The organism is Candidatus Binataceae bacterium (assembly GCA_035308025.1).
Taxonomy (GTDB): Bacteria; Desulfobacterota; Binatia; order Binatales; family Binataceae; genus JAJPHI01.
The window spans coordinates 1-56832 of sequence record DATGHL010000026.1; the positions used below are offsets into that span (position 1 = coordinate 1).

The 56832-nt window shown below is 63.6% G+C and carries 55 protein-coding genes; 30 read left to right on the plus strand and 25 right to left on the minus strand.

The window, feature by feature from the left end; translation table 11 throughout:
* Window positions 1-863, minus strand: an 863-nt coding sequence (locus tag VKS22_06980) for a hypothetical protein (protein HLW70348.1), incomplete at its 3' end; no start/stop codon positions are given.
* A 21-nt stretch (window positions 864-884) separates the two neighbouring features.
* Window positions 885-1106: a hypothetical protein gene (locus VKS22_06985; protein HLW70349.1), complete on the minus strand. Its 222-nt coding sequence runs from the start codon at window positions 1104-1106 to the stop codon at window positions 885-887.
* An 89-nt stretch (window positions 1107-1195) separates the two neighbouring features.
* Between VKS22_06985 and pgeF the strand changes: the two genes are divergently transcribed.
* From pgeF to VKS22_07010, 5 genes are read left to right on the plus strand one after another with little or no spacing between them, the layout of a single operon-like run.
* The gene (gene pgeF / locus VKS22_06990; GenBank protein HLW70350.1) at window positions 1196-1981 is read left to right on the plus strand and encodes a peptidoglycan editing factor PgeF; all 786 of its coding nucleotides are present in this window, start codon (window positions 1196-1198) and stop codon (window positions 1979-1981) included.
* A 6-nt stretch (window positions 1982-1987) separates the two neighbouring features.
* Window positions 1988-2164, plus strand: coding sequence for a hypothetical protein (locus tag VKS22_06995; protein HLW70351.1), 177 nt, complete (start codon window positions 1988-1990; stop codon window positions 2162-2164).
* A 57-nt stretch (window positions 2165-2221) separates the two neighbouring features.
* The gene (locus VKS22_07000) at window positions 2222-3331 is read left to right on the plus strand and encodes an acyl-CoA dehydrogenase family protein (GenBank protein HLW70352.1); all 1110 of its coding nucleotides are present in this window, start codon (window positions 2222-2224) and stop codon (window positions 3329-3331) included.
* Between the two features lie 24 nt (window positions 3332-3355).
* Window positions 3356-4594, plus strand: coding sequence for an acyl-CoA dehydrogenase family protein (locus tag VKS22_07005; GenBank protein HLW70353.1), 1239 nt, complete (start codon window positions 3356-3358; stop codon window positions 4592-4594).
* Window positions 4595-4644: 50 nt separating this feature from the next.
* The gene (locus tag VKS22_07010) at window positions 4645-5790 is read left to right on the plus strand and encodes an acyltransferase (protein HLW70354.1); all 1146 of its coding nucleotides are present in this window, start codon (window positions 4645-4647) and stop codon (window positions 5788-5790) included.
* Window positions 5791-5827: 37 nt separating this feature from the next.
* Here the strand turns inward: VKS22_07010 and VKS22_07015 are convergent, their stop codons facing one another.
* From VKS22_07015 to VKS22_07025, 3 genes are all read right to left on the minus strand, one after another.
* Window positions 5828-6523 carry a hypothetical protein gene (locus VKS22_07015; protein HLW70355.1) on the minus strand — a complete coding sequence of 232 codons (696 nt, stop codon included), beginning with the start codon at window positions 6521-6523 and terminating at the stop codon, window positions 5828-5830.
* A 203-nt stretch (window positions 6524-6726) separates the two neighbouring features.
* Window positions 6727-7395, minus strand: coding sequence for an OmpA family protein (locus tag VKS22_07020; GenBank protein HLW70356.1), 669 nt, complete (start codon window positions 7393-7395; stop codon window positions 6727-6729).
* A 253-nt stretch (window positions 7396-7648) separates the two neighbouring features.
* Entirely contained in the window at window positions 7649-8350 is a 702-nt protein-coding gene (locus tag VKS22_07025) for an ABC transporter substrate-binding protein (protein ID HLW70357.1), read from the minus strand.
* A 123-nt stretch (window positions 8351-8473) separates the two neighbouring features.
* On the opposite strand from VKS22_07025, the gene VKS22_07030 reads away from it, so the two are divergent.
* The 7 genes from VKS22_07030 to VKS22_07060 all read left to right on the plus strand — a co-directional run bounded on the left by VKS22_07030 (window position 8474) and on the right by VKS22_07060 (window position 15833).
* Window positions 8474-10741, plus strand: a complete 2268-nt coding sequence (locus tag VKS22_07030) for a cation:proton antiporter (GenBank protein HLW70358.1) — start codon at window positions 8474-8476, stop codon at window positions 10739-10741.
* A gap of 34 nt (window positions 10742-10775) precedes the next feature.
* Entirely contained in the window at window positions 10776-11948 is a 1173-nt protein-coding gene (locus VKS22_07035; protein HLW70359.1) for an NAD(P)/FAD-dependent oxidoreductase, read from the plus strand.
* Between the two features lie 21 nt (window positions 11949-11969).
* Window positions 11970-12797, plus strand: coding sequence for an SAM-dependent chlorinase/fluorinase (locus VKS22_07040; protein HLW70360.1), 828 nt, complete (start codon window positions 11970-11972; stop codon window positions 12795-12797).
* 15 nt (window positions 12798-12812) lie between these two features.
* Entirely contained in the window at window positions 12813-13964 is a 1152-nt protein-coding gene (locus VKS22_07045; protein HLW70361.1) for a site-2 protease family protein, read from the plus strand.
* A 71-nt stretch (window positions 13965-14035) separates the two neighbouring features.
* On the plus strand, window positions 14036-14416 hold the full coding sequence (locus tag VKS22_07050) for an iron-sulfur cluster assembly accessory protein (protein ID HLW70362.1): 381 nt from the start codon (window positions 14036-14038) through the stop codon (window positions 14414-14416).
* A 75-nt stretch (window positions 14417-14491) separates the two neighbouring features.
* Window positions 14492-15247 (plus strand): 3-oxoacyl-[acyl-carrier-protein] reductase, encoded by a 756-nt coding sequence (fabG, locus tag VKS22_07055; GenBank protein ID HLW70363.1) that lies wholly within the window; start codon window positions 14492-14494, stop codon window positions 15245-15247.
* Between the two features lie 130 nt (window positions 15248-15377).
* Window positions 15378-15833, plus strand: coding sequence for an alpha-isopropylmalate synthase regulatory domain-containing protein (locus tag VKS22_07060; protein HLW70364.1), 456 nt, complete (start codon window positions 15378-15380; stop codon window positions 15831-15833).
* Window positions 15834-15869: 36 nt separating this feature from the next.
* Here VKS22_07060 and VKS22_07065 read toward each other — a convergent pair whose 3' ends face one another.
* Window positions 15870-16628 (minus strand): SDR family oxidoreductase, encoded by a 759-nt coding sequence (locus VKS22_07065; GenBank protein ID HLW70365.1) that lies wholly within the window; start codon window positions 16626-16628, stop codon window positions 15870-15872.
* Between the two features lie 67 nt (window positions 16629-16695).
* On the opposite strand from VKS22_07065, the gene cysS reads away from it, so the two are divergent.
* The 5 genes from cysS to VKS22_07090 all read left to right on the plus strand — a co-directional run bounded on the left by cysS (window position 16696) and on the right by VKS22_07090 (window position 22497).
* Window positions 16696-18159, plus strand: a complete 1464-nt coding sequence (cysS, locus tag VKS22_07070; protein HLW70366.1) for a cysteine--tRNA ligase — start codon at window positions 16696-16698, stop codon at window positions 18157-18159.
* An 85-nt stretch (window positions 18160-18244) separates the two neighbouring features.
* On the plus strand, window positions 18245-19120 hold the full coding sequence (locus VKS22_07075) for a CbbQ/NirQ/NorQ/GpvN family protein (protein ID HLW70367.1): 876 nt from the start codon (window positions 18245-18247) through the stop codon (window positions 19118-19120).
* A 73-nt stretch (window positions 19121-19193) separates the two neighbouring features.
* Window positions 19194-20276, plus strand: a complete 1083-nt coding sequence (gene ltaE, locus VKS22_07080; protein HLW70368.1) for a low-specificity L-threonine aldolase — start codon at window positions 19194-19196, stop codon at window positions 20274-20276.
* Entirely contained in the window at window positions 20264-21046 is a 783-nt protein-coding gene (locus tag VKS22_07085; protein ID HLW70369.1) for an SDR family oxidoreductase, read from the plus strand. The genes ltaE and VKS22_07085 overlap by 13 nt, the downstream gene beginning before the upstream one ends.
* Complete coding sequence (locus tag VKS22_07090; GenBank protein HLW70370.1) at window positions 21043-22497, plus strand: amino acid permease; 1455 nt, start codon at window positions 21043-21045, stop codon at window positions 22495-22497. Before VKS22_07085 ends, VKS22_07090 begins: the two co-directional genes overlap by 4 nt.
* A gap of 2 nt (window positions 22498-22499) precedes the next feature.
* Here the strand turns inward: VKS22_07090 and VKS22_07095 are convergent, their stop codons facing one another.
* Genes VKS22_07095 through VKS22_07105 form a run of 3 tightly spaced genes read right to left on the minus strand, consistent with a single transcriptional unit; the run spans window position 22500 to window position 26200 of the window.
* Window positions 22500-23531, minus strand: a complete 1032-nt coding sequence (locus VKS22_07095) for a 4-hydroxyphenylacetate 3-hydroxylase N-terminal domain-containing protein (GenBank protein ID HLW70371.1) — start codon at window positions 23529-23531, stop codon at window positions 22500-22502.
* A gap of 10 nt (window positions 23532-23541) precedes the next feature.
* Window positions 23542-24540 (minus strand): lysylphosphatidylglycerol synthase transmembrane domain-containing protein, encoded by a 999-nt coding sequence (locus tag VKS22_07100; GenBank protein HLW70372.1) that lies wholly within the window; start codon window positions 24538-24540, stop codon window positions 23542-23544.
* The gene (locus VKS22_07105; protein ID HLW70373.1) at window positions 24533-26200 is read right to left on the minus strand and encodes a glycosyltransferase family 39 protein; all 1668 of its coding nucleotides are present in this window, start codon (window positions 26198-26200) and stop codon (window positions 24533-24535) included. Before VKS22_07105 ends, VKS22_07100 begins: the two co-directional genes overlap by 8 nt.
* A 231-nt stretch (window positions 26201-26431) precedes the next feature.
* On the opposite strand from VKS22_07105, the gene VKS22_07110 reads away from it, so the two are divergent.
* Entirely contained in the window at window positions 26432-27304 is an 873-nt protein-coding gene (locus VKS22_07110; GenBank protein ID HLW70374.1) for an alpha/beta hydrolase, read from the plus strand.
* A gap of 62 nt (window positions 27305-27366) precedes the next feature.
* Complete coding sequence (locus VKS22_07115) at window positions 27367-29403, plus strand: chloride channel protein (protein HLW70375.1); 2037 nt, start codon at window positions 27367-27369, stop codon at window positions 29401-29403.
* 21 nt (window positions 29404-29424) lie between these two features.
* Here VKS22_07115 and VKS22_07120 read toward each other — a convergent pair whose 3' ends face one another.
* From VKS22_07120 to VKS22_07145, 6 genes are read right to left on the minus strand one after another with little or no spacing between them, the layout of a single operon-like run.
* Window positions 29425-30276 carry an LLM class F420-dependent oxidoreductase gene (locus VKS22_07120; GenBank protein ID HLW70376.1) on the minus strand — a complete coding sequence of 284 codons (852 nt, stop codon included), beginning with the start codon at window positions 30274-30276 and terminating at the stop codon, window positions 29425-29427.
* A gap of 58 nt (window positions 30277-30334) precedes the next feature.
* The gene (locus VKS22_07125; GenBank protein ID HLW70377.1) at window positions 30335-30766 is read right to left on the minus strand and encodes a hypothetical protein; all 432 of its coding nucleotides are present in this window, start codon (window positions 30764-30766) and stop codon (window positions 30335-30337) included.
* Complete coding sequence (locus VKS22_07130; GenBank protein HLW70378.1) at window positions 30763-31422, minus strand: PHP-associated domain-containing protein; 660 nt, start codon at window positions 31420-31422, stop codon at window positions 30763-30765. Before VKS22_07130 ends, VKS22_07125 begins: the two co-directional genes overlap by 4 nt.
* A gap of 45 nt (window positions 31423-31467) precedes the next feature.
* Window positions 31468-33048, minus strand: a complete 1581-nt coding sequence (locus tag VKS22_07135; protein HLW70379.1) for a protein kinase — start codon at window positions 33046-33048, stop codon at window positions 31468-31470.
* 25 nt (window positions 33049-33073) lie between these two features.
* The gene (locus VKS22_07140) at window positions 33074-33475 is read right to left on the minus strand and encodes a hypothetical protein (GenBank protein ID HLW70380.1); all 402 of its coding nucleotides are present in this window, start codon (window positions 33473-33475) and stop codon (window positions 33074-33076) included.
* Window positions 33468-34760: an FHA domain-containing protein gene (locus VKS22_07145; GenBank protein ID HLW70381.1), complete on the minus strand. Its 1293-nt coding sequence runs from the start codon at window positions 34758-34760 to the stop codon at window positions 33468-33470. The genes VKS22_07140 and VKS22_07145 overlap by 8 nt, the downstream gene beginning before the upstream one ends.
* Window positions 34761-34929: 169 nt before the next feature.
* Here VKS22_07145 and VKS22_07150 point away from each other — a divergent pair, with 169 nt between their 5' ends.
* Entirely contained in the window at window positions 34930-36168 is a 1239-nt protein-coding gene (locus tag VKS22_07150) for a CoA transferase (protein ID HLW70382.1), read from the plus strand.
* Here VKS22_07150 and murF read toward each other — a convergent pair.
* Window positions 36161-37609, minus strand: coding sequence for a UDP-N-acetylmuramoyl-tripeptide--D-alanyl-D-alanine ligase (gene murF / locus VKS22_07155; protein HLW70383.1), 1449 nt, complete (start codon window positions 37607-37609; stop codon window positions 36161-36163). The two genes, VKS22_07150 and murF, sit on opposite strands and share 8 nt — an antisense overlap.
* 90 nt (window positions 37610-37699) lie before the next feature.
* Here murF and VKS22_07160 point away from each other — a divergent pair, with 90 nt between their 5' ends.
* Entirely contained in the window at window positions 37700-38470 is a 771-nt protein-coding gene (locus tag VKS22_07160; GenBank protein ID HLW70384.1) for a hypothetical protein, read from the plus strand.
* A gap of 42 nt (window positions 38471-38512) precedes the next feature.
* Here VKS22_07160 and VKS22_07165 read toward each other — a convergent pair whose 3' ends face one another.
* A complete protein-coding gene (locus VKS22_07165) occupies window positions 38513-39283 on the minus strand; it encodes an enoyl-CoA hydratase-related protein (GenBank protein HLW70385.1) in 771 nt (256 codons plus the stop codon).
* 295 nt (window positions 39284-39578) lie between these two features.
* Between VKS22_07165 and VKS22_07170 the strand changes: the two genes are divergently transcribed.
* From VKS22_07170 to VKS22_07185, 4 genes are all read left to right on the plus strand, one after another.
* The gene (locus VKS22_07170) at window positions 39579-39998 is read left to right on the plus strand and encodes a hypothetical protein (protein HLW70386.1); all 420 of its coding nucleotides are present in this window, start codon (window positions 39579-39581) and stop codon (window positions 39996-39998) included.
* Window positions 39998-41365, plus strand: coding sequence for a hypothetical protein (locus tag VKS22_07175; protein ID HLW70387.1), 1368 nt, complete (start codon window positions 39998-40000; stop codon window positions 41363-41365). The genes VKS22_07170 and VKS22_07175 overlap by 1 nt, the downstream gene beginning before the upstream one ends.
* Before the next feature lie 35 nt (window positions 41366-41400).
* Complete coding sequence (locus VKS22_07180; protein HLW70388.1) at window positions 41401-42876, plus strand: hypothetical protein; 1476 nt, start codon at window positions 41401-41403, stop codon at window positions 42874-42876.
* 89 nt (window positions 42877-42965) lie between these two features.
* Complete coding sequence (locus VKS22_07185) at window positions 42966-43844, plus strand: hypothetical protein (GenBank protein ID HLW70389.1); 879 nt, start codon at window positions 42966-42968, stop codon at window positions 43842-43844.
* Between the two features lie 34 nt (window positions 43845-43878).
* Here the strand turns inward: VKS22_07185 and VKS22_07190 are convergent, their stop codons facing one another.
* The 6 genes from VKS22_07190 to VKS22_07215 form a co-directional block, all read right to left on the minus strand.
* Window positions 43879-45126: a CoA transferase gene (locus tag VKS22_07190; GenBank protein ID HLW70390.1), complete on the minus strand. Its 1248-nt coding sequence runs from the start codon at window positions 45124-45126 to the stop codon at window positions 43879-43881.
* Window positions 45126-46334: a CoA transferase gene (locus tag VKS22_07195; protein HLW70391.1), complete on the minus strand. Its 1209-nt coding sequence runs from the start codon at window positions 46332-46334 to the stop codon at window positions 45126-45128. Before VKS22_07195 ends, VKS22_07190 begins: the two co-directional genes overlap by 1 nt.
* 30 nt (window positions 46335-46364) lie before the next feature.
* The gene (locus VKS22_07200) at window positions 46365-46634 is read right to left on the minus strand and encodes a YciI family protein (protein ID HLW70392.1); all 270 of its coding nucleotides are present in this window, start codon (window positions 46632-46634) and stop codon (window positions 46365-46367) included.
* Window positions 46635-47133: 499 nt separating this feature from the next.
* Window positions 47134-47919, minus strand: coding sequence for an energy-coupling factor transporter transmembrane component T (locus VKS22_07205; protein HLW70393.1), 786 nt, complete (start codon window positions 47917-47919; stop codon window positions 47134-47136).
* A 10-nt stretch (window positions 47920-47929) separates the two neighbouring features.
* A complete protein-coding gene (locus VKS22_07210) occupies window positions 47930-49642 on the minus strand; it encodes an energy-coupling factor transporter ATPase (protein HLW70394.1) in 1713 nt (570 codons plus the stop codon).
* A complete protein-coding gene (locus VKS22_07215) occupies window positions 49639-50493 on the minus strand; it encodes a QueT transporter family protein (protein ID HLW70395.1) in 855 nt (284 codons plus the stop codon). The genes VKS22_07210 and VKS22_07215 overlap by 4 nt, the downstream gene beginning before the upstream one ends.
* A 153-nt stretch (window positions 50494-50646) precedes the next feature.
* Here VKS22_07215 and VKS22_07220 point away from each other — a divergent pair, with 153 nt between their 5' ends.
* From VKS22_07220 to VKS22_07240, 5 genes are all read left to right on the plus strand, one after another.
* Window positions 50647-51015, plus strand: a complete 369-nt coding sequence (locus tag VKS22_07220) for a zinc ribbon domain-containing protein (GenBank protein HLW70396.1) — start codon at window positions 50647-50649, stop codon at window positions 51013-51015.
* Window positions 51016-51085: 70 nt separating this feature from the next.
* Window positions 51086-51847 carry an SDR family oxidoreductase gene (locus VKS22_07225; GenBank protein ID HLW70397.1) on the plus strand — a complete coding sequence of 254 codons (762 nt, stop codon included), beginning with the start codon at window positions 51086-51088 and terminating at the stop codon, window positions 51845-51847.
* A gap of 128 nt (window positions 51848-51975) precedes the next feature.
* On the plus strand, window positions 51976-52737 hold the full coding sequence (locus tag VKS22_07230; protein ID HLW70398.1) for an SDR family oxidoreductase: 762 nt from the start codon (window positions 51976-51978) through the stop codon (window positions 52735-52737).
* Between the two features lie 168 nt (window positions 52738-52905).
* Entirely contained in the window at window positions 52906-53667 is a 762-nt protein-coding gene (locus VKS22_07235) for a glucose 1-dehydrogenase (GenBank protein HLW70399.1), read from the plus strand.
* Between the two features lie 35 nt (window positions 53668-53702).
* Window positions 53703-54464: an SDR family oxidoreductase gene (locus VKS22_07240; GenBank protein ID HLW70400.1), complete on the plus strand. Its 762-nt coding sequence runs from the start codon at window positions 53703-53705 to the stop codon at window positions 54462-54464.
* Between the two features lie 108 nt (window positions 54465-54572).
* Here the strand turns inward: VKS22_07240 and ispF are convergent, their stop codons facing one another.
* Both ispF and glp read right to left on the minus strand, forming a co-directional pair.
* Window positions 54573-55049, minus strand: coding sequence for a 2-C-methyl-D-erythritol 2,4-cyclodiphosphate synthase (gene ispF / locus VKS22_07245; protein ID HLW70401.1), 477 nt, complete (start codon window positions 55047-55049; stop codon window positions 54573-54575).
* Window positions 55050-55308: 259 nt separating this feature from the next.
* A complete protein-coding gene (gene glp / locus VKS22_07250) occupies window positions 55309-56574 on the minus strand; it encodes a gephyrin-like molybdotransferase Glp (GenBank protein HLW70402.1) in 1266 nt (421 codons plus the stop codon).
* Window positions 56575-56832 lie beyond the last annotated feature (258 nt).

Below are 56832 nucleotides of genomic sequence, written 5' to 3' on the forward strand. Positions count from 1 at the left end.
AAGCCTTCGCATTCCGCGCAGGCGCCGAGCGGGCTGTTGGCGGAGAAGAGCGCCGCGGTAGGCTCGGGATAGGCAGTTCCGCAGTTCGAGCAGTTGAAGCGACGATCGAATTCGAGCACGGCCGACGGCGTCGTGTCGCCGTTGACCCGAGCGACCGCGATCGCGCGTGCGCGTCCCGCACTGAGAATAAAGGCCTTTTCGAGCGCCTCGCGGAGGCGCTCGGCGCCGGCGGTAGCGGTGACACTGACGCGATCAATGACGACGTCGAGCGCTGACGGAAGCGCACCGTTGGGGCTCGCGAGGAAATCTTCGATACTGAAAACTTCGTCGCGACGATAGAGGCGGTGATAACCGTTGGCGGCGAGGTTGGCCGCGGCTTCAGCGAGTGAGCGCGAACCGAGCGCGAAGGGTGCGAGCACGATGTAAAGACCCGGCCGCGCGAGCAGGCGGGACGCGGCGCTCTCGATAGTGTCGCACGTCACCTCGACTTTGCATTGCGGGCAGATCGTCCGCCCGGCTGCCGCGAACAGGATGCGCAGGTAGTCGCTGATCTCGGTGACAGTGCCGACGGTCGAGCGCGCATTCTTGATGGTGTTCTTCTGCTTGAGCGCGAGCGCCGGTGGAATTTCGGTAATCGAATCGACGTCGGGCCGGTCCATGCGCTCGAGAAAGAGCCGCGCATAGGTCGAGAGACTCTGGACGTAACGCCGTTGACCCTCGGCGTAGAGCGTATCGAAGACCAGGCTCGACTTACCCGAGCCGGAAACGCCGGTGACGACGGTCAGCCGCCCGTGCGGAATATCAAGCGAGATATTGCGGAGGTTGTGGGTGCGCGCTCCGCGGATACTGATCGAGCGCTCCAAAACTCTGCTGCCGGGTCCGCTTCAGCGCGGATCGTCAATCGGGCGCGCTTTGATCTTGCGTTCGCCCGGGTACTCGCCGGCAACCTCGGTGTAGAGCTGGCGCAAGCGGAGATCGAACTGCGCCTCGAGCCTGCGGGTGCCCGCGACGCGCTCCGGCTCCGGCAGGTCGCTAAGTTTGCGGACGGCGTCGTCGAGTTCAAAGATCAACCGGTTGCGCCGCACCAGGTACTGATAGCCGTTCATGGGCCTCGCTCAGATGACAGTTAGACGGTAAAAAGTGAAATTCCCAAACACCCGAGTATAGTTTATCCTTGCTGATTCAGACAACCGCGATGGCTTCCGCGCACCTTGACCGCAACTTCAACGCACCGGCGGGTACGCTTGTACCGCTGGATCTCCCGGCGATCACGCACGGCTTCATGAATCGCGGCGGCGGGGTGAGCGTCGGCGCGTATCGCTCGTTCAATCTCGCGCGCTGGGTCGGCGACGATCCGCTTGCGGTCGCGGAGAACTGGCGGCGCTGGCAGGCGGCCCACCCGGCGATGGCACCCGCACTCCTGCAGCAGGTCCACGGGATCGAAGTCCGGACTATAGGTCGTGACTATGGCAGCGCGCGCGCGACCGGCGACGGCGCGGTAACGCACGAGCGCGGGATCGCGCTATGCATCTTCACGGCCGATTGCGTGCCGATCCTGCTGGCCGACGCTGAGCATGGCGTCGTCGGCGCGCTCCACGCCGGCTGGCGCGGGGCGCTCGCAAATATCGCGGCCGCCGGGGTTCGTGCGATGACGGCGATCGGCGCGCGGGCCGGCGCGATCACCGCGGCGCTCGGTCCGGCAATCAGTAGCTGCTGCTTCGAGGTCGATGAGGAATTGGCGGCGCGCTTCGCGGATCAGATTCCTTGCGCGCCGCGTCATACGCGACGTGGCTCGCCGAGCAAGGCGTTTCTCGATCTGCGCGGGATCGTCGCCGAGCAGTTGGCGGATTGCGGCGTGAATCCGGCGCGGATTCTGCAGAGCGGACCGTGTACTAAATGCGCGAACGATCGTTATTTCTCGCGCCGCGCGTCTGGAGCTCCGAGCGGCCTGCAGATGAGTTTTATCGGCCTGACGCGGTGATCACACGTGCCCGCCAAGTCTCCGAAGGAACCGCCGGCGAAGAGCATTTCGACCAAGCGGCTGATCCGCAAGCTGCGCAAGCCGCTCGCACCGCCAACGCGCGTCGTCGAGGATGAGCGGAAGTACAAGCGCTCGCGCGAGCACGTGCGGCTATATCGCGAACCGGAAGAGCCTGCGAAATAATTAAAGCAATACTTTAGAATTGATCCGGTGCGAAGTCAGCGGAGTGTGAAGAAATAAATGATCGGATTCGATCTCAGTGACGAGCAGAAGATGATCCGCGAGACCGTCGCGGCCTTCGCGATCGAGGAAATCCGCCCGGCGGCGCGGCCTGCTGACGAATCCGGCACGATCCCGCTTGCCCTAATTGCCAAAGGCTGGGAGTTGGGCTTGGTGCGCGGCGCAATTCCGGAGGAGTTCGGCGGCTACGGCGACGCCCGTTCGGCCGTGACCGGCGCGATCACGGTCGAGGAGCTGGCCTACGGCGACCTCGCGATCGCGATGCACATGCTGGCGCCGCAACTGCTCGCCTATCCGCTGATCGAAGCCGGCTCGCCGTCGCAGCGGGCGCAATTTTTGCCGCAGTTCGCGGTAGACGCCTTCGTTCCCGCCAGCGCCGCCCTGATGGAGCCGCGATTCGACTTCGAGCCGTCGCTGATGGAGACGACGGCGCGGCGCGACGGCGGCGGCTTCATTCTGAACGGCGACAAGTGTTACGTCCCGCTGGCCGCGCAGTCCGCGTCGATGCTGATCTATGCGGCCACGGATCGCGAGAAGGGCTACGCGGGTGTCGATGCGTTCATCGTGCCGCGCAACACTGCAGGACTTGCCGTCTCGGCGCGCGAAAAGAACATGGGGCTCAAGGCGCTCGAGACCTTCGAGATGAAACTGACGGATTGCCGCGTCGGGTCGGAGGCGCGGCTAGGCGGCGAGTCCGGGATCAATTTCACTCGGCAGTTGAGCCAGTCGCGGGTCGCGATGGCGGCGATGGCGGTCGGTGTCGCGCGCGCGGCATACGACTATGCACGGGCCTATGCGAAGGAGCGCAAGGCTTTCGGCGTGCCGATCGCGACCAAGCAGGCGATCGCCTTCATGCTCGCCGAGATGGCGATCGAACTCGACGCCACGCGGCTGCTGGTCTGGGACGCGGCGTCGCGGCTCGACAAGGGCGACAACGCGCTGAAGGAAAGTTCGCAGGCGCGCAATTACGCGGCGCAGTCGTGCCTGGCGATCGCTGACAACGCGCTCCAAGTGCTCGGCGGCCACGGTTATATCCGCGAACATCCGGTCGAGCTGTGGCTGCGCAACGCGCGCTGCTTCGGCGTGCTCGAAGGGCTGGCGACGGCGTGACGCGAAGGAAAAAGGACAGCACTGATGATCGATTTTGAACTCGAACCCCAGGCGCTCAAGCTGACGAAGATGTACCACGTGGCGGCCACGCAGATGATGCGGCCGATCTCGCGCGAATACGACGAGAACGAGCATGTCGAGCCGCGCCAGTTCTGGGCGACGATGTGGTCGCTGCAGAGCGCCGGCGCCACGGCCGGGGAGTCCAACGCCGCCGACAAACCGGCGGATCCCACAACTGGCACGATCTCGAATACACGCACGTTGGTCACCTGTATCACAGCAGAGGAGCTATGCTGGGGCGATGCCGGACTCTTCATCTCGATTCCCGGCGGCGGACTCGGCGGCGCCGCGGTCGCGGCGGCGGGCAGCCCGGAGCAGCGCGAACGCTTTCTGTGCCGCTTTCGCGAAGGCAAGCCGAAGTGGGGCGCGATGGCGATCACGGAACCGGGTTGCGGTTCGGACTCGGCGGCGGTCACCACCACCGCGATGCGCGACGGCGATCACTATGTGATCAACGGGACCAAGATTTTCTGCACCTCAGGCCAAATGGCGGCCGAAAAGTCCGAGGGCTTCGTCGTGGTCTGGGCCACGCTCGACCGCAAGGTCGGCCGCGCCGCGATTAAGCCCTTCGTCGTCGAGCACAACACCCCCGGCATGACCGTCGTGCGGGTCGAGAACAAGCTCGGTATCCGCGCTTCCGACACCGCGATGCTGACCTTCGACAACTGCCGCGTGCCGGCGGACCATCTGTTGGGGAGCGCTGAAGTCAGGGGTGAAGGCGGTGGTTTCAAGGACGTGATGGCGACCTTCGACGCGACCCGTCCGATCGTCGCGGCGATGGCGTTGGGGGTCGGCCGCGCGGCGCTGGATTTCGTCCGCGATTTCCTCGACGAGCAGAAGATTGAGGTTCGCTATGGGCTCTCACCACGACGGCTGAGCGCGCTCGAGCGCGACTTCATGGAGATGGAGGTGCAGCTCAAGGCGGCGCGCCTGCTGACCTGGCGGGCGGCCTGGATGCTCGATGCTGGAATGCGCAACAGCCTCGAAGCCTCGATGGCCAAGGCGAAGGCGGGGCGCGCGGTCACGCTGATTACACAAAAGGCCGTCGAGTTGCTCGGGCCGCTCGGCTACTCACGCAGCCAGCTCGTCGAAAAGTGGATGCGCGACGCGAAGATCAACGACATCTTCGAGGGTACGCAGCAGATCAATCTGCTGATCGTCGCGCGGCGAATTCTCGATTACAGCAGCAAGGAACTGAACTGAGCGGCGGGCGGGAAGTCAGCGCGCCGACGACGCCGGCCGGATCGGCGAGCGTGGTACGGATCCGCTGGCTCGACGGCATTAAGGGCCTCGCCATCTTGTGGATCGCTTATTTCCACGGCTTCGAGGCCTACCTTAACCGGCGGCTGCCCTCGCCGCTCGAGTCTCATTACTTCGCGCGCTTCCTCCGTCAGGCCGATCCGCAGTCGGCGGGCGCGCTAATCGCGCGAGTGGGTCAAGCGATCTTCGCTGCGGTTGCGGGCGTCGGCTTTCACGCAGTCGGCGTCTTTATCGTGATGAGCGGTTTCGGGCTGAGCTACTCGCTGGCGCGCAGCGGCGGACCGCGCGGCGGCTGGCGCGGATGGTATCGCTCACGCCTGGTGCGGCTGTTCCCGATGTACTGGGCGGCGCATCTGCTCTATCTGCTTTCGCCCTTCCAGGCGCGCCTCGAACCGATCGACTATCGCTTCGTGCTGAGTTTTCTGGGCGATCGCGTCGTGCCGATCTACTACATTTTCTACTATCTGAATCCGGCTTGGTGGTACTTCGGGTTAATCCTCGAGCTCTACGTGGTTTTCCCTCTGCTGTTCAGCCTGATGCGGCGGGTGGGCGCGGGCTGGTTTCTCACGCTGTGCGTCGCGGAAACCGTCGTTAGCCGCTACGTCCTGCTCTTCGTGCTGCACACCTCCGGCTACTATCTGCTCGGCGCATTCTTCGGCTGCCGGCTATGGGAATTCGCGCTCGGGATGGCGCTCGCGGTCTGGTATCAGCGGGATCGCGCTCGCGTTGACCGGCGTCTCTTCAGTTGGGGCGGGCTGGCGGCCGGCGCCGCGACCTATACGGCCGGGCTTTACAGTTACGGCTCGCCGCTGGCGTACACGTTAACCGACGGGCTGATCGGCACCGGGCTCTTCGTGATTCTGGCGAATCTCGCCTGGAGCGCGCGCCGCTTTGCGCGGATCGAAAGAGCGATCACCTACGTGGGGATGTGGTCTTACGGACTTTACCTGATCCATCAGCCTTACATGATCTACTTCGGAGAGCGGATGCGCTGGGCGACGATGGCCGAGTTTACCGTTGCCGCGATCCCGCTGATTGCGCTGCTCGCGATCGCCTTGAGCGGCCTCGAGCGCATCATTAACCGAATTACCGATTATGTCCTCGCGCGGCCCGAACGCCGCGCGGCGCAGGCCGCGTGAGAGGATTAGTTACACCGGCCGCCCGCCGCGGGACGACTCAGTAGAACCAGCGGTCCTTCTCGTAGGAGAAGATCTCGAGGGTTTGCGTCTTGCCGAGCAATCTTGGATGGGCCTTGGCGTCGTCCACGCTCTTGCCCACCAGGTAGTAGCTGAGTTCCTGATAAGTGACCTTGCCGATCGGCACACCCTCGGCGGATTCCTTGGCCTGGCAGCCCTGCACCGTTCCGTAACCGGTATAGGTGGCGGTCTGATAACCCGCGGCCTGATGCCACTGCAAGTGCAAAAGATTCTCGACCTCGCGATCGTGCAGCATCCGGTTCCAGTCCTCGCAGAAGCTCGGCAGGGAGGCGACCGCGGTTTGCCATTTGCGCCGCTGGATCGCGCTCAGACGCGCGAGATCGGCGGTGGTGGCTTTGATCTCGAAGACGGCCTGCTGGAGCGCGGTTTTAGGTGCGGGAGAAGTTGCCGGGGAGCTCGCCAGAGGCGCTGGGGTTAGCGCTTGCGCCGTAGCCCCGGTCGCCGGGAATTCCGCGACGGTTCCCGATTTCGTGACGGTTGAAGCCGCCGCGTCCGAAGCGCTCGCCGGCGCGATCGCGATCGTATCTGCCGATTGCGCCGCGCCCCTGCCCTCCTCTGCTCTGGCCGTCGCCGTTACCATCCAGAGCGCGCAGATCACGAGGACCAACTTCGCAACAACCACCGCAACCCCTATCCGCAACGGCCATCGTGTCATTGCCGCTCCTCCCAAATCCGGATTCCAGGCCGCCGTTAAAACCGTCGGCGCGCGCCTGATTCTGTCGGTAATTGCCCAGAGGATCAACCGTAAAAGAAATCGGGACAGGCAGCACAGCCGCCTATCCCGGGGTCGCAAAATCAGGAAGCGTTGCGGCGGCCACGAACCTTAACGGAACGTGGCCGCCGTTTAGCAGGCCGGATTTACTGTTCGAGCGGGACGAGCTCGACTCGTCGATTTTCCGCGCGACCTTCCTTCGTCTTGTTGGTCGCGACGAAGTTGGTTTTGCCGAAGCCTTGCGGCACCAACTGAGATGCCGGAATGCCCTTGTCCTCGAGGTACGCGGCGACCGACTCCGAGCGGCGCTGCGACAGCTTCAGGTTGTACTTCTCGCCACCGATCGCGTCGCAATAGCCGTTGACGTCGACCTTGACTCCGGCATTCGCCTTAAGCGTCTCGGCCGCCTCGTCCAGCACCGGCTTGTCAACTTCGCGGATAAAGGACTTGTCGAAGTTGAAATGCACGCCACGGAGCACGATCTTCGCCGGCGCGGGAGGCGGCGGAGGTGGTGGTGGTGGCGGCGGAGGTGGTGGCGGTGGCGGTGGGGCTTCCGGGGCTGGCGCCATCGCACAGCCGATCACACCACCCAGCAGACCACCGACGACTACGCCAAGCGGTACGCCGATCTCGTAGTTGCGCTTCTTACCGCCGGCCTGATCGGCAACCAATGCGCCCGTGCCGCCGCCTGCGAGAGCGCCAGCCGCGGCGCCAAGCAAGCAGTACTTCTTCTTCTCCGGCGTCATCGTGCCGCATCCGGCGATGAGTGAGAAGGCTGCCACCCACAGCAGACCGAAACCAAGTTTTTTATGCACCGCTTTTCCCTTCCTCCTGCTGTTCCGACCCCGTGATGCTCATCAGCTTGAATTGAACGAAACCGCCAGCGTCCAAGTCATCAGCACCGGATTCGGAAGTTCACGCTACGTGGTAGCCGCATAATGCACGACTGCCACAACCCAGTCCATTCGTAGCACGCCCGCAATCTTAGATTCACCAACAGTTGTTTGCAATATGCGGAACGATCTTTCGGCGAAGTCCTGACGTTCCCCCCGCGGGCACAATCCATTATCACTTTTGCCCGGATTTGCCCGCTGCGTCTCCGCTCTGCGGCGGCTGCTCCATGTATTGGCGCAACTGTTCCTGTTTGGCCTTGAGCTGAACGACGAGGCTGTCATAGCCGTCGTTATCAATGACTCGCCTGAACTGATTGCGGTAGTTGGCGATTACGCTGATCGCGTCCACGGTGAGGTCGTAAATCCGCCAGACACCGCCGCTCCGATGCATCAGATAATCGATCGTCAGGGGATCCTGTTGGTCGCGGAGCACGACGCTGCTTGAGACCTCGGCATAATCGGGGCCGTCGAATTGCTCTCGGGTAAAGGTAATCGTTGCGGTTTTGGCCTCCTCCTGAACCTTGCTCACGGTGTAATCCTGGAGCTTGCTAAGGTAGGCGTCCTGAATGAAGGCAGTGAAGATCGGGACAAACTGCTCGCGTTGCGCCTGACTCAGGGTGCGCCAATGATAGCCGAGCGCCGAGCGCGCCATGTCCGCGAAGTCGAAGTAACGCGCCGCCAGGATGCGCAGTTTCTCGCGACGCTCGGCGAGCGGCATCTGATCCGCGTGAAAGACCGCAATGACGTCGCTCACGCCCTGCCTCACTTGCGTGAGGGGATCCGCTGCCGGCGGAGCCGACGACCACGCCGAGGTGGCGAGACCGATTGTCATGATCAGCGCGCACAGCAATACATGAGGGGTTAATCGATCAATCATCTTGGTTTGGTACCGCGGGTTGTTTTAGCAGGAAAACTCTTCCAGCGCTGCTCGATAGCGAGATGAAGAGATGGCGAATGCTCTCGGCACGGATTTAGACCTCTGATAAAATCTCGCCCGAGAATGCCGTCAGCATCCAATTCGCGAAAGATCGGATCGATTCTGCTTTACGCACTTTCACTCGCTGGCGCGGTCGCGGGCTTTTTCCTGATTCAGTCGTGGGGCTCGAAGCTGGGTGCGCCGGCAGTTGCCCAGGGCGCCGCACCTATCGCCAGCGCTGGCCACGCGCCGGCGAACGAACTGCTCCATGTGCTGTTGGCGTTGGTCGCGGTGGTGGCGATGGCGCGGCTGCTCGGCACGCTGTTTCGCAATATCCGCCAACCGCCGGTGATCGGAGAGATTATCGCGGGCATCCTGCTGGGACCGTCGCTGTTGGGCCGGGTTGCGCCTGCGATGTCGGCCTATCTGTTCCCGTCAAACGTGACGCCGGCGCTGAACCTGATTGCCCAAGTCGGCGTGATTCTCTTCATGTTTCTGGTCGGCGCCGAGTTGGATCTGGGTTTGTTGCGCAAGCGCGGCCACTCGCTGATGGCAATTTCTCACGCCGGCATCCTGGCGCCGTTTATCCTCGGCGCGACGCTCGCGCTACTGCTCTATCCGCGGCTCTCGTCCAACGATGTGCCGTTTACCAACTTTGCTTTGTTTCTCGGCGTCTCGATGTCAGTGACGGCCTTTCCGGTGTTAGCGCGAATCCTGACCGATCGGCGAATCAGCCGGACGCGGCTGGGTGCACTCGCGCTCTCCTGCGCCGCGATTGGCGATTTGACGGCGTGGTGTCTGCTCGCCTTCGTCGTCGGCGTAGCGCGGGCACAAGGCGGTAATGCGCTGCGGACGCTGATTCTGGCGCTGCTCTACGTCGCTGCGATGGCGCTCGTGGTGCGGCCGCTGATCGGGCGGCTGGTGGTCCTCTACGGTAACAAGGGCCGTCTGACGCAGGGGCTGATGGCGATTATCTTCGTGCTGCTGCTGCTATCGTCGGCGGCGACCGAGGTTATCGGCATCCACGCGATCTTCGGCGCTTTCGCCTTGGGCGCGATGATTCCTCACGACAGCGGGATCGCGCGCGATCTGATCGATCGGCTCGAAGATCTCGTCGTGGTGCTGCTGCTGCCCGCCTTTTTCGCCTTCACCGGCCTGCGCACGCAAATCGGTTTGCTCAACAGCCCGCAACAATGGGCGCTTTGTGGACTGATCATCCTGGTGGCGTCGGTCGGCAAGTTCGGCGGCGCTACGGTGGCAGCCCGCCTTACCGGGATGGGCTGGCGCGAGGGTGCGGCGCTGGGCGTGCTGATGAACACCCGCGGCCTGATGGAGTTGATCGTGCTCAACATCGGACTCGAACTCCACATCATCTCTCCGGTGCTATTTGCCATGATGATCCTGATGGCGCTGGCGACGACCTTTGCCACCACGCCGATTGTTCATCTGCTCAGCTCGGAGAGTGAGGCGGGCATGCAGCCGAGCACGCGCTATCCGCAAACGCGGGAACCGGCGCGCAGCGCGATCCTGGTGCCGGTCGCAAATCCCAACGGCGTAGCACGGCTGGTCAACCTGGCGTTGGCAGCGACGCCGCTTGAGCTGCCGCCGCCGCGCGTGCTCGCGATCGTTCGCCGTCCTCCCGGCGGAGTGCGCGCCAGTCTCGATGACACTGGAGCGCTCGCGATTCCGCGCTCGGCCGCGCTCAGCGCCGCGCTGGAACTCGCTTGGAGCCGCGGCGCAGTGATCACGCCGCAAGCGGTGTGGAGCGACGATCCGGCGGCCGATCTGGTGCAGATCGCGACGGGCGCCGGCATTGGATGGGTTCTGCTCGGACCTCATCGCGCAGTCTTCGGCGCGGATTTTCGCGGCGGCATCGTCCGCACCGTGCTCGATCAGGCGCGCGCGCTGCCGCTCAGTGTCGTGGTCGCGATGCACAGTGACGACGCGCCGCTCGAGCGCCTCTTCGCGGTAGTCGATTCCGGCTACGACGGGCGCGCCGCGCTGGAATTGGCCACGCGACTCGCCCAGCGCACAGAGTGCAGTCTCCACGTGATCCGGATCGCGCACGGGACTGAGCCCGCCGAGTTGGAACTTGCCGCGATGCTCGCCGAGGCGGCGCGCGTCGCCGGTCGCCGCCTGCATACCGAGGCGCTCGCCAACCCCTCGACGTCGCTGATCGCCGCGCGCACGGCAGGCGGCCTGGTAATCGTCGCGGCCGCGGTGGCCGAGCAACTGGGACTCGCGCGGCGCGGCTTTATCGACGGCCGTCCGATGTTGCTGGTGCAGGGCTCGCGCTTCGCTTCTGCTGCCGCCGTCGCCCTACCCGTAAGCACCCGCACGGTAATCTCATAAACCGCGCGCCGATTGCGCAGACCAGCCGCTCGTGGTGGAAGCTTTTGACGCGGTAATCCTCGGGGCCGGGGCGGCCGGCCTGATGTGCGCGCTGACCGCCGGCGCGCGCGGCAAACGTGTACTGCTGCTTGAGCATTTGCAGGAGGCGGGGGCAAAAATTCTCATCTCGGGGGGCGGGCGCTGCAATTTTACCAACCTTGAAGTCGCGCCCGGGCGCTTTCTCTCGGCCAACCCGCACTTCTGTAAGTCCGCGCTCAGCCAGTACACCGAGCGCGACTTTATCGCGATGGTCGAGCGGCATCGGATCCCGTATCACGAGAAACGGCTGGGCCAGCTCTTCTGCGACGGCTCGGCGCGCGCGATCGTCGCGATGCTGCTGGCGGAGTGTGCCGCCTCGCAGGTTGATCTGCGGCTCGGTCAGCAACTCCGTGAAGTCAGCCGCGTGGAGCACTTCTCCATCGCGACCGACCGCGCGACCTTCATGGCGCCGGCGTTGGTGATCGCCACCGGCGGCCTCTCGATCCCAAAGATGGGCGCGACCAGTTTCGCCTATGACCTTGGGCGGCGCTTCGGCCTCAGGCTCGTCGAGCCGCGGCCGGGCTTGGTCCCGCTGACGATGGGCGGCGCGACGCTCGGGCTTTGCCGCGCACTGGCCGGAGTTGCCGCGGCGGTGGAAGTAACCTGCGGCCGTGAGCGTTTTTGCGAAAATCTCCTGTTTACCCATCGCGGGCTTTCGGGCCCAGCGATCCTGCAAATCTCGTCGCACTGGCATTCGGGTGAGAGTATCGCGATCGGCTTTTTGCCGGGTCTCGAGGCCGTGGACTTTCTCTATCAGCGCAAGCGCGCGCGGCCCCGTGCCGAACTGAAGACGATCTTGTCCGAGGTCCTGCCGAACCGCCTGGCGGAGGCGTTTGCTGCGGAATATCCCGCCGGGCCAATCGCTAATCTCCCAGACCGTACGCTCGCGCTGGCGGCGGCGCGATTGCAGCGCTGGGAGGTACTTCCGGCGGGTTCGGAGGGCTGGAGCAAGGCCGAAGTCACGGTTGGCGGAATCGATACCGCCGGGTTATCGTCGCGCACGATGGCCGCGCGCGACGTGCCGGGTCTCTATGTGATTGGCGAAGCGGTCGATGTGACGGGCTGGCTGGGCGGCTATAATTTTCAATGGGCCTGGTCGAGCGGCTGGTGCGCCGGCCAGGCAATTTGAGCCTGCCCGCAGTTGCGTCGAATGCCGCGCGCCGCCTCCACTCCTCCGCTAATCGCGATGCTGACTGACTTCGGCTACCGGGACCATTACGCCGGCGTGATGCGCGGGGTGATCAGCACGATCGCACCGCAGACGCGGGTCATCGACCTCACGCACGGCATCCCAGCAGGTCAAATCGCGATGGGGGCGATCGCGTTGGCGCAGAGCTGGCAGTTTTTTCCGCCGCGAACGATTTTTCTCGCCGTGGTCGATCCCGGGGTCGGAACGCAGCGGCGCGCGCTCGCAATCGAATCACGCAGTGGCGCGCGCTTCGTCGGTCCCGATAATGGGCTGCTCTGGATGGCCGCCGCGGCCGCCGGGATAAAAGCGATTGTCGAGCTGGATACGGCGCGCTATCGGCTGCCCGCGACCAGCGCGACCTTTCACGGCCGTGATATTTTCGCGCCGGCCGCGGCTTGGCTGTCGCACGGGGTCAAGCTCGGCGCGCTCGGCCCGGCGCGCCGGCAGATGGTTGAGCTCGACGCTGTTGCCGGGGTCAGCGAAACATCGCGGCGGCTCACGGGCGCGGTGGTTTATGTCGATGGCTTCGGCAACCTCGTGACGAATCTCACCCGCGCGGCAGTCGAGCGATTTGCTCGCAACCAGCGACAGGATAGGCTGTGGGTCAGAATTGGGCGGTATCCGCGGCTCGCAATTTATCGCGCCTACGGGGAGGTCCCGATTGGCGTGCCGCTGGCATTATTCGGCAGCTTCGGGACGCTTGAGATAGCCGTCCGCGACGGCAACGCGGCGGCGCATTTTGCGCGCTCGACAAACGCACCCGTAACCGTCGCCCCGGGAAAGTCGTAGAGATCTGGCAAACCGATGGAAGATTCATCCGCAGCCACGCAACCTTCGCCGATCGTCACTGAGCTGCCGCGTTTCGACAGCGCGGCGGTGATCGGCCGTTCCCTCGAGCCGCCTTCCGCAACCAAATTCCGCATCCCGATGATTAACTGGGCGCTCTTCCTGATCACGCTGCTGACGACCACGATGGCCGGCGCCAGTCAGACGGAGACGCCGTTTTCGCTCCTGCATCCGCTCGCCACCTTCAGCGCGCTAAGCGGCGGACTGACCTTCTCCATCCCGCTGATGGCGATTCTGCTCGCGCACGAGATGGGCCATTACCTGACCTCCCGCCGTTATCATGTGGATACCAGCCTGCCCTACTTTATCCCCGCCCCGGTGCCGTCGCTGTTCTTCATCGGCACCTTCGGCGCCTTCATCCGGATGCGATCGGTGCCGCGCACGCGCCGCGCGATGTTTGACATCGGCGCGGCCGGCCCGTGGGCGGGCTTTGTCGTATCAATGATCGCAATCGTTATCGGTCTGCGCTGGTCGCAGGTGGCACCGCTCGACACTTCGCAGGGGGGACTCGACCTCGGCAATTCGATCATCTTCTGGTCGGTCGCCAGGGTCGTGCTCGGCATCGATCCGAATTCGGTCAACGTCAATCTCCATCCGACCGCCTTCGCCGGCTGGGTGGGAATCCTGGTGACGACGCTCAATCTGCTGCCGATCGGCCAACTCGACGGCGGCCATGTGATTTACGCGCTCTTCGGCCCGCGAGCACATCGAATTATCTCGCGACTGGTCTGGGTGGGGTGCCTGCTGATGGCAGTCATCCCCTACTTTCTTCATCTGAACTTCTGGCCGGGATGGCTGCTGTGGTTCGTGCTGGTGCTGGTTCTCGGGCTGGGGCACCCGACGACCCTGGACATCGATACGCGACTCCAGGGCGGACGCCGTCTGGCGGCGTGGGCGTCGGTGCTGTTGTTCGTGGTGACCTTCAGTCCGGTGCCGTTTTCGATTACGGCCCCTAGTGCGGCAGCGCCGACGCCGGACAGCGACGCTCCCAGCTACAGCGTGATGTATCATCTACCTGAACGAACCCCGCAAATCCGTCCGCTCGCGGCGCGCAAAACCATGCTCTATCTGGGTCCTTGTCGAGGTGCGTGCCTCAGAGCTTTCCTGTAGGATAGCTGGGCGGCCGAAAACTCGCGGGCCACTATATGTCGCAGAATTAAGAACCGGAGAAGCAAGCACCAATGTCAGTAGAAATGCATCAGGATCACCAAGAGAATCAGGCGGCCGGCGCGATGCCGGGCGTGAACCTCACTCCGAAGGCGCTGGAAGCGGTCAGGCAGATGTCGTCGAAAGAAAATCTCGGCGCGGGACAGGGACTGCGCATCGCGGTGGTGGGCGGCGGCTGCTCCGGCTTCCAGTATTCGTTGAACTTCGACGCGAAGAAGGACGGCGACATCGTGACCGAGCTCGAGGGCGTCACGGTGCTGGTGGATGAGATTTCGCTGCCCTATATCGCGGGCACGACGCTGGACTACGTCGAGGGGCTGCACAACGCCGGCTTCCGCTTCGATAATCCGCGCGCGACCCGGACCTGCGGCTGCGGTTCATCTTTTAGTGCGTAATATCTAAAGTAACAGATTAACTTGTGCCTTCCGGCGCTCTTCGCCAGAAGGCTTCCCCGCGCAGGCTCATCCACCATGGCGGAAATGCAGGACCTCGCCGGTAAAGGGATAATTGTGACTGGCGCGACCCGCGGGATCGGCCGCGCGATCGCGCTCGAATCCGCGCGGCGCGGCGCCAACGTCGCCTTCAACTACCTCAAGAGCGAGCAGCAGGCTACGGAACTGCATCGCGAGATCAGCCAGCTCGGTGTCAAGGCGATGGCCTTCAAGTCTGACGTTAGCGACTTGAAAAGCGCGCGCGAGATGGTCAACGCAGTCAAGAAGGAATTCGGCGCAATCGACGGGCTGGTCAACAATGCCGGGCTCACGCGCGACAAGCTGCTGGTCATGATGACGGAGGAAGATTGGGCCGAGGTTATCCGGGTGAATCTGACCGGCGCCTTCAACTTCGCGCGCGCCGCAGCTTTCATGATGATGAAGGCGAAATGCGGCGTGGTCCTGAATATCACCTCGATCAGCGGACTGGTCGGGATGGCCGGGCAGGTGAATTATTCCGCCGCGAAAGCTGGCCTGATCGGCATGACCAAGGCGATGGCGAAGGAACTCGGCCGGATGAATGTGCGGGTGAACGCGCTCGCGCTGGGCTTTATCGAAACGGACATGACGGCGGCGTTGCCGGATGCGAATCGCAAGGCCGCGCTTGAGATGGTGCCGCTGGGGCGCTTCGGCACGGTCGCGGATGTCGCGCCGGTCGTGGCTTTCATGCTCTCGGACGCCGCGGCCTATATCAGCGGCGCGGTAATTCAAGTGGACGGCGGCCTTGCGATGTGAATAACGCTCTTGCTGCATCTTGAATTTTGATTGCACTTGATTGAGACAGTTCCGATAATCACGACAGGTGCGAGCTGTGCCAAGCGAAACGATTTTTTACGAAACTGAAGCGCCGCAAGCTTCTCGCGAATTGGCTGAACTCCGGACCTCGCGCGATTACGTGCCGCCTTTTGAAGTGGTGCGGCGCCGCGTGATCGACGACTTCTTCGAGGGCCGCATGACGATCGACGCCACCGTGGTGATCCGCGTCGGCAGCGTCGAGCAGACCGAGGCCGCGCGCGGCGTCGGTGTGGTCAACGCTTTCGACCTCGCCCTGCGCAAGGCCCTCTTCAAATATTTTCCCTATCTCGAAAGTGTCCGCGTGACCGAGACCTATGCGCACGCCAGCGGCGATTCGACCGAGGCCGAAGTCATGTCGGTCAAGAAATTTTCCGATGGCAAGCTGCACTGGACGACCCTGGCGAAGTCCACCAACCTGGTCGAGGCCGGCTGGAAGTCGCTGGTTGACGGCTACGAATGGCGGATCGTCCAGGAGGAGCGCAAGATGCGCCGCCAAATGGGGAATCCGCGCCTGTCGCAGCGCTAGCTACCGAGAAACCGCTTCGACGAAATGGTACTCCGCCTAGCCGCGACCGACCAGCGGCATCTTGGTCGCCATCACGGTCATGAACTGGACGTTAGCGTCGAGCGGCAGGGTCGCCATATAGAGCACCGCGCGGGCGACGTGGATCGCGTCGAAAACCGGCTCGACCGCGACTGTGCCGTTGGGCTGCGGGACGCCCCGGCTCATCGCGGCGGTGAGGGCCGTCTCGGCGTTGCCGATATCGATCTGGCCGCAGGCGATGTCGTATTTGCGTCCATCGAGCGAAGTCGACTTGGTCAGCCCGGTTATCGCGTGCTTGGTCGCGGTGTAGGGCGCCGAATTGGGTCGCGGACTATGCGCCGAGATCGAGCCGTTGTTGATGATCCGGCCGCCGCGCGGTGTCTGTTCCTTCATGATCCGAAACGCCTCCTGCGTGCAGAGGAAGGCGCCCGTCAGGTTGATGTCCACCACCTTCTTCCATTGCTCGAAGGTCAACTCCTCGAGCGGGATCGGCGGCGCGCCGACGCCCGCGTTGTTAAATAGCAGATCGAGCCGTCCGAAGCGCTCGCGGGTTTTGGCGAACAGCTCCTGGACGGCCGCCGGCTCGCCGACGTCGGTCGGGACGACCAGGCTTGGGGCGGTGAACTCGGCGCCCGCCTGCGCGGCCGCTTCGAGCGGCTCGCGTCGCCGTCCCGCGAGGACCACCGCATAGCCCTCGCGCAGCAGTTCGAGTGCGACGCTTCGGCCGATACCGGTGCCGGCGCCCGTCACGATCGCAACTTTGTTGGCTGAGTTCATAGCGTTGTCCTCTTTATGATGTGGCTGACTTGCTCGCGACCGTTATGGCACGATAGCAGTCGTAACCGTGAAGCCCTTTCATATTTTTAACACGCTGACCCGCACCGTCGAGGAGATCCGCCCGGCGCATCCGCCCGACGTGACCTATTACTCGTGCGGGCCGACGGTCTACCTGCCGCAGCATCTCGGCAATCTACGCGCCTACGTTTTCGTCGACACCTTCAGGCGCGCGCTGCGCTTCAACGGCTGGAACGTCCGCCACGTGATGAATGTCACGGACGTCGGCCACATGACCTCGGACGAGGACGCAGGCGAGGACAAGATCGAGAAGACCGCGCGCGCACAGGGCAAGTCACCGCTCGAGGTCGCCGACTTCTATATCGCGCAGTTCAAGCGCGATTGTGCACGGTTGAATATCGAGCTGCCCGAGCCGCCGATGCTCTCGCGCGCGACCGATCACATCGACGAGATGCAAGCGCTGATTCGGCGTGTCCTCGCCAACGGCTTTGCCTATGTGACGCCTTCCGGGGTGTATTTCGATGTCGAGAAATGGCGCGGACCTCATCGCATGGGCCGGCTGTCGCGTCAGAGCCTCGACGAGCAGCAGGGTAATCGCCTCGAACACTCGCCCGACAAACGCAGTCCGCACGATTTCGCGTTGTGGGTACTCAACCAGCCGCATCACCTGATGCAGTGGGAGTCGCCGTGGGGACGCGGCTATCCCGGATGGCATATAGAGTGCTCCGCGATGTCGATGAAGTATCTGGGCGAGACACTCGATATCCATTCGGGCGGTCTCGACCATATTCCGGTCCATCATGAGAACGAGATCGCACAATCTGAGAGCGCGACCGGCCAGCCGTTCGTGCGCTACTTCGTGCACAACGCGTTTCTGGTCGGGATGGAGGGGGCAAAGATCAGCAAGAGCGCCGGCAAGTTCCCGGTGCTGGACGACCTCTCGAAATACGCGATCATTCCATTAGCTTTTCGTTTTTTCTGCTTGGGAGCAAAATATCGGTCAGAGTTGGCCTTTAGCATTGAATCGCTGAACGCCGCCCAGGGCAAGCTTATGTACCTAGGGCGCTTCATTAACGAACTACCGAAGGAGGCTAAGCAGGCATCGGAAGACTCATCATGGGCGAAAGATTACGAAGAGCAATTTAGGCAGGCTCTTAACGACGATCTACATACGCCGAATGCGCTGGCCGTGGCACTTGAGATGGTTGCTAAAGCTCGCCGCGACCGAGATCTGAGGGTATGGAACACGCTATTAAAATTCGACTCTGTTTTGGGACTCGATCTTGCCGGTTATCAAAGCCCTCAGCGGCAGCCTCCGTCTCTTCCGCCAGAGGATCAGGAACTGATTGACGAAAGGAAAAAAGCACGCCTCGCGCGCGATTACGCTAAGGCCGATGAACTGAAGAAAGAGTTGCTGACTCGGGGGTACGAGATCAAAGACGATAAAGATGGGTCCAGTCAATACACTCGCGGCCTCAATGAGCTTTCTCGTTTGCCCGACCCTTCGTCTTGATGCAGGCACGGTTTCTTGCGAATACTGACCCTCACCCTACCCTCTCCCTGATTAGGGAGAGGGGACCAAAAGGGAAAGGTGGCTGATGGCAATTGAGCTGAAAACATTTGACACGCGGATGCAGGGCTCGCGCGAAGGCGCCGAAGTGCGCCATCTCGACCCCGCGAACGCGCCCTACTACCTGACCATCGGCGACGAGGCCGAGATCTTCACCGCAGCCTACAAGGCCCGCCTGCCGATTCTGCTCAAAGGCCCCACGGGCTGCGGCAAAACCCGCTTCGTCGAGCACATGACCCATCAGCTCGCGGCGCTTCCCGAGGGACCCAACGAGCTGATCACCGTCGCCTGTCACGAGGATCTAACCGGCAGCGATCTGGTCGGGCGCTATCTGATTACCGCCGACGAGACGGTCTGGGTCGATGGCCCGCTGACGCAGGCGGTGCGGCGCGGCGCAATCTGCTATCTCGACGAAATCGTCGAGGCGCGCAAGGACACGACCGTGCTGATCCATCCGCTGTCGGACCATCGGCGCATCCTGCCGATCGAAAAGCGCGGCGAGACCATCGAGGCCCACGTCGGCTTCCTGCTGGTGATCTCTTACAATCCCGGCTACCAGAGCATTCAGAAGAACCTCAAGCACTCGACCCGCCAGCGCTTCGTGACAATCGAATTCACCTATCCGCCGGCGGAGAAGGAAGTCGAGATTATCGCGCACGAATCCGGCGTCGATCGCGACATGGCGTTTCAGCTCGCGACGCTCGGCGAGAAGGTGCGGCACCTGAAGGCCTCGGGACTCGAAGAAGGCGTCTCGACGCGTCTGCTGATCTACGCCGGCGAGCTGATTCGCCAGGGAATCGCGCCGCGCCGCGCGGCGACCGTCGCGGTGACCTGGTCGTTGACCGACGAGCTCGACAGCAAGCGCGCGATTGACGAAGTCGTCAAGGCGATCATGCCGGAATAATTTTTTCACCGTTTTCAGCTTTCACGGTTCACAAACGTCGGCGCTAATCGCAGACTACGCGGCCTCTGCAAAAGTGAGTACTTCGCTGAAAAAGATCGATCTGCGCAGCGACACGGTAACCCTCCCGACCGCCGAAATGCGCGAGGCGATGGCCCGTGCGGAACTCGGCGACGACGTTTACGGCGAGGACCCCACCGTCAACCGTCTTGAGTCGATCGCGGCGGCCGCGATGGGCATGGAGGCCGCGATGTTCGTGCCGAGCGGCACGATGGGCAACCTCGCTGCGATGCTCACCCACTGCGGGCGCGGCACCAAAGTCTTCCTCGGCGCCGAGGCCCACACCTACCTCTATGAGGCGGGCGGCGCGGCGGCGCTGGGCGGCGTCGTCACGACGCCGATTCGCAATACCGCTGACGGCGAACTCGACCTCGAGCAGTTGGCCGAGGAGCTCGAGCGGCCGCCCGATGCGCACTTCGCGCGGCCGGCGCTGGTGGCGCTCGAAAATACCCACAACCTTTGCGCGGGCGCGGCCGTCGAATTGTCGCACATGGCGGCGGTCGCCGAGCTGGCGTGTCGTCACGGTCTGCCGGTGCATCTCGACGGCGCGCGCATCTTCAACGCGGCGATCGCGCTGGAAACCACCGCGGCCAAAATCGCCGCCGGCGCCGACTCGGTGTCGTTCTGCCTCTCCAAGGGACTCGCCTGTCCGGTGGGGTCGCTGTTGTGCGGCAGCGCAAAATTCATCGCGGAGGCGCGTCGCACGCGCAAGCTGCTCGGCGGCGGGATGCGCCAGGCGGGCGTGCTCGCGGCGGCCGGAATCGTTGCGCTCGAAACCATGATCGATCGCCTCGCCGAGGACCATCAGAACGCGCGGGCACTGGCGCAAGGACTCGGCCTCATCGCCGGACTCAACGTGCGGCCGGTAAAGCGGCGCACCAACATGGTGGTCTTCGACCTCGAAGGCGGCGCGCCCGAGGCGGCCATCTTTGTAGCCGCGCTGCGCGAGCGCGAGGTGCTGATCGGCGCGCGCGGGCCGGCGACCTTTCGCGCGGTAACCCATCACGACGTTTCGCGCGCCGCGATCGATCGCGCAGTCGCGGCGGCATCGGAAGCGGCGGCAGAAGCGTTCGGGGATCAGTATTCATGGACTCACTGAACTCGCTCTTCTCCCTCAAGGGCCGCGTAGGACTCGTAACCGGCGCCTCCTCCGGCCTCGGCGTCGAGTGCGCGCACGCCCTCGCGCTCGCCGGCGCCGATGTCGTCTTAGCGGCGCGGCGCGGCGATCGCGTCGAAAAATTCGCCGCCGAGCTGAGCGCGAAATACGGTGTCCGCAGTGTCGGCGTCCAAGCCGATATAACCGTCGACGCCGACCTCGACCGTCTAGTCGAAGCCGCGCAGGCGCAGCTCGGCGACATCGACATTTTGATCAACAACGCCGGCATCTCGCCGACCGGACGCGCGGAATCGTTGCCGCGCGCGATCTGGGACTCGGCAATGGCGACGAACTTGACCGCACCGATGATGCTCTCCCAGCGCGTGGCGCGCAGTCTGATCGAGGCGAAGAAGCCCGGCCGCATCATCAATATGGTGTCGATTTACGCGTTGGTCGCCAGTTCGATCTATCGGCTGAGCGCCTACACGGCGACCAAGGCGGCGCTGGCGAATCTGACGCGGCAGCTCGCCGTCGAGTGGGCACAGTACGGCATCCTCGTGAATGCGATCGCCCCCGGATGGATTCCGACCGAAGCGACCGAAGGGGGAATCGCGAAACCGGCGAATCGCGAGCGGATGGAGCGCGGCACGCCGCTCGGCCGCCTCGGCCTTCCCGAGGAGTTGCGCGGCGCCGTGATCTATCTGGCCGCGCCGGCCTCGAGCTACGTTACCGGGACGATCCTCTCGGTGGACGGCGGTTACGCCTCCTGGTGACCGCGCGCGGCGGCCATCGCGGAACGCTCGCCGCGCAACTGCTGCGACGCAAACCGTCGGCGGCGCTATTAGCCGAGGCCGCGCCGCACGCCGGCGGTCTCCGACGGGTCCTCGGCGCATTCGATCTGACCCTGCTCGGTATCGGCGCAATTATCGGCGCCGGAATTTTCGTGCTGACCGGCGTCGGCGCCTCTTATGCCGGTCCCGGGCTGGTGCTCTCATTCGTGCTGGCGGGCTTTGCCTGCGCGATGGCCGCGCTCTGCTATGCGGAATTTGCCGCGATGATCCCGATCGCGGGCAGCGCCTATTCCTATTCCTACGCCACCATGGGCGAGCTGATCGCCTGGATTATCGGCTGGGACCTCGTGCTCGAGTATGCGGTCGCGTCGGCTGCGGTGGCCGCCGGCTGGTCGCATTACCTGACGGTGATTCTGGCCGGTCTTGGCCTCCGCCTGCCCTCCGCACTAATCCATTCGCCCGGCACCGCGGCCGGCGCAATTATCAATCTGCCGGCGCTCCTGATCGTCCTGCTGGTAACGGTGATCCTCTACGTGGGCGTGCAGGAGAGCGCGCGCGTCAATTCGATCATCGTCGGCGTCAAGCTCTTCGCCGTGCTGATGGTGGTCGCGGTCGGAGGATTTTTCATCAAACCCGCCAACTGGTCGCCATTTCTGCCGCTCGGATGGGGCGGCGTACTACGCGGCGCCGCTTATATCTTCTTCGCCTACATCGGGTTCGATGCGGTTTCGACCGCCGCCGAGGAGGTGGTCGAGCCGCAGCGCGCGCTGCCGATCGGCATCCTCGCTTCGCTCGGCGTCTGCACCGTCCTCTATATCGCGGTCGCTGCGGTCCTTACTGGGATGGTGCCGATGAAGTCGATCGATATCGACGCGCCGCTCGCCAGCGCGTTCGTCACGCGCGGACTTAATTTCGCCGCGGGAGTGATTTCGCTCGGCGCCGTCGCCGGCCTGACTTCGGTGTTGCTGGTGCTGCTGCTCGGACAATCGCGGATCTTTTATGCGATCTCCCGCGACGGTTTATTGCCGCCAATCTTCAGCCGCGTGCATCCGCGCTTCCAGACCCCCTCGATGCCGACCGTGCTCACCGGCGCGGCGGTCGGTCTGACCGCGGGTCTGGTGCCGATCAAGGAGATCGCGGAGCTGACCAATATCGGCACGCTGTTCGCCTTCGTGCTGGTCTGCTTTGGAATCTGGATCCTGCGCCACGTCGAACCGGAGCTCGAGCGCCCGTTCCGAACGCCGCTGGTGCCGCTCGTGCCGATTCTGGGCGTCGGTTCGTGTTTGCTGATGATGTTCGGGCTCGGCGAAGTAACGTGGCTCCGCTTTGTCTTGTGGATGGCTGTCGGTTTGGCGATCTATTTCGCCTACGGACGCTTCCACAGCAACGTCGCAATTGAGGCCGCCGCCGATCACCGCGCCCGAGCCGGCTGATTTCAGCTATATAGCCGCGAGTAGAGACTCATCGCCGCGTCGAGCGGTGGCCGCGCCGGTACAAACTGACCCCAGGGATCTTGATGCGCAGCGCTTTCGGCGGCGTGGAGACAGGATCGAATCATAGCGATCGCGATGAACATCTCGGCGAGACGCTTTTGTACGTCGGGCGCGCCGGCTACATCGCGCGTGAGGCTCGCGGCGAGCCCGAGACGCAACTCAGCGACGACTGCGGCGTTGACCACCCGCTGATGCATCTGATTGACGACGACACTACTCTCCTCAAGCAGCGCTGCTCCGAGCGTCTCGTCACCGCATAGAAAGACCCGCTCCGATGGAACTGCCACGCGGTCGAACTCCGCGATCCAATCCATACCGATGTGGCCTACGAGCTTCAGCCCTCGCGTATTGCAGCTGACCGCGAAAGCAAGGGCTGGGGACAGGACGAGCAGTTCTTCTGCGAATGGCGCGGCGGGTGTCACGGGCAGCGCACCCGCGACTACGATGCCCTCAGAGGTTGTGTCAACCAGCCTAACATCCGGAGCCGCTAGCTTCGGTGTCGAATCGCGGCCGTGATCCGATTCCATAGACCGGGTTTGGGTTAGACACCAGTCGCGGCGGCGAGCTTCGCGATAGTAGGCCTCGAGGTTCGCGGCGGCGTGCGGCGCGCTCGGCGCGAGCAACTGCGACGCCGCGGCGAGGCTCGCGAGCGTGGTGTTGCAATAGTCGGGCGTCCATTCGAGCGTTCCGCCGTGAGCTTCGGCCCAGCGGCGAAACATGATTCCTCGCCGCCGCACCTCCTCGACGTTGCGCGGCTGGATGAACGAAAGCCCGGCGCGGTCGCCGTCGTCGAGCCGCACCGTCATCGACCCTGGATGCTCCATCTGCAGATCGTAGAGCGAAGCGATCGCGCGGGCGCGCCGCACAAACGCCGGATGGATCGTCGGGTCGGCGACACGCTCGCCCTCGAACCAAAGCTCGGCCTTCAGCTTGCGCAGCGACGAGAGATAGTTGTTGCCCGAACGTGCTCCCATCGTCGTTCATCTATGCGCTGGTCGACTGCACTAGGGGCTCGCGGATAATCTCGGGTTTTGGCGCGGGTGTAACGACAAACGGCCACAGCCCGCTCAGACCGGCGACCAGCGTGCTCGCGAACCACACGAGGCCAAGCGCGATCGCATCCTGACGGGCGACGCCGGCCAGCCCGAACAACAGCAGATATGCGCTCTCGCGCACGCCCAAACCATTGATGGTGAGTGGGATGCTCGCAACGACGTTGGCCATCGGCACGATCAACAGGACTGCGGAAAATGGGATCGCGATTCCCATCCCGACGGCGAGCAGATACTGGCAAAGCGCGAGCGACGCTTGCAGGACCATTGAAAGCGCCAGCGGGACGATCATGCCGCGCTGGTTGCGCAAGTAGGGCGTCAGCGGCTCCGCGATCGCGCGGACCCTTCCGCTGAAGCGGCTCGCGACGGTCGCGAGCAGTGGCCCAGCCAGGTAGCCGAGCAAGGCTGTCAGTCCGAGGGCGACGGTGAGGTGAATGAGTGCTGCAGGGATGCGCACGCTTGTCGCCGTCAAGGCCGCGATCGCTGCGAACCAGAACAGTGCGACGAGGCCGACCCCGCGGTCCGCCACCACTGAGGCGACGGCTGCGCCGACGCGCCGATGCCGCAGACCGAGGTAGCGCGCGCGCGCCGCGTCACCGCCGACCAGTCCGGGTACGAACAGGTTGGTGAACACCCCAACGAAATAATAGGCAAGATATTCCCGCCACAAACCACCAAAGCCGTTGAGGCGGGCGAGCAACTGCCATCGGTAAGATGACATCATCTGGCCCGCAAAGTAGAGCGCGATCGCGGCAACGAAGAAGCCCGGGCGTTCGCGGCTCAGTACTTGCGCGACGCGATCAGCGCCGCACAGCCAGAGCAGGGTAACAACGAGTGCGAGCCCGAGGCCTGCGCGGATCGCGAAGCCGAACCGCGACTTTGGCGGCGAATCGCGGCCCTCGATCGAAACTGCCTCGGCGGGATTATCCACCAATTGGCCTCTGCGCCGGATCTGACGTCCCACGGGTTACTGCGATCTTTTTGGCGTCGGCCGCGACTACAGTATATGGCCCGAGGCTCGCGGCGAGCGGAGCAAACGCGGCGCGATCGACGATCAGCACAGACGGGATCGGCTCGTTCCACAAGCGCAAAAGGTCGGCGCGGCGGGTGAAGAAAAAATTCGCCGCGTCGGACGCATGGGCGGCGCCATAGGCGAGTTCGGTCTTCGCGCCAATCAGGATGACGCGGCGGCGCGCATAGAACGGCAGCGATTGAAGGTAACGCGGATAGCAGATCAGGCGGGCATCGGGAGCGCGCTCGGCGATTGCGCGTGCGAGTTCTGCGTAAGATCGTGCAGGCTCCGACATGATCCGGCCGTAGCTCGCAACAATCAGAATCGCGACCGCCGCAGTCGCGATCGTCGCCAAACCAGCCTCGAAGCGGTGTTGCCAGAACGCCGCAAAGCAAATTGCGCCCGCGACGAGCACAATCGCGCCGGCGAAGTAGAGGGCGGGCCGCACGAGCATCGGATTGGGACTCGCAAAGCGGTTGGCAAAGATTCCCGCAAGCATCACGCCCGCGCCGAGGAGACTCAAGATCGGGCCGCTCGCGGCGAGACGCCGGGAGCTATTCGCTACGGCGAGCGCGGAATCGTGCTCGCGATCGGTGAACCCCAGCAAGCCGCTTGCGATCACAATCGCGAGCGGAGGAAGCGCCGGCAGGATGTAGGGAATCAGCTTCGCGCTGGCGCAGGAGAAGACGACAAAGATCGTCGCGGCGCTGATCAGGCAGAAACGCCGTGCCGGATTGGGTGTGAGAGATCGCCACGCCGCGAACGGCGCGAGGATCGACCAGGGAAGTGTTCCTGCGATGATCACCGGCACGTAGTAGTAGATTGGCTGGCCGTGCGAGTAGCTTGACTGAAAGAAACGGCGAAAGTGCTCGCCGACGAAGTAGAAATCGAGAAAATCCGGCTGCCGAATCGCAACGGCGACAAACCAGGGCGCAACGATCGCCGCGGTCAGGCAGAAGCCGGGGACGACTCGAAAACGCCGGAGTGCGTGGCGCCAGTCACGCTCGGTCACCAGGAAGATTGCCCCTGCAACCAGCGGGATCGCAAGACCGATCGGGCCCTTGGTTAGCACTGCCAGCGCGATCGCGACGTACATGATCCAGCACCAGCCGCCGTCTTCGCGCCAATGGAGAAAGAAAGCGAAGAGCGCGACCGTAATCGTCGCCGTCAACAGCATATCGGTCGTCAGCACCTGCGCCATCACGGCATAGAGCGCACTCGTGCTCAAAATGATCGCCGACCAAAAGGCGTGGCGCGAGTCGATGACTCGCCGCGCGAAGAGATAGTCGGCCGCGACCCCGGCGCATGCCGCCGCAGCATTGACGAATCGGGCGGCGAACTCATTGACGCCGAATGCGTGCATCGCCAACGCCGTGAGCCAATACAACAGCGGCGGTTTCTCGATATACGGCACGTAGTTGAGGTGCGGCACGACAAAGTCGCGCAAGACCAGCATCTCGCGCGCGATTTCCGCGTAGCGCGCCTCATCCGGCTCCCAGAGCCCGTATGCGCCCAGATGGAAGAAGCAGACGAGCGCGGCGACCACAGCGACGATAATCGCCCCAACGATTTCGCGCATCGACGCGGAGCGAGCGCAGCCTCGGCTGCCGACGGAAGTGCGCACGGTTGCCAAGTCTAACTTGAGCGCTGCGAGCGTCACAGGGGGCGGCGGTGAGCGCGCCGCCGGGCAGGGCTACCACTATGCCCGAAATCCTTGGTCGGCTAGATTCGGAGTCGGCAACATGCGGATTAGCCGTGATTGGACCCCGATCAAAAAGGAAGCCCACGCGCGGATACCGGAGGCGGTAGCATGGCGGATATAATCGGACCCACTTCGCATTTCTTTTATTCGCAGCGGCTCAAGCTCCACTATGTCGATTGGGGTAACCCGGGCAAGCCGCTCGCCATCCTGGTCCATGGCGGACGCGATCATTCGCGGGCTTGGGATTTTGTGGCGCTCGACTTGCGACGATACTTTCACGTAGTTGCGCTCGATTTGCGTGGACACGGCGACTCGGATTGGGCGATCGGCGGCGCCTATTCGATTACCGATCACGTCCTCGACCTCGGCCAACTGATCAACGCGCTCGATCCAAAGGGACAGGTCACCTTGATTGGCCATTCATTGGGCGCGGGTGTCGTGCTGCAGCGCGCTGGAGTGTTTCCGGAAGCGGTGGGCGCGGTGGTCGCGATTGAGGGGCTGGGGCCGCCCGGGGCGATGATGCGCGAGACGCCTGCCCATGAACGCATGGAAAGCTGGGTTACGGATATGCTCGCGCTGGCCCAGCGCAAACCGCGCGAGTATCAGACGGTCGAACAGGCGATGGTGCGGATGCGCGAGGCGAATCCGCATCTCAGTCTCGAACTGGCGCGCCATCTGACGATCTATGGGGTGCGGCGCAACGAGAACGGCACCTTCTCCTGGAAGTACGACAACTATACGCGCGCGACCTCGCCGTATCTCTTCAACCTCAGCGACGCGATGCAGATCTGGTCGCGCATCCGCTGCCCGGTGTTGCTGGTGCGCGGCGATTCCTCATGGGCGGGCGACTGGGAGCGTGACGGGCGGCTGAGCGCGTTTCGCACCTCGGATGTGCGGACGATCGATGGCGCGGGCCATTGGGTTCATCACGACCGGCTCGCGGAATTTCTCGCCGCCGTGCATAATTTTCTGGCGCTTTGAGGTTTACTGACTGAAGCGCGGCGAGCTATGAAACCCGCGCGAAACCACCCACGAAACACCCAATGACCGGGGAGACGCGCGCCGAGTTGGCGCCGAGCCAATTCGAGTACGTCGAGATAATCCTGCTCGCGGCCGCGGTCGGCGTACTGGCGGCGCTCGGCAACTTCGGTTTCCGCGCCCTGATTCACCTTTTCGCGTGGTTATTCATGGAGCAGGAGGGCGGCCTTCTGGGCGTTGGCCGGGGCTTCACCCGGATACTGCTCCCGCTGATTCTGATGAGCGGCGGCGGTCTGCTGCTCATTCTGAATTATTTCTTTCCGCGCGACATGCTCGGCTACGGGTTTCCGGCCTTTCTGGAGAACGTCAATCTCGGCAACGCGCAGATGCGCCGGCGCTGGATTGTCTTGAAAGCGCTGGGCGCAGCAGTGTCGTTGGGTTGCGGCGCCTCGGTCGGCCGCGAGGGACCGATCGCGCAGATCGGGGGCGCAATTGGGTCGGCGCTGGCGCAGTTCCGCCGCCTGTCCGCTGATCGCGCCAAGGTCCTGATCGCGGCGGGCGCGGGCGCGGGCATCGCCGCGACCTTCAACGCACCGATGGGCGGCATGATGTTCGCCCAGGAAATCGTGCTTTTGGGCGAGACCGAGCTGGGCAATTTGACCCTGGTGCTGATCGCAACTTTCAGCTCGGTCGCGGCTTCGCGCGCGCTGATCGGCAGCGGGCCGCTGTTCTCGCCGCATCATTTTTTAATCGACAACTATTGGGAGGTGCTGACGTACGGCGTGATGGGCGTCGTGCTCGGCGCGATGGCCGCCGGCTTCGTGCGGTTTTTCCATGCGACCGGCCGCTATATCCGCGGCCTCAAGCTGAGCCAGCCGATCCAACTACTGGGCGGTCTCGCGCTCGTCGGCTTGATTGCGATTCCTCTGCCGCAGAACCTCGCCGACGGCTACCCGGTGATCGAGGAGGCGCTCGGTGGCAGGCTGGGGTTGCGCCTGACGGTGGCGCTGATGGCGGCGAAATTTTTGACCAGCGCGATTTCGCTGGAGGCCGGCGCGCCGGGCGGGATCTTTGGTCCGGTTTTTTTTATCGGCGCGATGGCCGGGGCGAGTTTTCGCGGCCTGGTCGAGGTGATTGCACCCGGATTTACCGGACCCTCGGGGTCCTACGCGTTGATCGGGATCGGCGGCTTCCTCAGCGGCGTCAGCCATGCGCCGCTGACCGCGTTGCTGCTGCTGTTTGAAATGACGCGCGGCGACTGGACAGTGGTGCTGCCCACGATGATCGCGACGGTCAGCGCGCTGGTCGTCGCCCGCCTGATCGAGCCTGAGTCGATCGACACCTATAGCCTTGCGCGCGCCGGGAAGAGTCTCGAAATCGGCCGCGATCGTCTGCTGCTGACGCAATTGCCGGTCTCGTCCGTGATCCGTCGCGACGCCCGCACCGTGCCGGCCGGCGCTTCCCTGGCCGAAGTCATGCGTATCGCGAGCGAAGTAGAACAGGCGACGCTGCCGGTAATCGATCATAGCGGCGCCCTCGCCGGGCTGATCCGCACGCACGATCTGCTCCAGCTTGTCGCCGCGAGCACAGACCTCGGCGCCCTCGTCAACGCCTGGGATTTGAGCCGGCGCAATCCTCCTGTGCTGACGCTCGACGCGAATCTGGATCAGGCGGCGCAGACGATGGAATACGAGGGGCTGGAAGAGTTGCCGGTCACCGAAACCGCTCACGGCGGAAAATTCCTCGGGCTGGTGACCCGTCACGACATCGCGCGGGCTTTCAACCGCGTGACGTTATCGGTATCGGCGGTGGCGACGCGTGAGAATAATATTTTTTGGGCGAGCGGCTATCGGGTCTCGCGGGTCGGCATTCCCGACGCCGCGCTGGGAAAGAATTTGCGGCAACTCGAACTGCGCACGCGGTTTGGCGTTAGCGTGCTGGCGGTGCAGGACGGGGCCGATCCGGAACGCGGTTTCCAGCCCTGCCCGGCCGATCGTCCGTTCAAAGCGGACGATGTGATTATCGCAGCGGGCCATCCGGCGGATCTGCGACGCTTCAGCAGCGGGCTGAGTTTTGTCGCGGAGTCTTCGAAGGCTGGTTGATCCGCCGCCAGCCGTCGGCCGCTATAGCTTTGCCATCAGGTCGTCGCGAAATTGGGCCAATTCGGTCTCGTCGAGCGCGCGCAAAGGCAGTCCGACGAGCAGGCGCGCGACGCCAGCCTCGGCCAAGGTCCGGACTTCGTCGAGCGTGAGCGGATGGCCTGTGCGCAGGCTCATCGTGACTTCGACCGGACGCGTGCGATTCGCCGTCCGCTGTTGGTGCTCGAGTTGCCCGAGCAGCGTCCGCGCCTCGTCCATGCTGCGCGCGACGGCGTACCAGCCGTCGCCGTAGCGCACGGCGCGCTTGATCGCCAACTCGCTGGTGCCGCCGACGACGATCGGGGGATGCGGTTTCTGGATTGGTTTTGGATTGAAGCGCACGCCGGCGACGCTGAAAGTTTTGCCTGCGTATGCAGGATCGTCTTTGGTCCACAGCGCTTTCATCAGCTCGAGATATTCCCGCGTGCGCAGGGCGCGGTCGTCGAAGCTCGCGCCCGCCGCGGCGAACTCCTCGGCGAACCAGCCGACGCCGACGCCGAAAATCACGCGGCCATTGCTCAGCACGTCGAGCGAGGCCACGGCTTTGGCCGTGGTGATCGGATTGCGCAGCGGCACGACGAAGATGCCGGTCGCCAGTCTGATCCGGCTGGTGACGGCGGCGGCGAAGGCCAGCGCCAGCATCGGATCATGGAAAGGTACGTCCGCCGGGGCTGGGAAACGGCCATCGGGCGAGTACGGGTATTTCGAGGTGTAGTTGACCGGCAGGATCAGATGCTCGCCGATCCAGGCGGACTCGAAGCCGCACTCCTCGGCCTTGCGGATATTCGCCGCGATCCGCTCGGGCCGCTGGCTCGTGATGAAAGTTCCGAACTTCATTTTTTTCAACCTCCGTAGGCCGCGCTCCGTTGTCGCGCCGGCCGCGTGAGTCGAGATTTTAGTTGGCAGCCGATGCGGGCGTCACGACTTTCAAAGCGGTTGCTGAGCAAGCAATTGAGGCATTACAGCCATTGAGGTCATCGGTGGGACCGTTACCGCAGGAAATACCGGTGAGGCCGTTGGCGCCCATCGCCTGCGCTTTTTGCCGCAGCACGTTAATAACTTCGTCGTTGCTGCGGGTGCCAATTACGCCGCGATTACACAGATAGGCGTCGAGCTCGCCGACCTGCACGAAGTCGTCGTGGTTCGCCAGCCATGATTGCTCGTAGGTCGGCACGGCCGCTTCAAGTTTCTGCATCGCGACGGGGTCCGGCGGATTCGTATCACCCGTCTGAAAGGCGACGCAGCCGGCAGCGCTGGCCGCCAGAAGCGTGACGAACAGGATCGCGCGCGAGGTCCTGACTTTGCTGCGGTTGACGTGTGTGCTCACTTCGACTCGCTGGGAAAATGATAGGGGCGCGCGCGGCCTGCGCGCAGCTCCATGCAAAGTTCCTCGACCGTTGAGACTTCGCGTTCAAGTTCGGTGGCGCAAGTCATGAACCACTGGGCTGAGGCGAAATGAGCGTCGCTGCCGCCGACCGCGCTCAGCCCGAGCTTTTCGCAGGTCGCGAGCGCGTCGCTGTTCTGATCCGGCGTGTTTTGGCCATTGATCGCCTCGACTGAATTCAGCGCCGGACCAAGTTTTGCGAGCAGGGAGTCGAGCCGCACGCCGTAACTCGAGTCGCGGAAGGGATGAGCCGGGATCGCGATGCCGCCGTCGCCATGGACAAATTCGATGAGCCGCTCTGCGCGCAGCATCCGATCTTCGAGGTTGAAGCGCCGGGCCAACGCTGGGGTGACACCAAAAATCAGCAGATGGCCGAGATCGGTGTCGGCTTCGATACCGCGGAAGATACGCACACCGAGGCGCGCTTCCAACTCGGCGTACTCGCGTTCGGTCTCCGCCTTGATTGCATACTGCCGATGCTCGGTGAAGCAGATCACGTCGAGGACCGGAAGATGGCTTGCAGCGAGCGTTACGTAAGCCTCGGCCGAGGCGTTCGAGTCGCGCGATAAACTGGTGTGGACGTGGAGATCGACGAGCATAGGGTTCAACTCTCAATTGCCAGCGTGAAGCATAGGGTGCTGCGTTTAGCCGCCGGCACTCGGATCGACGACGCGCAGATTATCGCGCAACGTGGGAATCCCCGCGATGCTCGCACACATCATCTGCACTGTAGCGCGATCATCTTCACTCGGAATCGTTCCGGACAGCACCAGAGTACCGTCCTCGAGCTGAAACCGCACGTCGTTGAAGCGGCTCTCGTCGAGCGCCTGCCGAAGCGCAAAAAGCCGCGCCTGCTGAACTACCGAGAGGCCCGACGAGTGCGGCGGCGTGACGGCCGGCGCGTTCGCATCAGCGTCGGACGGGGGTTGATCGCTGCGGGTCGCTTTTACAATCGCCTTCGTCACGAAAAACCCCGCGAGCACAATCAGAATCAGTGTTCGCAGCGGATGGCGAATTCCGCGCCGCCGCCGCTGACGCCGTATCCGCCGAGTGATCTCCGGCGAAGCGCTGTGGCTCTCGCTGCCGTTTTCATGCAGCGGAGTGGGCGAGAGAATCACCGTCGGATCGTTGGGGCTTGCGCCTGCCATCGAGGGACGGCGGAGGGTGATCCCGCAAAACGAGCAGTAGTGCGAATCGGCCGGGATCGTGCGCGCACAGCTTCGGCACTTTATCTCGGGACTCGCGATAACCGCGGTTGGGGAATCGGCTGCCGGCGGCGCAGCCGGAGATAAGGGCGATGGCCGGGCGGCCGCCAACTCCGCGGCCGGACCGGCGGTCCACGTGCCGACCGGACTGAGCGGAAGCTGCATCTGCGCCACCGACGACGCGCCGCTGGAGCGTGCTGACAGTGGCGGGTTGAGCGCGGCCGCGCGCAGCTCGAGTAGTCGGCGCCTGAATTCACTCGCGTCGCGCATCCGAGTGATCACATCGTAAGACAACGCCTGGTCAACCACCGCGGCGAGGGAGGGGTCGATTTGCGGGGAAATTTTGCGCAGGGGAGGAAAGCTGAAAGGCGGTTCGGCCGCGGGATCGCGTCCCGACAGCGCATGATGCATCGTCGCGCCGAGCGCATAGAGGTCGGATCGCGCTTCGACCCGGCCGCGATACTGTTCCGGCGGCGCGTAGCCTTGCGTGCCGATCATCGTGGCGTTAGTCAGCGGGGCGAAATGGCGCGCGATACCAAAGTCGATGAGCTTGACGCGGCCCGACGGCGAGATCATGACGTTGGAGGGTTTGAGATCGCGGTAGATCACCGGCGGCATCAGGTTGTGCAGATATTCGAGCGTTTCGAGGATCTGGATCGCGACCGCGACAACCTCTTCCGGCGCGAGTTTGCCGCCGGCCCGCTTGAGCCGATCCTCGAGCGTTTCGCCTTCGACATACTCCATCACGAGAAAGTGGTGGTTGGCTTCGCTGAAGCGATCGATCACGCGCGGGATGTGCTCATTGCTGAGCTGCGCGAGCATGTCGGCCTCGCGCTGGAAAGCAGCGATGGCCTGTTGCTGTGCGTCCGGGCTGGTGAAGCCATCCACCATTTCAGCGAGTGCGCAGCGGCGTCCGGAAAGACGCAGATCCTCGGCCAGATAGACCAGCTTCATCCCGCCGCCGCCGAGCACGCGGACGACGCGGTAACGTCCGCCGACGATGGTGTCGGGTGCGATCATTCAGCGTTTGCTGTCAGCGCCCCGGTCAAAATTGTTGGACCGAACCGGCGCGCAGCCGTCTGGAGCGGCGTCTAAAGCCCGGCTGCCGCCGCGGGCGGGTCGAACCCCAAGCGGCGTTGGCCGCGCAGATCAGATGCATCAGAAAGCCGATCGGATGCGCACTGGCATAGAGGAACATCACGCCGAGGAACCAGATGACACCGCGCCGATGTAAGCCTTTGTACCAATGGCCGAGGCCCGGCACGACGCTCAACATCAGGGCGGTCAAGGGATGCCATAAGATGGCGTCGTCGAGCGGCGGCGGATCGAGCAAGGGGGCGCCGCACTCCTTGCAGAAGCTCGCCTTGGGCACAGTGATGGCGTGGCCGCAGCGCGAGCAGAAGCGCGCAGATTCCGGGTGACGTTCAGGCATCGCGAGTTCAGGCATCGAAGGTGAAGTTGGCATTGCCGAGACGGATAGTCGCGCCGCGCTCGAGACTAGCCTGGGTGACGCGCGTGTCGCCCAGCCAAGTGCCGTTGTGACTGCCGAGATCGCGGACAACATAGCCGCCGTTGCGAGCCTCGATGACCGCGTGGTAACGCGAAATCGACGCGTCGTCGATTACGATATCGTTGTCGAGGGCGCGGCCGACGCGGGTCGGCGCGCCAGCCTTCAGAAAAAGCCGGTCACCGTCGGCGCGGGTCAAACAGGCGGCACCCGCAGCCGCTGCGGCTCTCGGCGGCGCGCCCGCCGCGGGCTCGGCGCTGCGGGGGTCGGCGCGGCTATGGAACGTCAGTTCGTAGCCGCCGATCCTAATACGATCGCCTTCGCGCAGCGCGGCGCTTTCGATCCGGCCGCCATTGACAAAAGTGCCGGCTTCGACCGCGAGGTTGCGGATCGAATAGTTCTCGCCCCGATGCTCGATTACGGCGTGGCGCGGACTGATCGACGGATCGCCGAACAAGCCGATGGGGTTTTCCTCGGCGCGCCCGATATTGATCGTGGCGCCTTCGAGGCGAAACTGGCGCCCGCGCAGCCGTCCGGCCTCGACCACAATCCACGCGCTCTTGGTAAGTTCCTGAACCAGTCCGATGAAGAGGCCGATCGCGAGCCCGATAACCGAAAACCCGACCAGACGCGGCATCAGGCCGGTGTGACTCACTGAGCCTATAAGGTCAAAGCTCAGCCCACCGACAAATCCACCGATCAAGCCGCCGAGTCCGCCCTTGAGAATGTTTTGGATTGAGAAGCTCGCAATGCCAACGCCGACGCCGAGCAGCAGGCCCATCAGAGTCCATCCGAGCAAGCGCCCGAACACCAGATAGGCCTCGGAGCCCGCTTGCCCGCTGCCCCATCCGCCGGCTGAGAGAACCGCGCTGAAGAGCAGATCCGAGTAGTAGGTGCCGGGCAACGAGACGACGGCGCAGACCACGAAGCCGAGCAAAAAGTGCCGGCTCGCCGCCTCAGAGAATTCGATTCGCTGTTCCGCGGCGGCCATGATCATGCCGCCGATCATGCCGGCCATCAGCGCCATCGTGAGGAAGCCGGCAATCAACATTCCGGTGGTTTGGACGTCGGTCAAGGAATGGTTGTGGCTGGCGAGTTCGACTGGAAACCAACCGATCGCGCCGCCGATCAAACCGGCCAGCGCCTTGAAGGTAAGCTCGCGTTTATCGACTGCGCCGATGCGCAATCTATGCTGCGCACCGAGGGGAAACCTATCCTGGACCATCGATTCGTTTCACCGCCACGAGACTGAATACATCGTAGCTTGGCTGGGGGAGACGATAAACGCCCTGCCGCTCGGACGTTGATGTGGTTGCCGCAACGCCGCAAAACACGGCATGATCGATGCCGACGGGCAGACGTCGGGACCCTGATCGCGCGGGAGCAGAGCAACAATGAGCGGAAAGCCCTTAATCGAGCAACCCTTTGGTCCTTTGCAGGGCGTGCGAATTATTTCCAGCGGTACGCTGATCGCGCAACCATTTGCCGGGGAGCTGGCGGCGGAGATGGGCGCCGAGGTCATCCAGATCGAGCGGCCGGAGGTGGGCGACGCGGGTTGGCGCACGATCGGGATCCGGCTGCCATCAATTAATGGCGATACGCAGGTCGCGACGAACTTCGTGCAGGAGCGGCGCAACGTTTTCTGCGTTACGCTTGACCTCTCGAAGGCGCGCGGGCGCGAGGTCTTTCTCAAGCTGATTCCTACTGCTGACATCTGGATGGAGAGCTCGAAGCCCGGCAGCTACGCCAAATGGGGAATCGACGACGACGCGCTGCGCAAGATCAATCCGAAGCTTGTGATCACGCACGTCTCGGGCTTCGGCCAGGACGGCGATCCCGCGTATGTGAGCCGCGCGTCTTACGACATCGTGGGGCAGGCCTTTGGCGGCGTGATGTACCAGACCGGGTTTCCAGAGAATCCGCCGTCGCGCGCTGCGCCGTGGACGGGGGATTATATGACAGCGATGTTCACGCTGTGGTCGTCGCTCGCCGGGCTGACGTATGCGCGGGCGCACGGCGTGGGGCAATCGATTGACGTCGCACAGTACGAGGCGATCCATCGAACGCTGGGCGGCACGATGCTCGAGTATTTTCAGCAGGGTGTGGTGCGCGAACGCTCGGGCAACAAGGCCCAGGGTTTTCAGCCACTGGACAGTTTTGAGACGAGCGACGGTTTCGTGGTGATCGGCGCGATCGCGGACGTTTTCAATCGCCTGCTGCGCGCGGTCGGCTTTGACGAGGCCGATCCCAAGTGGCAGGTCGCGCGCAACGATGTCGAATCGATAGAAGGGATCGAGTTCGACGCGATCCTGCGCGGCTGGGTCAACGAACGCACGACGGTTGAGGTCGTCAGGATTCTCAATGAGCATCAGGTGCCGTGCTCGCCGATCATGACGTCGAAAGATATTGCCGAGGATCCGCATTACCGCGCCCGCAACATGCATATCGAGTGGGAGGATCTACAGGTCGGTCGCGTAAGGGGTATCGGCGTGGTGCCGAAATTTTCAAAGACGCCGGGCAAGGTCTGGCGCGGTGCACCGCCGATCGGCCACGACAATCAGCGCATCTACGGCGAGATGCTGGGGCTGAGTGCTGACGAGCTCGCCGCGCTGCGGCGCGACAAGGTCATCTGACGCGCGACTCGCCGCCGGGCAGCGCGTCGATGATCCGTTCCATCGCGATCCCGCGCGAGCCCTTGACCAGGAGCACGTCGCCCCGACGCGCGATCTTCGCGACCAGAGGGGCGGCTTCGAGGCTGTCGGCGGCGAGCGTCAAGCCCGAGAGCCGCGACGCTGAGGCGCTCTCGGCGGCACGGCGCATTTCGGCGCCGACCAGCAGACAGGTTTCAGGCTGTATCCGCACCAGTTCCTGCAGAGCCTCGATGTGGGCGGCGGCGGAGAGCTCGCCGAGTTCGAGCATGTCACCAAGCGCGACGATCAGCCGCGTCCGCAGCCCGTCTACCGTCTCGCGGGCGGCGGCCAGCGCAGCACGCAGCGAGCGTGGATTTGAATTGTAGGTGTCGTCGATCACCAGGATCCCGCCGAGTTCGTGCAGGCTGAGCCGGCCGTCGGAGGCACGTACGCCGGCGAGCGCGCCTGCGATTGCATCGAGCTCATCGGCGTGGAACGGACGCGCGAGCGCCGCGGCTGCCGCCGCAACCGCGCTCGCGGCGTTGAGTGCGGAGGCAGCGCCGAGCAGGCTCAAGGTTGCGCTGAGCCTCGGCGCAATCCCGCTCTCAACCAGTGACGGACGTAACTTGAGCTCAATGATCTGCTGTCCTGTTGAACTGACCGTGCGCGCGACGAGGCGCACGTCGGCAGCATGATCGAAGCCGAAGGTCAGGCGCGGCATTGCCGGCGGAATGCGTCGCAACAACCTGATTTCGGCAGTCGACACGACTGCAATTTTCGCGGTGGCGAACAACGCCGCCTCCTCGTCCGCGACGCCCTCGAGCGAACCCAGCCCTTCGGTGTGCTCGATGTCAACGTTCAAAACCAGCGCCGCGCCGGGCTGGACGATCGCTGCCAACCGCGCAATTTCCCCAGGCTGATTGGTCCCGCATTCGAGCACGGCGGCGCGATGGGTGTCCTCCAGGGTGAAGATGGTCATGGGGACGCCGATCAGATTGTTGAGGTTGCCGGGCGTGGCGAGCGTGGCGCCGCATAGCGATCGCATCAGCGCGGCCGTCAATTCCTTCGTGGTCGTCTTGCCGGCTGCGCCGCCGATCGCGATTGTCGGGATGCTCGACGCACGCCGCATCCGTTCGAGGTGGGCACGGGCGAGCGCTCCGAGCGCCGCTAGCGGATCATCAACTTCAAAGCAGGGGAGAGCAGAAGCGCGTCCGCGCTCGACCAAAGCGGCGGCAGCACCTGCATCTGTCGCCGCCGCAAGATATTCGTGGCCGTCGCGCGCGCCGCGCAGTGCGACGAAGAGCGCGCCCGGCGCGATCACCCGCGAATCAATGCTAACGCTCGTTGTGCGGAGGCTGGCATTGGCCAACGCAGGCGCACCGGTGATCTGCGAAATGTGGGAGGCGATGAAGGAGCATCGATTGGGCGGAATCGTCGTTGCCATCAGTTCCTTTGTGCGACCCGAGTACTTGCGCGGGTCGCGGCTTGACAGCGCGGCAACAGCCTAGCAGGCTCGATCGCTTCGAGCAGTATGATGAAAACCCTAACGGTCGCGGCTCTGATCGTCGCACTGGTATCTGCGCGAGCGGCGGCGGCAGCCGTCCAATTAAAGAAAGCCGGCAAATTAAGCCCGCCGGCGAATGTCTCCCTGATGGCGTTTTGCAGCGATCCTACGGTCGAGGCGGTGCTCAGCCAGGATTTCCGGGCGGCGAAACGGGCCGCCGATGCCGACGCCAAAGCAGTGACGACGCTCACGGTTACGGTCACTCAGCAGGTACTAAAGCCCGGCGTCTCGATGAGCCAAATTGCGCCGGGCGCTCCAGAGGTTGCCGATCTACTCAAAGCCGCGGGGGCGACGCCGCCGCCACTTGGCGATACCGGCAGCGAAGTCGACAGTGGCGTGAGAGCGCAACTTTTGGCGCAACGGCAAGTCCAGCCTGGAGACTCGCCGCTTTCCCAGGTTTTGAACCAGTTCGCGGCGCATGGAAACCTCGCTCCCGAGAATGCCCCATGCGATCCGTCGGACCCGTCGCCGCAACCCGGATGTGTTCAGCCGACGCCGAAACCCAAGCCCGGCAGTCCGGGCTACACCGGCGACACGGAGGACTACCTCAATCGGGACAATCCGCTGCTGCAGCCGCATGGCCTCGACGACAAAGCCTTCCAGACCGTCGTCGTCGCCCGCGCGTCACTGAGCGGATCGGCGGATGAGTTGACGGTGGTGGCGGTAGTCGAACCGGGTGGCGACGTAATCGAGGCAAAAAAACTGGTGGCCGAAGAGATTACCGATGCCGTGCTGCATTAACAGCCGCCGCGTGATCAATCGAACTTGGTGCCGAGCAACCTGTTACTCGCCTTTCCAATTGGGCTTGCGCTTTTCCAAAAAGGCGCGGATGCCTTCCCTGGCGTCTTGGCTGGCCCGCACCATACGGCCCATTTCGAGGATGTCCTGATGGAAGGCGTCGTTAGACTCGCTCAGCGAGCGCCGCAAGCTTTTCTTCATCGTGCGCAGCGATAGCGGAGCATTGCCCGAGACTTTCTGCGCGAGCGCGATCGCCGCCTCGCCCAGCTTCGCGGCGGGCACGACTTCGTGCACCAGGCCCATCGAGAGGGCGCGGGCCGCGTCCACCGGCTCGGCTGTATAAAGAATCTGCGCGGTATTCGCGGCGCCGATTATTTCGATCAGCTTACGGATGAAATCGTAGGGCACGAGCAGGCCGACACGCGCGACTGTCATCCCCATCCGGAGGTCCTCAGCGCCGATACGCAGGTCGCAATGCAAGCCGAGCTCGCATCCGCCGGCCAGCGCCGGACCCTGCATCGCGGCGATCGTCGGGACCGAGACATTCTCAAGACGGTGGAATACGCGTTCGACGTTGACCGGGCTATGGCCCCCCTCGAGCCGATCAGCTTCGGCGAGATCGATGCCCGAGCAGAAACTCGCGCCGGCGCCGCGCACGATCAGCGCGAGGACGTCGCGCTCGTGCTCGACGGCGACCAACGCCTCGTCGAGCGCTTTGAGCATCGGCTCGTTGAGGGCGTTGCGTTTTTCGGGACGATTGAGCGTGATGGTCGCGTAATTCTGCTGACGCTCGAATAAGAGCACTTCCCCGGCCATATCGGGACTCCTTTGGATTGAAACGTTAAGACGGCGCGATAGATTTCGGTGCCAGAGCATCGCATGAGGGGCAGCGGCGCTTCAAGCGCGATCGCACCCCACTAAAGAATCTGGACGCGAGTGATGTGAAACATTTCACCCTTATCGTGGCGCGCAGATACGGCAGAATCGCGCACATGCGTAATCTCGTGAAATGGCTGAAGAACTGGCTAGTGCCGCAGGTCCCACGCGCGACCATCTACAAGCTTAGCGACTTCCCGCGCAGTGGGCTGCGCGAGCGACGGACGAAATCTCTATGAAGCCTGAACACTGGATAAAGTCGCTCGCCGTTTGCGGCGTGGCGCTGGTGGCAGCGGGCGAACTCGCGCCGACGTACGCCGGCAACGTAATCAACCAGGCGAGCGGCGGCGGCGCGCCGATTGTGGTTTCGAACGTTGCGCCGACGCAGTTGCTGCAGGCGAATGGCGCACGGTTCGGCTGGACGGTGTATTGCGCGGGGACTGCCGGCACGATCGCGGCGCTGATGATGCCTGGAACGTCGGCGGGCGCGGCGGCTGCGCCGGCACCTTCGCAGACAGTGGGATTCCCGCTCCCGGCCAACACGCTGGTCAATGATCAGGACTTTCTGGTCTCGGCCGACGCGATGCATCAGCGGATCGACGCGGAGGCGCAGGGCAGCAGCCCGGTCAATTGTTACACTTGGGAGGAACAGTGATGTCGACGGGGCGAGCGGCGCGTGAGCGGCAAGTCCGGCATCCGCGTATCTCGGCCGGGAGCGGCGCAAGGATCGGAACCGCGATTGGGTTGCTTCTCCTCGCGGCAACGGGCGCAATGGCCGCGCCTACGAGCGGCGGCGGCTCGGGAAGCGGTGGCGGGGGCGGCGCCGGTATAACCGTAGGTTCGATCGCGGTTCCATCGGGTGGTACGCTCGCGGCGCCTATCGGACGCGCTGGGAGCGGACTTAACCTCGAGAGCGCGACGATTCGCGGTGACGCCAACTACACAATCCTCGCGACCGATCGGATGATCACGACCAACGCGGCATTTACCGCGCCGCGAACGTTCACTCTGCCGGCCGTGAGCGCCATAAACCCGGCGCAGGAGCTGATCATCGCTGACGCGGCCGGCGGCATCTCGAGCACCAACACGCTGACGATCGTTGCGGCGGGATCCGACACGATCAGTGGCGGCGCCTCGGTCACGCTGTCGACGGCCTTCAGCCTCGCGATGCTGCGGCCGGACGGCAACGGGCATTGGGTGTGGTCGGGCTCGCTGCCTTTTCAGTGCGCCGGCGACGTCAATGGCGCTTGTTCGACGATCGTCGGGATCGACGGGATACCGATCACCGGGTCACCCGCCGGCACGAAGGTCCTCGCGCTCAACTCGGGCGGCACCGCGTGGGTGTTCACGAGTTACTGCCCTGACCCACAGGGCGGCGTTGGCGCGGTGCTGGTCGATCAGGCGAGCGGGTGTCTCACCTCCGTCACTAACGGGACGAACGGGCAGGTGTTCCTTGCGCATAGCGGCGCGCAACCAACTTGGGGCGCGTTGCCGTTCGCGAACCTCGCGGGCTCAATCGCCGTTGGGCAGGGTGCGATGATCCCGTACGCCACGATTAACGGTGCCCCGGCCCAGACCATTACGAATAGCGCGACGGCGACGGCGATCTACGGGCCGACTGCGATCCCGGCGAACACGCTCACCGCAGGCGGCTGCTTCGTGATCCAGATTGCCGGGATCGAAACTTATGACAACAGCACCTCGGATACGCTCGCGCTTTTGGTAAAGCTCGGCGGTACGACGATCGTGAGTGGCAACACGCCGAATCCGGGCACTATCTCAGCGACTGGACGCGTATGGCTCCCCGAAGTCTGGATTTGCAACGCGAATAGCAACAACAAGGGACAGATCGAGTGGATGACCGGCAAGGAGCAAGGAAATAGTTCAATCGGAGTAAACGGCGGCACCTCTGCTGTCGACATGACGACGAGTGAGAATCTGGAGCTTGACGTGCAATGGAGCGCCGCAAGCGCAAACGACTCCATCGCAATCGACCTGGTCAAGATTTTCCAGACGATATGATTAAGCCTCTGTTTGCACTCTTACTATCGCTTGGGGTGAGCACTGCGCCAATAGCGGCGTATGGACTGAGTCAATGCGCGGACGGCGACAACGACAATTTCATTCCGCTTGATGTCGGCGACGGCTCAAACTACAACGGCACCGGGTTCATCAATAACTACTACGGACCGGACCAGGCGACGGGGTCGAACAGGCTTACCGGTCTCACCGGCGGTTCGAGTTACCTGGCCGACCTCAAGAATATAGCGAACGGCGCGGGCGTGAGCGGCGGTCCGAGCGGGGTCAAGCCACGATGCTCGAATGGCGCACTGCCGGCTGCGAGCGTGTGTGGCGACGGCTCGACGCCGACGATAGGCGTGGTCTTTATAGGCCAGTCATTGCTGGATCGAATTGTCAGCGACCCAGCGGCCAAGACATCTGCCGCGGCCCTCGGGACGTTTCAAGCGGCGGGCCTGAAAGGATCGATGCTGTATAGCTGGGCGAATCCGTCAAGCCGGACGGATCAAAACGGCGACGCGGTATATACGAACCTCACAGTAAATCCCGCCGTGACACTCGCGAACTGTGCGATCGAGAATCACAACCTTGACCTCTGGGCGAGCGAATCGGCGTCGCAGGGCGGCGGTAGCTGGGGCTCACCAACGACGAGCTGGGGAATTTGCAAGAACGTCCGCGTACCCAACTTCGTCGTGGCCGGCACTGCGGCGCAGGCGCTGACGATGGCGCAGGTTCAAGTCGTGATCCTTTCGATGACCATCGCTTACCAACAAAACACTATGCATCCGATGTCTGACCTCGGCGGCGCGGATTGCCGCGCGTCGAACCTCACTGGCGGAGGCGGGACTGATGTTCTGATGTGCGACATCGCCCACGACACCGGGATCGTGATTCGCAATTTGATGGCGAGCGGAGGCTTTACGAATCTGCAGGAAGTGATCGTCTCCAACGTCAAGTATGAAGGCTACACCGCCTACACGACGCAGCCGCCGCCATGCGATCACGAAGAGGGGTTCGGCGTGAAGAAGGTGATGTGGGCGCAACTCAATCAGGTCTACAACAATTCCGGGACCGTCCAGGATACGATCGTCGGCGACCTCTGTCACAAGTCTCCATGTCCGGGCAACGAGACGCCGATTACCGGAATCGTCCTTGAAGGACCCCCGCTCTGGACCAACGGTTCCACTACGGTCAATAGCGAAAACGTGAAATGGACGCTCGGCGCGGGGTCCGGCGGCTGTATGGCGCAAGGGACGGGCGACGATTTCAATACGTCCAGCGACAGATGCGTGCATCCCAGCCTTTTCGGCAATGGCACGGGCGGGACGAAAACCAGTCTGCCAAATGGGGCATCGAAGCAGGCATGGTCAATGTTTGACTGGCTCGTGAACAACGCGAATCCGAGCGGGTCGGGGCTGGCGCCGGGTGGATCTTATTGGTGGACAAACGGCGCTGCGCCGACGCCAACCGCAACGCCGACGCCGAAGGCCTCCGCGTTTTCAGTGGGACCATAGAAACGAGCGGCGTGGTTGCTACTTAAATCAGATTGAGCCGCTGAAGGCTGAGTCTCAGACGCAAATTTGATTGGGAATGGAGAACGAATATGGAGCTATACTCACTCACCGGATTGAATCAGCGGAGCGCGTTTGTGACGGCGCCGAAAATACCGAACATTGCCTATCGCGCGAGCTGGGATGCGCTTGAGCAGAGCGAGGGCGATTACCACTGGGCGCTGATCGATTCGGCGCGCGCGGCCGCGGCGCAGGCGGGCGGCAAGCTTTCGCTTTCGGTGACCCCGGGAATCCATACGCCCTCGTGGGTTTACGGGGCCGGTGCGGTTGCCTTCAGCTTTGTCTGGGATCAGCCTTACGGACCTCCGGCGGGTTCCGTCGAGCAGATGCCGCTTCCGTGGGACACCACTTATCTGGCAAAGTGGCAGGCCTTCATCGGTGCGCTGGGGGCAAAATACGCCGACGATCCGTTAATCGATCACGTGGTTGCGACTGGGATCAACTCGAAGACTCAGGAGACTTTTCTGCCCAGCAATCCGCAACCGCATCCGATTAATGGCGGTCAGGCTTATAGCTATAACGACAAGGCCAATTGGCTCGCGGCCGGCTATACGCCAAGCTTAATGGAAGCAACGTACAAGACCGTGCTGGCGACGTGGGCCGGAGCATTTCCGAAAACCAACTTTGCCGGGATGTTCGTGCGCTGGGGTTTTCCGCTGAACCCGCCGGACCTCAGTCTATCGCTGATTGCCGATGCGGCGGCGGCATACCCGAGCCAGTTCATCGCGATGAACAACGGCCTCAGCGCCAATTGGGTCTGGCCGGAAATTGCAGGACTGGCGGGTAAGTGCGCGATCGCGTTCCAGACCAGAAGCCCCCTCGGCGACCATCTTCACGAGGCGCTCAACGCCGCAAAGGCGGCCGGCGCGGCTTTCGTCGAAGTCTATCCCCCGGACGTCGCGCAAGTTTGAGTCGGCGCAAGTCTGCCGCGCGGGCCGGGATGCGCTATTCGAGTGCGCCCCGGCTGCGCAGCCGCTCAATCTCCTCTGCGCTGTAACCAAGCAATTCACTTAATATCTGATCGGTATGCTGCCCAATCTGCGGGGCGGGCGCGCGGACAACCGTCGGCGTGCGGCTGAGCTTCCAGGGAACGCCGGCGTGCTGCCTTACGCCGACTTCCGGATGCTCGAGCGCGACCCAGTAATCGCGCGCGCGCAGATGCGGATCCTCTTCGGCCAGATATTTGTTGTCGGCGACCACGGCAGCCGCGATGCCGGCCTGCTGCAAGCTCTCGGCAACGTCGGCGGCACGACGAGTTGACGTCCAAGCCGTTATCAGCGCTTCGAGTTCGTCCTCATTGGTCTTGCGCGCTACGAGCGTGGCGAATTTTGCGTCGCCGGCGAGCATCGGCTGTCCCATCACGGTTGCGAGGCGACCCCAGTCTTCGTCGTTCACGCAGGCTATCGCGACGAATTGATCAATCGTGATGCCGAGAATCTGTTCGGGCCGATCGAGGCACTTGAAGATGCCGTGCGGCGCCATTAGCGGATCGGCGTTGCCGATCCGTTCGGGCTCGCGGCCGTTGAACGTATAGTCGAGGATGCCCTCGGGCAGCAGCGCCATCGCGCATTCCCACTGACTCATATCGATATACTGACCCTCGCCGGTTTTGCGGCGATGGACGAGCGCTGCGAGAATCGCGAACGCGCCGTGCACGCCCGCATTGGGATCGGCATAGCTGAAGCCGGAATGCATCGGGGGCCAGCCCTTGTAGCCGGTCAGCGCGGATAGGCCCGAGAGGGGAACCTGTGCCGGGCCGTAGGCGATATAGTCGCGATAGGGTCCCGTATCGCCATAGCCGGAGAGCGAGATCATGATGATGTCCGGCTTGATTTTCTTCAGCACGTCGTAGCCAAAGCCCATTTTGTCCATCACGCCGTGCGCGAAGTTATTGACGACGACATCGCTGCGCGCGATTAGCTTGCGCGCGATCTCATGGGCCTCGGGCTGTTTGAAATTGAGCGAGAGTGAACGTTTGCCCTGATTGTACTGGTTGAAATAACCGGAGCGATTGAGGCCCGGCTTGCCCTCGGGCCATGGGGGGATCAGGCGCGTAATGCAGGGGCGGGTGCGGGTTTCGATGCGCACGACCTCGGCGCCGAGATGGGCAAGTTGCAGGGTGCAGTAAGGCCCGGCCCAGACCCAGGTGAAATCCGCGATACGGATGCCGTCGAGGGGAAGTTTTGCCGCCATCAGATGACTCCCGCGCGTTGCAGTTCAGCGAGGCGCGCCGCGCTCAGACCGAGGCGAGCGCCGAAAATTTCAGCATTATGCTGGCCGAGGACCGGCGCGGGCAGCCGAATTTCCCACGGCGTCGCACTGTATTTGAGTGGCGCGCCCGGATATTTGTGCGTGCCCGCCTCGGGATGCGGGATTTCGACGAAGAAGCCGCGCGCCTTGAGATGCTCGGAGTTCAGCAGGTCGCCCATGGTCGACACCGGGGCGAACGGCACCCGCTTCGCCTGCACCTTTTTGTAGAGATCAAGTACAGTTTGATGCGAGACGTATTCCTCGAGAAAAATCCGCAAGGCCTCCCAGTTATCCGCGCGCTTAAGGCGATCGGCAAAGATCTCCTCATTCGCCCATTCGGGATTACCCATCACCTCGACGAAAGCGCGCCACTGATGCTCTTCCACGCAACAGAGGTAAATCCAGCCGTCCTTGCACTGCATCGCCTCCAGCGGCTGGATCGGTTTGCGGCCGAGCCGATTAGCGATTACCCCCATGTACGGCCAGTACTCGAAGAACAGTTCGAGCTGCGCGGCTAGGGATTCCTGAATCGAGACGTCAACGTGCTGGCCTTCGCCGTCGCGCAGCGCCGCCATCACGGCCCCCAACGTCGCGACGGCGCCGTGCACCCCGCCCTGAAAGCCCGATTGGCTGCCGAAGGCGCGCAGCGGCGGCATCTCCGGATGATCCATCCCGCCGCCATTGATTACGCAGATACCGCCGGCGCTCCAGAGCGTAAGGTCCTCGGCGCGCCAATCGCGCCAGGGACCGGTCAGTCCATAGGGGGTGATCGAGGTCATGACGAGGCGCGGATTAACCCGGCGCATCCGCGCGAAATCAAGCCCGATACGCGCCATGTCCGGCGGAGCAACATTGTGGATCAGAATGTCGGCGTCGGCGCACAGCCGATCGAGCAACTCCATCCCCTCGGCCCGCGCCAGATCGAGAGTTACGCCATACTTGTTGGCGTTAAGATAGAGGAAGAGCCCGCTCTTCTCCTGATGCGACGTGCCGCCGGGGAAGGGTCCGCGGCGACGGGCGCCGTCACCGATACCTGGACGTTCGATCTTGATCACCTCGGCGCCGAGGTCCGCCATCAGCTTGGCGGCGTAGGGCGCCGACACCATCTCGCCGACTTCGACTATTTTGAGACTGGATAATGCTGCGGGCATGATTCGTCCGACTCCTCGACCGCCTTTGGGTTAAGGAGCAACCTGGCGAAAGGGTCGCACCTCGACGCGGGCGAAAACCCCTTGCTTCACATACGGATCATTGCGGATGAATTCCTCGGCCTCCGCCTGAGTCTCCATTTCGACGATCATCAGGCTGCCCGCGCCGTCAGTAAAGGGGCCGCCGATAATCAGGCGTTTCTGGTCGATTAGCGGCTTGAGATTTTCGAGATGGGCCGGCCGCACTGAAGGTCGCAGCCGAGCCCCTTCGGGTCCGTCGTAACCGATTATGACAAAAAGCATCCGCGCCCTGCTCCTATCCCGAATTCGCGACAATCCGACGATTCGCGAACCTAGCATGGGCTGGCGCGGATACTCCAGTCGCATGACGGCGCCCGCGCACCGACGGCTTCATCGCGACTTCATACAGGCCTAAGAAGATCGTAATAAAAGGTCAATAGCGTCGGTGTGCAATGAAGCTGAGCGACGAAGCCGGCAGGAGCAAGGCGCAAAGGGTCGATCGCAGCGGCGCTGCATCGGATGCAGCGCGGTTTTCCCGGTAAAAAATGTGATGGTTTCGGCGGTGGGATTATGCGCCGAGTGCAGCGATCAATCACCATTCGGCTGGCGGACGGTGTACGACCGCGAACGCCGAATCGGCCGGATTCCGTCAAATCTCGCGCCCGCTCGCTAACGGCGATTTCCCCCGGAATCGATGCAAGTGGCGGCCTCTACCACCGGCGTGCGGGTGCCGCTGTGCGGGCGGCGGTTGCCATCGCCCAAACGCGATGGTTCCCGGTCTTCATTTTGTCGCGATCGTGCCGTAACCACCCAGATAGAACAAAAAGTAGAGGACGCCGACGGCGAGTAGAATTGCGAAGGCGGTGCAGTCGAGCGCGCGCACTTCATACTGTCCGAGGCTGGTCGGTTGCGCGCCCATCCCGAAGCCGCGCGCCTCGAGCGCCATCGCCATGTTGTTAACCCGTCGCAGTGCACCCATGAAGACCGGGATGAGCGTCGGCACATAGCGGCGCATCCGCTCGAAGAGGTTGCCGCGATTGAAGTCGTAGCCGCGCAGCCCCTGGGCCTGTACAACCGTAAGCGCCGAATCCATGAAGAGCGGGACCAGCCTGAAGGCGAGGCTCATCGCGAAGGCGACGCGGTAGGGTACGCGCAGGCTCACGAGGCTCGTGCTGAACTCCTCGATGGTTGTGGTCGAAAGAAACAGGATCGAGCCGGCGAGCAGCTCGGCGAGCTTCAGCCCTTTGCCGAAACCGAACAGAAGCGACGGGAGGCTTAGATGGATGAAGCCCAGATGGACGAGTGCCGGGCCCTGACGATAGACCACCATCCATTGGATCATGGTCGGCGGAATCATCAGCAACATGAACCAGCGAAAGGCGTAGAAGTTCTGCCACGCGCCGCTGACGCGCGCGAGCACGACCATCGCGATCGCGAGCGGGGCCAGCACCAGCGGCTGATCGACCCAGAAGGCTGACCAGAAAATGATAAAGAGCGCGAAGAGCTTGACCACCGGATGGAGGCGATGGATGAGGCTTTTCTGCTCGATGTAGAGCGAGGTCTGCACGACAGTCGCCCTACTCTGCCGCACTACGAGCGCGGACAATGGCGACGAATTCCTCGACGCTGAGAGCGGTGAAACCGAAGCGGCGGGCGAGGCTGGTGATTTCGGGCGGGCGAAACGAGGATTCGCGCAGCAGCGCATCCTGCGCAAAAAACTCACGCACCGGACCGTCGAACAGCATCCGGCCCTGACGCAGCAGGACGACGCGGTGGGCATACTCGGCGACCAGCCAAGGGGTGTGCGTGATAATTACGATCGCGATCCCGGCGCGATTCAGATCTGCGATCAGACCCATCATGCGACGCTGCTCGCGATAATCGAGTCCGGTCGTCGGCTCGTCGAGAATCAGAATGCGCGGGCGCAATGCGAGCACGCTGGCCACCGCGAGCCGCTGCCGCTCACCCTTGCCGAGCAGGAACGGGTCGCGCGCGCGCGCATCTTCGAGGTTGACGGCGCGCAGCACCTCGGTGACGCGCTGTTCGACCTCGGCGGCGTCAAGGCCGAAGTTGCGCGGGCCGAAGGCGACCTCGTCTTCGACGGTCGCGGCGAAGAGTTGATGGTCGGGATTCTGAAAGACATAACCGGCGAGCGGAGCGCTTTCGACGGGACGCATCGCGGCGCGGTCGCGGCCCGCGAGCAGGACGACCCCGCTGGCGGGCTTGAGCAACCCGACCAGATGCTTGGCGAGCGTAGTTTTGCCCGAGCCGTTCTGTCCGACGATCGCGATAAACTCGCCGGGCGCGATCTTGAGGTTGATCGAGTCGATTACCGGCCGCTTGTTCGCGTAGGCGAAGCTCAAGGCGCGGACCTCAGCGAGTGGCGTCGTCACGGCTGACTGCGCGGGCGTCGGCGCCACAGGCGAGTCGCGGTCAGGCGCTGGGGCGAGACCGTCTTTCATGCTGAGACGCTGTCGAACGAGACGCTCGGCCGCCTCGACGCTGTCGGCGTGTTCGGCAATTCCCAGCAGCGCCAGCGCGCGATTCAGATCCGGCGGATGGACGCCGCAGGCTTCGAGCAGATCGAGCCGCGTCAGAACCGCGGCGGGCGAATCCTGCACAATAATCGCACCATCGCGCATCATAATGATGCGATCGCAGGCGCGCAGCTCCTCGGCTTCGTGCTCGATCACGATCAGGCTCAGACCGTCGCTGCGCAGGCGATGGATCAGGGCGAGCACTTCGGCGCGCCCTTCGGGATCGAGATCGCTGGTCGGTTCATCAAAGATGATCACCTGCGGGCGCAGCGCGAGCACGGCGGCGATCGCGAGCCGCTGCTTTTCGCCGCCCGAGAGCGAGGTCGGATCGCGCGCGTCGAAGCCGGCCAAGCCGACCGCGGCGAGCGCGGGCGCGATGCGGGCGAGAATCTCGTCGCGCGCCATCCCGATCTGCTGCATCGCGAAGGCGACCTCGAACCCGGCGTTCGTCGAGAAGAGTTGCGCCTCGAAATCCTGAAAGACCATCCCGACCATCGGCGCAAGTTCGCAAACCCGGGCGTCGCCGACTTCGCGCCCGGCGAGCTTGAGGACGCCGTGAAAGTCACCATCCTCAAAGCTGGGGACGAGGCGATTCAGGCATTTGACCAGCGTGGATTTGCCTGCACCGGACGCGCCCATGATCCCGACCATCTCACCGGGCTTGAGCACCAGATCGATGTCGCGAAGCGCGGGACGATCGGATCCCCGGTAAGCGAAGCTGACCTGCTCGAGCGTCGCGGCGGGCGGCTTCACAAAAGCATCATGCCGGCGAACGCGATCAGCACCAGCGGACTGACCACCACCGCGATCGCTTTGTTGTAGGGCGCCAGCGCATAGGCGGCGGGGAGAAAGCGCGGCACCCAGCGGCCGGTCGCGATCAGATTGCCGGCGAGCCAGGCGCTCACTTCGCCGCCGAGCAGCATCGCGAAGCCGGCCAGACGGATCGATTTGCGACGGGGCCTCAGCTCCGGCATCACGTCGGAATAGAGCAGATGCGCGGCGCGCACGCGCGGATAGACCGCCGCGAGCAGCAGGGGCGAGAGCACCATCGCGGCCAGCATGTTGTTGAAGATGATGACGTTGCCGAGGAGCCAGAACGGGCGCAGCGCGAGCAGGTTATCGCCCCATCCGACGGTGACGGCGCAGAGTACACTCGCACTCAAACAGGCAGCGAAGTATTTCGCGAAGGTGCGCGGCGCCATCAGATGCATCGCGCTTTCGCCCGGCGCCGCGAGCAGGCTCCAGACTTTGTAGGGGATGTAACCGAAGGCGAGGTTACCGAAAAATCCGAAGATGTCGCCCGGACCGACACCGTAGAAGAAGTCGCCGATCATATTGCCGATCGCCGAACCCCATGCGGCGGCAGGACCAAAGAGCATCGAGCAGACGACCGGGATCGCGTTGCCGGGCCGCAGCTCAGTAACTCCCGGGATCAGCGGCACGACCTTGAAGGGCACGAGGATCGCGGCGTAGAGCGCCGCTGAGAGCACGCACAGCACGACCATCCGGGTGTTGCGCCACATCAGGCGCAACTCGTGGCCACTCGCCTCGGATGGCGTGGGCGCTAGTGCGGTCGCGCCGATAACGGCAGTCGCGGGGCTCACGGCGGGTTCTGCGGGATGCGCGCTCATCGACGCAGACCAGTATTACGCTGCGCGCACGCCAATCAAGCGGCTGGCCTGAGTTACCAAGCGAGTTGCGCAGACCCGCTGGCATCGGCGAAAATCCTCCGACGTTCTCCCTTGAGGCCGACCATCATGCCGATCTACGAGTACGAATGTGACGCATGCCATCGCCGCACCAGCGTTCTGACCCTGCGGGTCAGCGAAAAGGCCAAGCCGCAGTGCGGGAAGTGCGGCAGCAAGAAGCTGCATCGCCTGATGTCGCGCTTTGCGATGCCGCGCAGCGAGGAATCGCGGATGGACGCGCTGGCCGACCCCTCGAACTTCGGCGACCTCGACGAGAAGGATCCGAAGAGCCTCGCGCGGGCGATGCGCAAGATGGGGCGCGAGATGGGCGACGAATTCGGCGGCCCGGAATTCGATGACGCGGTCAACGAACTGGAAAGCGGCGGCGACCTCGGCAGCGACGACGACGCGGGTGGCGGCGACGATGACGATCTCTGACGCTCGCGCGCGATTTGCAATTCGCGCCCGCTTTGGTCGATAACCAAGCTCCAACCGAAAGGACAACAGCATGGCAGGGTTACTTGACGATAAGGTGGCGTTCGTTACCGGCGGCGGCTCGGGAATTGGCCGGGCGACTGCGCTCAGGCTCGCGCGCGAGGGCGCAAAGATCATGATCGCTGACTACGTGCCCGAGAGCGCGGAGAAGACGGTCAAGCTGATCAAGGATGCGGGTGGGAACGCAAGCTGCGTCGCGGCCGACGTCGCGATCGCACAGCAGGTCGAGGCCGCGGTCGACAAAACCGTCGAGACCTACGGGCGGCTCGATTGCGCCTTCAACAACGCTGGCATCGAGGGCACGATCGCCGAGACCACCGCCTATCCCGAAGAGAGCTTCGACCGCACCATCGCGATCAATCTCAAAGGCGTCTGGCTTTGCATGAAATACGAGCTTCCGCAGATGCTGAAGCAGGGCAGCGGCACGATCGTCAACACCGCCTCCACGCTGGGTCTGGTCGCGATGGAGACGGCGGGCGCTTATGTCGCCTCCAAACATGGCGTCGTGGGTCTGACGCGGACGGCGGCACTCGAGTTCGCGCAAAGGAATATCCGGGTCAATTGCGTCTGCCCGGGCTTCATCCGCACACCGATGATCGAGCGAGCTCTCGACAAGAACATGGTGGACGAAGCTTCAATGGTCGCGATCGAGCCCGTTGGGCGTCTCGGCAAGCCCGAAGAGATCGCCGAGGGTGTGCTGTGGCTATGCTCGGATGCGGCCTCGTTCGTCACCGGACATACGTTAACGATCGATGGCGGCTGGACCGCGCGTTAACACCCGGTGGAGCGAAGTGCAACGAGCGGGCGAGTCTGGTCTTTGGCCGCGCCTCGCAGACTCGGCCGCCCCCTGCGATGGCGGCTGGACCGCGCGCTAACCTAACTCAACCCCAAGGAGAGCAGACGATGGCAGGACTTCTACAAAATAAGGCCGCGCTCGTGACCGGCGGCGGCTCGGGAATCGGGCGTGCGACTTCGCTCCTACTCGCGAAGGAAGGCGCGAAGATCATGATCGCGGACTACGTGCCGAAGGGCGCGGAAGAGACCGTCAAGATGATCAAAGATGCGGGCGGCGTCGCGAGCTGCGTGGCCGCCGACGTCTCGGTCACCACGCAGGTCGAGATGATGGTCAACAAAACCATCGAGACCTACGGCCGCATCGATTGCGCCTTCAACAACGCCGGCATCGAGGGCAAATTCTCCGACACCGTCCAATGCACCGAGGACAACTGGGACCGCGTGGTCGCGATCGATCTCAAGGCTGTCTGGCTCTGCATGAAGTACGAGATTCCGCAGATGCTCAAGCAGGGCGGTGGCACGATCGTCAACACGGCGTCGATCGCGGGGCTGGTCGGCTTTAACGGAATCCCGGCCTACGTCGCGGCCAAGCACGGCGTCGTCGGCCTGACCAAAACCGCCGCGCTCGAGTATGCGCAGAAAAATATCCGGGTGAATTGCGTCTGCCCGGGCGTGATCCGCACCCCGATGGTCGAGCGCGCGATCGACGGCGGCGGTTTCACCGAAGCCGACGTCATCATGAGCGAACCGATCGGGCGCCTCGGCAAGCCGGAAGAGATCGCCGCGGGCGTCCTGTGGCTGCTCTCCGACGCCGCCTCCTTCGTCACCGGGCATCCGCTGGTAATCGATGGCGCCTGGATCGCGCGTTAACACTAGTGGAGCGAAGCGGAAGGAGCAGGCGAGTCTGGTCTTTGGCCGCGCCTCCGGTGGGTGGCCGAGTCTGCGAGGCTCAGCCCAAGGCGAGACTCGGCCGCCCCCTGGAGCTGCGTCAAAAATCTCAAAGCTAACCGCAAAACACTCACGGGGAGAACAGAAATCATGGCTGGAAAACTTCAGGACAAAGCAATTCTCGTGACGGGTGGCGGCTCGGGGATCGGCCGCGCGACCGCGCTCCTGCTCGCCCAGGAAGGCGCCAAAGTCATGATCGCGGACTACGTGCCCGAGAGCGCCGAAAAAACCGTCAAGGCGATCAAGGACGCCGGCGGCGCGGCGAGCTGTATCGCCGCCGACATCTCGAACCCGAAACAAGTCGAGATGATGGTCAGCAAGGCCGTCGAGACCTATGGACGACTCGATGGCGCCTTCAACAACGCCGGCATCGAGGGCAAGATCGCCCACACCGCCGATACCACGGAAGAGATCTTCGATCGCATCATCGCGACCAACTTGAAGGGCGTCTGGATGTGCATGAAATACGAGCTGGCGCAGATGCTCAAGCAGGGCGGCGGCGCGATCGTCAACACGGCGTCAGCCGCGGGATTGGTCGGGGTCGAAGGGCTGTGCGCCTATAACGCGTCGAAGCACGGCGTGGTCGGCCTGACCAAAACCGCGGCGCTCGAATACGCACAGAAAAACATCCGGGTGAATTGCGTCTGCCCGGGCTTGATCAACACGCCTATGGTGGCGCGGATGATCGATAGCGGCGGCATGAACGAGCAGGATTTTGTCGCCGGCGAACCGGTCGGCCGCATGGGCAAGCCCGAAGAGATCGGCGCCGGCGTACTCTGGCTGCTCTCCGACGCCGCGTCTTTCGTCACCGGGCATGCGATGGCGATCGACGGCGGTTGGACCGCACGCTAAATCACAATCAGTCAACAACGGGGAGAACAGGAATTATGGCAGGAACACTTCAAGCCAAGGCGATTCTGGTAACCGGCGGCGGCTCGGGCATCGGGCGGGCGACTTCGCTCCTGCTCGCCAAAGAGGGCGCGAAGATCATGATCGCGGACTACGTGCCCAAGGGCGCGGAAGAGACCGTCAAGATGATCAAGGATGCGGGCGGGACCGCGAGTTGCATGGCCGCCGACGTCTCGGTGCCCAAGCAGGTCGAAGCGATGATCGCTAAGACCGTCGAGACCTACGGCCGGATCGATGGCGCGCACAACAACGCCGGCATCGAAGGCAAGATGATCGAGACCAGCGCCAACACCGAAGAGAATTTTGACCGCATCATCGCGATCAACCTCAAGGCCGTATGGCTCTGCATGAAGTACGAAATTCCGCAGATGCTCAAGCAGGGCGGCGGCGTGATTGTCAATACCGCGTCGATCGCCGGTTTGGTCGGGTTCGAGGGCATGTCCGCCTACGTGGCCTCCAAGCACGGCGTAATCGGTCTGACCAAGACCGCCGCGCTCGAATACGCGCAGAAAAATATCCGCGTCAATTGCGTCTGTCCGGGCGTGATCAACACCCCGATGGTCGCGCGTCTGCTCGATAGCGGCGGTATGAACGAGTCGGACATGACGGCGGGCGAGCCGGTGGGCCGTTTCGGCAAGCCCGAGGAGATCGGCGCGGGCGTGGTTTGGCTGCTCTCGGACGCTGCGTCATTCGTCACCGGGCATTCACTGGTGATCGACGGCGGCTGGGTCGCGCGCTAGGGAAGCTCTGCACAAGCGCATTTTTTAGAATCGCTTCGCGCTGGTCCTTCGACACGGCTCGCGCTACTCGCCGGCTCAGAGGACAAATTGGGCTTGTGCAGTGGTTCCTTACTTCTCGAGCATCACGACTGCGGCGGCGGCCATGCCGTCGCCGCGGCCGAGTGCGCCGAGCCCTTCCGGATTCGACGCCTTGACGTTCATCGCCGCTTCCGGGGCGCCAAGCGCGCCAGCGAGTCGCGTGCGCATCTCCGCAAGGTGCGGCGCCAGCTTGGGCCGCTGCGCGAAGATCGTGACGTCGGCGTTACCCAGCCGCCAGCCGTCGGCGGCGGCATCTATCCATACCAGCTTGAGCAATTCGATACTGTCGGCATCCTTGTAGCGCGGATCGTCGTCGGGAAAATGGCGGCCGAGGTCGCCGCGGCCGAGCGCGCCGAGGATCGCGTTGGCCAGCGCGTGGGCGGCAACGTCGGCGTCGGAGTGGCCGCGCAGCCCATGCGAGTGCGCGATCGTCACGCCGCCCAGCACCAGCCGCCGCCCGGCCTCGAGCGGATGGAAGTCGAAGCCCTGCCCTACCCTAGTACGCATCGTCAATTGTGAACGTTCAGCGCCGTTGACAAGGCATCTGCGTCACTCCAAGCTCATCGGGTATGCGCGAGTTCTGGAAACGTCCCAAATTCTGGATCGGATTGATCATTATCCTCTGGGTCGCGTACATCGTGTACGCGAACTTTCAACTGTCGCCGGTCGAGATTCGCCTGATCCCATTTTTCGCGACGCTGCAGTTGAAGATTTCGGCGATTATCATCGGTTCCGCCGTCGTCGGCTGCGCGGCGACGCTCGGTGTTCAATTCTTCTGGCGCAGGCGCGCCTCCTCGAAGGCCGGACTACAAGCGAGCGCCGCCGCTGCGTCGAGCAGCAAAACCGTCGCCTGATCGCCCGGCTTCAGCACGGTCAGCTCCGCCGGTCCGATTAGGAGCGCATCGGCGCGCGCGAGCGAACTCAGCACGCCGGAGCTTTGATTTCCGGTCGGAGTGGCGTAAAGCTCGCCGTCACGCCGCTCGAGCGTGACGCGGACGAATTCGGTGAGGCCGTCTGCGAGACGTATCTCGACGGCGCATCTGACCGCCAGGCGCGGCAGTCCGAGGTCGCTCCGTCCCCCCATCTTGCGCAGCGCCGGCCGCACATAGAGATAGAAGCAGACCATCGTCGAAACCGGATTTCCGGGCAGGCCGAAAACCGGTTTGCCGGCGATCGTGCCGAACTTGAGCGGGCGACCGGGCTTTTGCGCGACCCCGTGGAACATCTGATTGAGTCCCAGGCCGTCGAGCTCCTGCTTTACATGGTCGAACTGGCCAACCGAGACGCCGCCGGTCGAGAGCACCGCGTCGAAAGCGAGCGCTTCTCCTAGGCGCTCGCGGATCTCCTCGGGGCGATCGCGCGCGACCTTGAGGATCGTTGCTTCCGCGCCGGCCTCGCCGATCGCCGCGGCCAGCGCGTAAGCGCTTGAGTTGACCACCTGCGCACCCGTCGGCGCCTGATCGACATCCACTAGTTCGTCGCCAGTCGCGACGATCGCGACTCGCGGACGGCGATAGACGTCGACCATCGCGCGATTGAGCGACGCCAGCATCCCGACATCTGCGGCCGACAGCGTCTTGCCCGCCGCGATCACCAACTCGTCCCGCCGCAAGTCCTCACCGCGCGGACGGACGAAGGCGCCGACTGTTGCCGCGGCGAGGATTTCGACCGCTTCGCCAAGACTGCGAGTTCGCTCGACCGGGACGATTGCGTCGGCGCCATCCGCAACCGGCGCTCCAGTCATCGTGCGGACCGTCTCACCCGCGCCGACGCGGTGGATCGGCATCAGGCCCGCGCCGACCGTTTCGACCACCTTGAGCCGCACCGGACGATCCTCGCGGGCGGCGGCAACGTCTGCGGCGCGCACCGCGTAGCCGTCCATCGCGGAATTGGCAAAGCCCGGAATATCGCGCGGCGAGCGAATCTCCTCGGCGAGGACTCGCGCCAACGCCTCGCGGAGCGAAACCCGCTCGACGGCCAGGCGCTTCACGTTTTCGATAACGAGATGCAAGGCGGCCTCGGTGGTAATCATTGCATCCCCAGCATACGCTGCTCGGGCGCTAATAAAAATCCGTAACGCCCAGCAACGGTCGAACGTATCCTATAACGACACGCGCTTATCCCACTCCCCCCGAGATTGGCGCGTCGCTCCCGACCGATTGGGAGAGGGGCAGGGACCCGATGTCGCCCCCCCGTGCATAGGGTTGTCCCCTCTCCCGCTTTTCTTGAATTTATCGACAAAACCACGTAGGCCCTATGAGGCAAGCGGCAGCGTTGGGAGTAGCCTTTT

Excerpts from the sequence above, each read along its gene's own strand:
- VKS22_07095 (HLW70371.1), bottom strand. The coding sequence starts at position 23,531 with ATGGGAGCACGTTCGGGCAACAACTATCTCTCGTCGCTGCGCAAGCTG.
- VKS22_07025 (HLW70357.1), bottom strand. The coding sequence starts at position 8,350 with ATGATTGATCGATTAACCCCTCATGTATTGCTGTGCGCGCTGATCATG.
- VKS22_07030 (HLW70358.1), top strand. The coding sequence starts at position 8,474 with ATGCCGTCAGCATCCAATTCGCGAAAGATCGGATCGATTCTGCTTTAC.
- VKS22_07065 (HLW70365.1), bottom strand. The coding sequence starts at position 16,628 with ATGAACTCAGCCAACAAAGTTGCGATCGTGACGGGCGCCGGCACCGGT.
- VKS22_07220 (HLW70396.1), top strand. The coding sequence starts at position 50,647 with ATGCCGATCTACGAGTACGAATGTGACGCATGCCATCGCCGCACCAGC.
- VKS22_07040 (HLW70360.1), top strand. The coding sequence starts at position 11,970 with ATGCCGCGCGCCGCCTCCACTCCTCCGCTAATCGCGATGCTGACTGAC.
- VKS22_07105 (HLW70373.1), bottom strand. The coding sequence starts at position 26,200 with ATGCGCGAAATCGTTGGGGCGATTATCGTCGCTGTGGTCGCCGCGCTC.
- VKS22_07085 (HLW70369.1), top strand. The coding sequence starts at position 20,264 with ATGGACTCACTGAACTCGCTCTTCTCCCTCAAGGGCCGCGTAGGACTC.
- glp (HLW70402.1), bottom strand. The coding sequence starts at position 56,574 with ATGATTACCACCGAGGCCGCCTTGCATCTCGTTATCGAAAACGTGAAG.
- VKS22_07200 (HLW70392.1), bottom strand. The coding sequence starts at position 46,634 with ATGCTTTTTGTCATAATCGGTTACGACGGACCCGAAGGGGCTCGGCTG.
- VKS22_07115 (HLW70375.1), top strand. The coding sequence starts at position 27,367 with ATGACCGGGGAGACGCGCGCCGAGTTGGCGCCGAGCCAATTCGAGTAC.
- VKS22_06985 (HLW70349.1), bottom strand. The coding sequence starts at position 1,106 with ATGAACGGCTATCAGTACCTGGTGCGGCGCAACCGGTTGATCTTTGAA.
- VKS22_07050 (HLW70362.1), top strand. The coding sequence starts at position 14,036 with ATGTCAGTAGAAATGCATCAGGATCACCAAGAGAATCAGGCGGCCGGC.
- VKS22_07145 (HLW70381.1), bottom strand. The coding sequence starts at position 34,760 with ATGGTCCAGGATAGGTTTCCCCTCGGTGCGCAGCATAGATTGCGCATC.
- VKS22_07185 (HLW70389.1), top strand. The coding sequence starts at position 42,966 with ATGGAGCTATACTCACTCACCGGATTGAATCAGCGGAGCGCGTTTGTG.
- VKS22_07120 (HLW70376.1), bottom strand. The coding sequence starts at position 30,276 with ATGAAGTTCGGAACTTTCATCACGAGCCAGCGGCCCGAGCGGATCGCG.
- murF (HLW70383.1), bottom strand. The coding sequence starts at position 37,609 with ATGGCAACGACGATTCCGCCCAATCGATGCTCCTTCATCGCCTCCCAC.
- VKS22_07015 (HLW70355.1), bottom strand. The coding sequence starts at position 6,523 with ATGACACGATGGCCGTTGCGGATAGGGGTTGCGGTGGTTGTTGCGAAG.
- VKS22_07175 (HLW70387.1), top strand. The coding sequence starts at position 39,998 with ATGTCGACGGGGCGAGCGGCGCGTGAGCGGCAAGTCCGGCATCCGCGT.
- VKS22_07165 (HLW70385.1), bottom strand. The coding sequence starts at position 39,283 with ATGGCCGGGGAAGTGCTCTTATTCGAGCGTCAGCAGAATTACGCGACC.
- VKS22_07170 (HLW70386.1), top strand. The coding sequence starts at position 39,579 with ATGAAGCCTGAACACTGGATAAAGTCGCTCGCCGTTTGCGGCGTGGCG.
- VKS22_07160 (HLW70384.1), top strand. The coding sequence starts at position 37,700 with ATGAAAACCCTAACGGTCGCGGCTCTGATCGTCGCACTGGTATCTGCG.
- VKS22_07130 (HLW70378.1), bottom strand. The coding sequence starts at position 31,422 with ATGCTCGTCGATCTCCACGTCCACACCAGTTTATCGCGCGACTCGAAC.
- VKS22_07110 (HLW70374.1), top strand. The coding sequence starts at position 26,432 with ATGGCGGATATAATCGGACCCACTTCGCATTTCTTTTATTCGCAGCGG.
- VKS22_07000 (HLW70352.1), top strand. The coding sequence starts at position 2,222 with ATGATCGGATTCGATCTCAGTGACGAGCAGAAGATGATCCGCGAGACC.
- VKS22_07230 (HLW70398.1), top strand. The coding sequence starts at position 51,976 with ATGGCAGGACTTCTACAAAATAAGGCCGCGCTCGTGACCGGCGGCGGC.
- VKS22_07195 (HLW70391.1), bottom strand. The coding sequence starts at position 46,334 with ATGCCCGCAGCATTATCCAGTCTCAAAATAGTCGAAGTCGGCGAGATG.
- VKS22_07225 (HLW70397.1), top strand. The coding sequence starts at position 51,086 with ATGGCAGGGTTACTTGACGATAAGGTGGCGTTCGTTACCGGCGGCGGC.
- VKS22_07005 (HLW70353.1), top strand. The coding sequence starts at position 3,356 with ATGATCGATTTTGAACTCGAACCCCAGGCGCTCAAGCTGACGAAGATG.
- VKS22_07150 (HLW70382.1), top strand. The coding sequence starts at position 34,930 with ATGAGCGGAAAGCCCTTAATCGAGCAACCCTTTGGTCCTTTGCAGGGC.
- ispF (HLW70401.1), bottom strand. The coding sequence starts at position 55,049 with ATGCGTACTAGGGTAGGGCAGGGCTTCGACTTCCATCCGCTCGAGGCC.
- VKS22_07140 (HLW70380.1), bottom strand. The coding sequence starts at position 33,475 with ATGCCTGAACTCGCGATGCCTGAACGTCACCCGGAATCTGCGCGCTTC.
- VKS22_07235 (HLW70399.1), top strand. The coding sequence starts at position 52,906 with ATGGCTGGAAAACTTCAGGACAAAGCAATTCTCGTGACGGGTGGCGGC.
- VKS22_07240 (HLW70400.1), top strand. The coding sequence starts at position 53,703 with ATGGCAGGAACACTTCAAGCCAAGGCGATTCTGGTAACCGGCGGCGGC.
- VKS22_07075 (HLW70367.1), top strand. The coding sequence starts at position 18,245 with ATGGCAATTGAGCTGAAAACATTTGACACGCGGATGCAGGGCTCGCGC.
- VKS22_07135 (HLW70379.1), bottom strand. The coding sequence starts at position 33,048 with ATGATCGCACCCGACACCATCGTCGGCGGACGTTACCGCGTCGTCCGC.
- VKS22_07190 (HLW70390.1), bottom strand. The coding sequence starts at position 45,126 with ATGGCGGCAAAACTTCCCCTCGACGGCATCCGTATCGCGGATTTCACC.
- pgeF (HLW70350.1), top strand. The coding sequence starts at position 1,196 with ATGGCTTCCGCGCACCTTGACCGCAACTTCAACGCACCGGCGGGTACG.
- VKS22_07045 (HLW70361.1), top strand. The coding sequence starts at position 12,813 with ATGGAAGATTCATCCGCAGCCACGCAACCTTCGCCGATCGTCACTGAG.
- fabG (HLW70363.1), top strand. The coding sequence starts at position 14,492 with ATGGCGGAAATGCAGGACCTCGCCGGTAAAGGGATAATTGTGACTGGC.